69 protein-coding genes and 2 pseudogenes (1 of these 71 cut by a window edge) are annotated in these 55,063 nt (G+C 40.4%); 23 read left to right on the top strand and 48 right to left on the bottom strand.

What is annotated here, in order from left to right; genetic code table 11:
• Positions 1–340: 340 nt before the first annotated feature.
• Positions 341–1,138, bottom strand: coding sequence for an aminoglycoside phosphotransferase family protein (locus tag ABES03_RS03160; RefSeq protein WP_430115054.1), 798 nt, complete (start codon positions 1,136–1,138; stop codon positions 341–343).
• Between the two features lie 50 nt (positions 1,139–1,188).
• Positions 1,189–1,758, bottom strand: coding sequence for a cysteine hydrolase family protein (locus ABES03_RS03165; RefSeq protein ID WP_430115056.1), 570 nt, complete (start codon positions 1,756–1,758; stop codon positions 1,189–1,191).
• 93 nt (positions 1,759–1,851) lie between these two features.
• Between ABES03_RS03165 and ABES03_RS03170 the strand changes: the two genes are divergently transcribed.
• A complete protein-coding gene (locus ABES03_RS03170) occupies positions 1,852–2,379 on the top strand; it encodes an ECF transporter S component (protein ID WP_430115058.1) in 528 nt (175 codons plus the stop codon).
• A gap of 94 nt (positions 2,380–2,473) precedes the next feature.
• On the opposite strand, the gene ABES03_RS03175 is transcribed toward ABES03_RS03170, so the two are convergent.
• Together ABES03_RS03175 and ABES03_RS03180 are read right to left on the bottom strand one after the other, a co-directional pair.
• Entirely contained in the window at positions 2,474–3,427 is a 954-nt protein-coding gene (locus ABES03_RS03175) for an MBL fold metallo-hydrolase (protein WP_430115060.1), read from the bottom strand.
• Positions 3,428–3,568: 141 nt separating this feature from the next.
• Complete coding sequence (locus tag ABES03_RS03180) at positions 3,569–3,943, bottom strand: hypothetical protein (RefSeq protein WP_430115062.1); 375 nt, start codon at positions 3,941–3,943, stop codon at positions 3,569–3,571.
• Between the two features lie 81 nt (positions 3,944–4,024).
• Between ABES03_RS03180 and ABES03_RS03185 the strand changes: the two genes are divergently transcribed.
• Positions 4,025–4,366, top strand: a complete 342-nt coding sequence (locus ABES03_RS03185; protein WP_430115064.1) for a DUF3889 domain-containing protein — start codon at positions 4,025–4,027, stop codon at positions 4,364–4,366.
• Positions 4,367–4,411: 45 nt separating this feature from the next.
• Here the strand turns inward: ABES03_RS03185 and ABES03_RS03190 are convergent, their stop codons facing one another.
• The gene (locus ABES03_RS03190; RefSeq protein WP_430115066.1) at positions 4,412–4,768 is read right to left on the bottom strand and encodes a hypothetical protein; all 357 of its coding nucleotides are present in this window, start codon (positions 4,766–4,768) and stop codon (positions 4,412–4,414) included.
• 389 nt (positions 4,769–5,157) lie between these two features.
• On the opposite strand from ABES03_RS03190, the gene ABES03_RS03195 reads away from it, so the two are divergent.
• A complete protein-coding gene (locus tag ABES03_RS03195; RefSeq protein ID WP_430115069.1) occupies positions 5,158–5,577 on the top strand; it encodes an SRPBCC family protein in 420 nt (139 codons plus the stop codon).
• 76 nt (positions 5,578–5,653) lie between these two features.
• Here ABES03_RS03195 and ABES03_RS03200 read toward each other — a convergent pair whose 3' ends face one another.
• Positions 5,654–5,857, bottom strand: coding sequence for a hypothetical protein (locus ABES03_RS03200; RefSeq protein ID WP_430115071.1), 204 nt, complete (start codon positions 5,855–5,857; stop codon positions 5,654–5,656).
• Positions 5,858–6,048: 191 nt separating this feature from the next.
• On the bottom strand, positions 6,049–6,561 hold the full coding sequence (locus ABES03_RS03205) for a histidine phosphatase family protein (RefSeq protein WP_430115072.1): 513 nt from the start codon (positions 6,559–6,561) through the stop codon (positions 6,049–6,051).
• A gap of 235 nt (positions 6,562–6,796) precedes the next feature.
• On the opposite strand from ABES03_RS03205, the gene ABES03_RS03210 reads away from it, so the two are divergent.
• The 4 genes and pseudogenes from ABES03_RS03210 (at position 6,797) to ABES03_RS03225 (ending at position 8,828) form a co-directional block, all read left to right on the top strand.
• On the top strand, positions 6,797–7,237 hold the full coding sequence (locus ABES03_RS03210; protein WP_430115074.1) for a DUF6376 family protein: 441 nt from the start codon (positions 6,797–6,799) through the stop codon (positions 7,235–7,237).
• 193 nt (positions 7,238–7,430) lie between these two features.
• Positions 7,431–7,715 (top strand): annotated as a pseudogene (locus tag ABES03_RS03215) (helix-turn-helix domain-containing protein); the annotation flags it as partial.
• Between the two features lie 106 nt (positions 7,716–7,821).
• On the top strand, positions 7,822–8,208 hold the full coding sequence (locus ABES03_RS03220; protein ID WP_430115076.1) for a hypothetical protein: 387 nt from the start codon (positions 7,822–7,824) through the stop codon (positions 8,206–8,208).
• Positions 8,209–8,360: 152 nt separating this feature from the next.
• Positions 8,361–8,828 carry a DUF3291 domain-containing protein gene (locus tag ABES03_RS03225; protein WP_430115077.1) on the top strand — a complete coding sequence of 156 codons (468 nt, stop codon included), beginning with the start codon at positions 8,361–8,363 and terminating at the stop codon, positions 8,826–8,828.
• A gap of 16 nt (positions 8,829–8,844) precedes the next feature.
• Here ABES03_RS03225 and ABES03_RS03230 read toward each other — a convergent pair whose 3' ends face one another.
• A complete protein-coding gene (locus tag ABES03_RS03230; protein WP_430115078.1) occupies positions 8,845–9,663 on the bottom strand; it encodes a sugar nucleotide-binding protein in 819 nt (272 codons plus the stop codon).
• Between the two features lie 183 nt (positions 9,664–9,846).
• Here ABES03_RS03230 and ABES03_RS03235 point away from each other — a divergent pair, with 183 nt between their 5' ends.
• Positions 9,847–10,263, top strand: coding sequence for a DUF1284 domain-containing protein (locus tag ABES03_RS03235; RefSeq protein WP_430115080.1), 417 nt, complete (start codon positions 9,847–9,849; stop codon positions 10,261–10,263).
• Between the two features lie 29 nt (positions 10,264–10,292).
• Here the strand turns inward: ABES03_RS03235 and ABES03_RS03240 are convergent, their stop codons facing one another.
• The 3 genes from ABES03_RS03240 to ABES03_RS03250 form a co-directional block, all read right to left on the bottom strand.
• Positions 10,293–11,165 (bottom strand): YitT family protein, encoded by an 873-nt coding sequence (locus ABES03_RS03240; protein WP_430115082.1) that lies wholly within the window; start codon positions 11,163–11,165, stop codon positions 10,293–10,295.
• A 771-nt stretch (positions 11,166–11,936) separates the two neighbouring features.
• Positions 11,937–12,071 (bottom strand): hypothetical protein, encoded by a 135-nt coding sequence (locus tag ABES03_RS03245; RefSeq protein ID WP_430115085.1) that lies wholly within the window; start codon positions 12,069–12,071, stop codon positions 11,937–11,939.
• Positions 12,072–12,085: 14 nt separating this feature from the next.
• Positions 12,086–12,295 (bottom strand): EamA family transporter, encoded by a 210-nt coding sequence (locus ABES03_RS03250; RefSeq protein WP_430115086.1) that lies wholly within the window; start codon positions 12,293–12,295, stop codon positions 12,086–12,088.
• A gap of 164 nt (positions 12,296–12,459) precedes the next feature.
• On the opposite strand from ABES03_RS03250, the gene ABES03_RS03255 reads away from it, so the two are divergent.
• Positions 12,460–14,232, top strand: a complete 1,773-nt coding sequence (locus tag ABES03_RS03255; RefSeq protein ID WP_430115087.1) for a dihydroorotate dehydrogenase — start codon at positions 12,460–12,462, stop codon at positions 14,230–14,232.
• A 132-nt stretch (positions 14,233–14,364) separates the two neighbouring features.
• Here the strand turns inward: ABES03_RS03255 and ABES03_RS03260 are convergent, their stop codons facing one another.
• The 4 genes from ABES03_RS03260 to ABES03_RS03275 all read right to left on the bottom strand — a co-directional run bounded on the left by ABES03_RS03260 (position 14,365) and on the right by ABES03_RS03275 (position 18,060).
• Positions 14,365–15,369, bottom strand: a complete 1,005-nt coding sequence (locus ABES03_RS03260) for a DUF3231 family protein (RefSeq protein ID WP_430115088.1) — start codon at positions 15,367–15,369, stop codon at positions 14,365–14,367.
• Positions 15,370–15,596: 227 nt separating this feature from the next.
• Entirely contained in the window at positions 15,597–15,986 is a 390-nt protein-coding gene (locus ABES03_RS03265) for a VOC family protein (protein ID WP_430115090.1), read from the bottom strand.
• 17 nt (positions 15,987–16,003) lie between these two features.
• Entirely contained in the window at positions 16,004–17,092 is a 1,089-nt protein-coding gene (locus ABES03_RS03270) for a PrsW family intramembrane metalloprotease (RefSeq protein ID WP_430115092.1), read from the bottom strand.
• A 131-nt stretch (positions 17,093–17,223) separates the two neighbouring features.
• Positions 17,224–18,060, bottom strand: coding sequence for a DUF4405 domain-containing protein (locus ABES03_RS03275; protein ID WP_430115093.1), 837 nt, complete (start codon positions 18,058–18,060; stop codon positions 17,224–17,226).
• Between the two features lie 549 nt (positions 18,061–18,609).
• Here ABES03_RS03275 and ABES03_RS03280 point away from each other — a divergent pair.
• The 3 genes from ABES03_RS03280 to ABES03_RS03290 all read left to right on the top strand — a co-directional run bounded on the left by ABES03_RS03280 (position 18,610) and on the right by ABES03_RS03290 (position 20,006).
• Positions 18,610–19,179 (top strand): CBO0543 family protein, encoded by a 570-nt coding sequence (locus tag ABES03_RS03280; RefSeq protein WP_430115095.1) that lies wholly within the window; start codon positions 18,610–18,612, stop codon positions 19,177–19,179.
• A 121-nt stretch (positions 19,180–19,300) separates the two neighbouring features.
• Positions 19,301–19,426 carry a hypothetical protein gene (locus ABES03_RS03285; protein WP_430115097.1) on the top strand — a complete coding sequence of 42 codons (126 nt, stop codon included), beginning with the start codon at positions 19,301–19,303 and terminating at the stop codon, positions 19,424–19,426.
• Between the two features lie 64 nt (positions 19,427–19,490).
• Entirely contained in the window at positions 19,491–20,006 is a 516-nt protein-coding gene (locus ABES03_RS03290; protein WP_430115098.1) for a type 1 glutamine amidotransferase domain-containing protein, read from the top strand.
• Between the two features lie 439 nt (positions 20,007–20,445).
• Here the strand turns inward: ABES03_RS03290 and wrbA are convergent, their stop codons facing one another.
• The 5 genes from wrbA to ABES03_RS03315 form a co-directional block, all read right to left on the bottom strand.
• On the bottom strand, positions 20,446–21,057 hold the full coding sequence (wrbA, locus tag ABES03_RS03295; RefSeq protein ID WP_430115099.1) for an NAD(P)H:quinone oxidoreductase: 612 nt from the start codon (positions 21,055–21,057) through the stop codon (positions 20,446–20,448).
• Between the two features lie 99 nt (positions 21,058–21,156).
• Entirely contained in the window at positions 21,157–21,768 is a 612-nt protein-coding gene (locus ABES03_RS03300; protein ID WP_430115101.1) for an alpha/beta hydrolase, read from the bottom strand.
• Positions 21,769–21,798: 30 nt separating this feature from the next.
• Complete coding sequence (locus tag ABES03_RS03305) at positions 21,799–22,737, bottom strand: ring-cleaving dioxygenase (RefSeq protein ID WP_430115103.1); 939 nt, start codon at positions 22,735–22,737, stop codon at positions 21,799–21,801.
• Between the two features lie 38 nt (positions 22,738–22,775).
• Positions 22,776–23,174 carry a DoxX family protein gene (locus tag ABES03_RS03310; RefSeq protein ID WP_430115105.1) on the bottom strand — a complete coding sequence of 133 codons (399 nt, stop codon included), beginning with the start codon at positions 23,172–23,174 and terminating at the stop codon, positions 22,776–22,778.
• Between the two features lie 59 nt (positions 23,175–23,233).
• Positions 23,234–23,656, bottom strand: coding sequence for a MarR family winged helix-turn-helix transcriptional regulator (locus ABES03_RS03315; RefSeq protein ID WP_430115107.1), 423 nt, complete (start codon positions 23,654–23,656; stop codon positions 23,234–23,236).
• Between the two features lie 311 nt (positions 23,657–23,967).
• Here ABES03_RS03315 and ABES03_RS03320 point away from each other — a divergent pair, with 311 nt between their 5' ends.
• Complete coding sequence (locus tag ABES03_RS03320) at positions 23,968–24,834, top strand: alpha/beta fold hydrolase (protein WP_430115109.1); 867 nt, start codon at positions 23,968–23,970, stop codon at positions 24,832–24,834.
• Positions 24,835–24,853: 19 nt separating this feature from the next.
• Here the strand turns inward: ABES03_RS03320 and ABES03_RS03325 are convergent, their stop codons facing one another.
• The 8 genes from ABES03_RS03325 to ABES03_RS03360 form a co-directional block, all read right to left on the bottom strand.
• The gene (locus ABES03_RS03325) at positions 24,854–25,573 is read right to left on the bottom strand and encodes a DUF4386 domain-containing protein (RefSeq protein WP_430115111.1); all 720 of its coding nucleotides are present in this window, start codon (positions 25,571–25,573) and stop codon (positions 24,854–24,856) included.
• 59 nt (positions 25,574–25,632) lie between these two features.
• The gene (locus ABES03_RS03330) at positions 25,633–25,857 is read right to left on the bottom strand and encodes a helix-turn-helix transcriptional regulator (protein ID WP_430115112.1); all 225 of its coding nucleotides are present in this window, start codon (positions 25,855–25,857) and stop codon (positions 25,633–25,635) included.
• A gap of 1 nt (position 25,858) precedes the next feature.
• A complete protein-coding gene (locus ABES03_RS03335) occupies positions 25,859–26,305 on the bottom strand; it encodes a hypothetical protein (protein ID WP_430115113.1) in 447 nt (148 codons plus the stop codon).
• 396 nt (positions 26,306–26,701) lie between these two features.
• Positions 26,702–26,968: a hypothetical protein gene (locus ABES03_RS03340; protein ID WP_430115115.1), complete on the bottom strand. Its 267-nt coding sequence runs from the start codon at positions 26,966–26,968 to the stop codon at positions 26,702–26,704.
• Positions 26,969–27,091: 123 nt separating this feature from the next.
• The gene (locus ABES03_RS03345; protein WP_430115118.1) at positions 27,092–27,565 is read right to left on the bottom strand and encodes a methylated-DNA--[protein]-cysteine S-methyltransferase; all 474 of its coding nucleotides are present in this window, start codon (positions 27,563–27,565) and stop codon (positions 27,092–27,094) included.
• A complete protein-coding gene (locus tag ABES03_RS03350; RefSeq protein WP_430115120.1) occupies positions 27,558–28,442 on the bottom strand; it encodes a DNA-3-methyladenine glycosylase family protein in 885 nt (294 codons plus the stop codon). The genes ABES03_RS03345 and ABES03_RS03350 overlap by 8 nt, the downstream gene beginning before the upstream one ends.
• A complete protein-coding gene (locus ABES03_RS03355; protein WP_430115122.1) occupies positions 28,435–29,013 on the bottom strand; it encodes a bifunctional transcriptional activator/DNA repair enzyme AdaA in 579 nt (192 codons plus the stop codon). Before ABES03_RS03355 ends, ABES03_RS03350 begins: the two co-directional genes overlap by 8 nt.
• Before the next feature lie 164 nt (positions 29,014–29,177).
• Complete coding sequence (locus ABES03_RS03360) at positions 29,178–29,681, bottom strand: hypothetical protein (protein WP_430115187.1); 504 nt, start codon at positions 29,679–29,681, stop codon at positions 29,178–29,180.
• 323 nt (positions 29,682–30,004) lie between these two features.
• Here ABES03_RS03360 and ABES03_RS03365 point away from each other — a divergent pair, with 323 nt between their 5' ends.
• The gene (locus tag ABES03_RS03365) at positions 30,005–30,496 is read left to right on the top strand and encodes a hypothetical protein (protein ID WP_430115124.1); all 492 of its coding nucleotides are present in this window, start codon (positions 30,005–30,007) and stop codon (positions 30,494–30,496) included.
• A 120-nt stretch (positions 30,497–30,616) separates the two neighbouring features.
• Here the strand turns inward: ABES03_RS03365 and ABES03_RS03370 are convergent, their stop codons facing one another.
• Both ABES03_RS03370 and ABES03_RS03375 read right to left on the bottom strand, forming a co-directional pair.
• A complete protein-coding gene (locus ABES03_RS03370; RefSeq protein ID WP_430115126.1) occupies positions 30,617–31,045 on the bottom strand; it encodes an SRPBCC family protein in 429 nt (142 codons plus the stop codon).
• A gap of 58 nt (positions 31,046–31,103) precedes the next feature.
• Positions 31,104–31,400 (bottom strand): hypothetical protein, encoded by a 297-nt coding sequence (locus ABES03_RS03375; protein ID WP_430115128.1) that lies wholly within the window; start codon positions 31,398–31,400, stop codon positions 31,104–31,106.
• 119 nt (positions 31,401–31,519) lie between these two features.
• Here ABES03_RS03375 and ABES03_RS03380 point away from each other — a divergent pair, with 119 nt between their 5' ends.
• Entirely contained in the window at positions 31,520–32,632 is a 1,113-nt protein-coding gene (locus tag ABES03_RS03380; protein ID WP_430115129.1) for a site-2 protease family protein, read from the top strand.
• 59 nt (positions 32,633–32,691) lie between these two features.
• On the opposite strand, the gene ABES03_RS03385 is transcribed toward ABES03_RS03380, so the two are convergent.
• Both ABES03_RS03385 and ABES03_RS03390 read right to left on the bottom strand, forming a co-directional pair.
• On the bottom strand, positions 32,692–34,170 hold the full coding sequence (locus ABES03_RS03385) for a SulP family inorganic anion transporter (protein ID WP_430115131.1): 1,479 nt from the start codon (positions 34,168–34,170) through the stop codon (positions 32,692–32,694).
• Positions 34,171–34,411: 241 nt separating this feature from the next.
• Positions 34,412–34,831, bottom strand: coding sequence for a universal stress protein (locus tag ABES03_RS03390; protein ID WP_430115132.1), 420 nt, complete (start codon positions 34,829–34,831; stop codon positions 34,412–34,414).
• A gap of 313 nt (positions 34,832–35,144) precedes the next feature.
• Here ABES03_RS03390 and ABES03_RS03395 point away from each other — a divergent pair, with 313 nt between their 5' ends.
• A complete protein-coding gene (locus ABES03_RS03395; RefSeq protein WP_430115134.1) occupies positions 35,145–35,309 on the top strand; it encodes a hypothetical protein in 165 nt (54 codons plus the stop codon).
• 71 nt (positions 35,310–35,380) lie between these two features.
• Here the strand turns inward: ABES03_RS03395 and ABES03_RS03400 are convergent, their stop codons facing one another.
• The 6 genes and pseudogenes from ABES03_RS03400 to ABES03_RS03425 all read right to left on the bottom strand — a co-directional run bounded on the left by ABES03_RS03400 (position 35,381) and on the right by ABES03_RS03425 (position 40,259).
• Positions 35,381–36,256, bottom strand: a complete 876-nt coding sequence (locus tag ABES03_RS03400) for a zf-HC2 domain-containing protein (protein WP_430115135.1) — start codon at positions 36,254–36,256, stop codon at positions 35,381–35,383.
• Entirely contained in the window at positions 36,246–36,740 is a 495-nt protein-coding gene (locus tag ABES03_RS03405; protein WP_430115137.1) for an RNA polymerase sigma factor, read from the bottom strand. The genes ABES03_RS03400 and ABES03_RS03405 overlap by 11 nt, the downstream gene beginning before the upstream one ends.
• A 356-nt stretch (positions 36,741–37,096) precedes the next feature.
• A complete protein-coding gene (locus tag ABES03_RS03410) occupies positions 37,097–38,104 on the bottom strand; it encodes a DUF3231 family protein (protein ID WP_430115140.1) in 1,008 nt (335 codons plus the stop codon).
• A gap of 17 nt (positions 38,105–38,121) precedes the next feature.
• Positions 38,122–38,661, bottom strand: coding sequence for a CBO0543 family protein (locus ABES03_RS03415; protein ID WP_430115142.1), 540 nt, complete (start codon positions 38,659–38,661; stop codon positions 38,122–38,124).
• A 120-nt stretch (positions 38,662–38,781) separates the two neighbouring features.
• Complete coding sequence (locus ABES03_RS03420; protein ID WP_430115143.1) at positions 38,782–39,270, bottom strand: DinB family protein; 489 nt, start codon at positions 39,268–39,270, stop codon at positions 38,782–38,784.
• Between the two features lie 183 nt (positions 39,271–39,453).
• A pseudogene (locus ABES03_RS03425) lies at positions 39,454–40,259 on the bottom strand (TerC family protein).
• 330 nt (positions 40,260–40,589) lie between these two features.
• Between ABES03_RS03425 and ABES03_RS03430 the strand changes: the two are divergent.
• Positions 40,590–41,666, top strand: a complete 1,077-nt coding sequence (locus ABES03_RS03430) for a serine hydrolase domain-containing protein (protein WP_430115144.1) — start codon at positions 40,590–40,592, stop codon at positions 41,664–41,666.
• Positions 41,667–41,766: 100 nt separating this feature from the next.
• Here ABES03_RS03430 and ABES03_RS03435 read toward each other — a convergent pair whose 3' ends face one another.
• From ABES03_RS03435 to ABES03_RS03445, 3 genes are all read right to left on the bottom strand, one after another.
• On the bottom strand, positions 41,767–42,663 hold the full coding sequence (locus ABES03_RS03435) for a DUF2935 domain-containing protein (protein ID WP_430115145.1): 897 nt from the start codon (positions 42,661–42,663) through the stop codon (positions 41,767–41,769).
• Between the two features lie 142 nt (positions 42,664–42,805).
• On the bottom strand, positions 42,806–43,636 hold the full coding sequence (locus tag ABES03_RS03440; protein WP_430115148.1) for an aldo/keto reductase: 831 nt from the start codon (positions 43,634–43,636) through the stop codon (positions 42,806–42,808).
• Between the two features lie 150 nt (positions 43,637–43,786).
• Positions 43,787–44,998, bottom strand: a complete 1,212-nt coding sequence (locus ABES03_RS03445; RefSeq protein ID WP_430115150.1) for an MFS transporter — start codon at positions 44,996–44,998, stop codon at positions 43,787–43,789.
• A gap of 190 nt (positions 44,999–45,188) precedes the next feature.
• On the opposite strand from ABES03_RS03445, the gene ABES03_RS03450 reads away from it, so the two are divergent.
• On the top strand, positions 45,189–45,560 hold the full coding sequence (locus ABES03_RS03450; protein WP_430115151.1) for a winged helix-turn-helix transcriptional regulator: 372 nt from the start codon (positions 45,189–45,191) through the stop codon (positions 45,558–45,560).
• 72 nt (positions 45,561–45,632) lie between these two features.
• On the opposite strand, the gene ABES03_RS03455 is transcribed toward ABES03_RS03450, so the two are convergent.
• Both ABES03_RS03455 and ABES03_RS03460 read right to left on the bottom strand, forming a co-directional pair.
• The gene (locus ABES03_RS03455; protein WP_430115153.1) at positions 45,633–45,923 is read right to left on the bottom strand and encodes a YciI family protein; all 291 of its coding nucleotides are present in this window, start codon (positions 45,921–45,923) and stop codon (positions 45,633–45,635) included.
• 428 nt (positions 45,924–46,351) lie between these two features.
• Positions 46,352–48,040 (bottom strand): hypothetical protein, encoded by a 1,689-nt coding sequence (locus tag ABES03_RS03460; RefSeq protein ID WP_430115155.1) that lies wholly within the window; start codon positions 48,038–48,040, stop codon positions 46,352–46,354.
• A gap of 281 nt (positions 48,041–48,321) precedes the next feature.
• Between ABES03_RS03460 and ABES03_RS03465 the strand changes: the two genes are divergently transcribed.
• The 3 genes from ABES03_RS03465 to ABES03_RS03475 are packed head-to-tail and all read left to right on the top strand — an operon-like array spanning position 48,322 to position 50,706.
• Positions 48,322–48,975 carry an MOSC domain-containing protein gene (locus ABES03_RS03465; RefSeq protein ID WP_430115156.1) on the top strand — a complete coding sequence of 218 codons (654 nt, stop codon included), beginning with the start codon at positions 48,322–48,324 and terminating at the stop codon, positions 48,973–48,975.
• A gap of 16 nt (positions 48,976–48,991) precedes the next feature.
• Positions 48,992–50,269 (top strand): MDR family MFS transporter, encoded by a 1,278-nt coding sequence (locus tag ABES03_RS03470; protein ID WP_430115157.1) that lies wholly within the window; start codon positions 48,992–48,994, stop codon positions 50,267–50,269.
• A gap of 23 nt (positions 50,270–50,292) precedes the next feature.
• Entirely contained in the window at positions 50,293–50,706 is a 414-nt protein-coding gene (locus tag ABES03_RS03475) for an HIT family protein (RefSeq protein ID WP_430115158.1), read from the top strand.
• 44 nt (positions 50,707–50,750) lie between these two features.
• Here the strand turns inward: ABES03_RS03475 and ABES03_RS03480 are convergent, their stop codons facing one another.
• The 4 genes from ABES03_RS03480 to ssb form a co-directional block, all read right to left on the bottom strand.
• On the bottom strand, positions 50,751–51,866 hold the full coding sequence (locus tag ABES03_RS03480; RefSeq protein ID WP_430115159.1) for a 3D domain-containing protein: 1,116 nt from the start codon (positions 51,864–51,866) through the stop codon (positions 50,751–50,753).
• Positions 51,867–52,092: 226 nt separating this feature from the next.
• Entirely contained in the window at positions 52,093–52,503 is a 411-nt protein-coding gene (locus tag ABES03_RS03485) for a hypothetical protein (RefSeq protein WP_430115160.1), read from the bottom strand.
• 511 nt (positions 52,504–53,014) lie between these two features.
• Entirely contained in the window at positions 53,015–53,239 is a 225-nt protein-coding gene (locus ABES03_RS03490) for a hypothetical protein (RefSeq protein ID WP_430115161.1), read from the bottom strand.
• Complete coding sequence (ssb, locus tag ABES03_RS03495) at positions 53,229–53,600, bottom strand: single-stranded DNA-binding protein (protein ID WP_430115162.1); 372 nt, start codon at positions 53,598–53,600, stop codon at positions 53,229–53,231. Before ssb ends, ABES03_RS03490 begins: the two co-directional genes overlap by 11 nt.
• A 244-nt stretch (positions 53,601–53,844) precedes the next feature.
• Here ssb and ABES03_RS03500 point away from each other — a divergent pair, with 244 nt between their 5' ends.
• Positions 53,845–54,276 carry a YwpF-like family protein gene (locus ABES03_RS03500; protein WP_430115163.1) on the top strand — a complete coding sequence of 144 codons (432 nt, stop codon included), beginning with the start codon at positions 53,845–53,847 and terminating at the stop codon, positions 54,274–54,276.
• Between the two features lie 151 nt (positions 54,277–54,427).
• Positions 54,428–54,691, top strand: a complete 264-nt coding sequence (locus ABES03_RS03505; RefSeq protein WP_430115164.1) for a hypothetical protein — start codon at positions 54,428–54,430, stop codon at positions 54,689–54,691.
• Between the two features lie 130 nt (positions 54,692–54,821).
• Here ABES03_RS03505 and ABES03_RS03510 read toward each other — a convergent pair whose 3' ends face one another.
• On the bottom strand, positions 54,822–55,063 hold the 3' portion of the coding sequence (locus ABES03_RS03510; RefSeq protein WP_430115165.1) for a hypothetical protein. The gene runs 94 nt beyond the window's last position; only the last 242 of its 336 coding nucleotides appear in the window; its start codon lies off the right edge, out of view — the gene reads right to left on this strand; it ends in the stop codon at positions 54,822–54,824.

Here is a 55,063-nt window from a genome sequence, read left to right on the forward strand (position 1 = left end):
TTTCAATAAAGAAACGAAAATTTTTTGTTTGTTGACGTTTTTGTTTGTTTAGTTTTCAAAGAACAATTTCACCATCGCTCGAAAGCGACTTTATCATCTTACCAAGTTATCAACCGAAAGTCAACAACTTTTTTAAGTTCTTTTTTCAAGCGTTACTGACTCGCAGCAACAGAAATTAATATTATACTATAAAACCAACTTCGTCAATCCTGAATTTTTATTTTTCAAAAGAAACAACTAAAACTATGTTATTCCGCATCAGGAATTACTATATTACTATCACATTCGCCTCATGTCAACAACATTTAGATTATATCCAGTTCCAGTCTGAAAATTCACCTTAAAAGAACTCGTATAATCCGTTAACAAAATAATCATATTCCCATTTATTAATGATCTTTCCCCCATAGCCTTCAAAGAAAATCTGTTGATCTACTTCATTCTCGAATACATTGGGTTTGGGACGAATAGCTATTGAAACATCATATCTAGGGTCTCCATAAGCTCCACCCCCCCAATCGATTACACCTGTAATGATCCCGTTTTTTACTAGTACATTATCTATAGTATAATCTCCGTGAATAAGCGTCTGCTTATACTCATTAGGCCTATTCCTTTTAATCCTCTGTAATAATGATTCACTTCCGTCCACCTGGCTATTTTTCAAATTCCATTCCGCCTGAACCAACATTTGATCAAGCCAAGGTTGTTGTTCGTGTATAAACTCTTTCGGACAAGGAGTTAAATGGATTTGAGAAAGGGTAGTACCAAAGTTAAATATCATCTCTCTTCTTTTCTCCTCATTCTCCTCGTTAAATAGTGCCGTTCTTAAGGTTTCCCCCTCAAAGAAACCCAATAGAGCCCACGATTGACCTTTATTTTTTTCCAAAAGGTATCTCTTCACTTTCGGAATGGGCAAAGTGCTTCCACTATCCAAAAGGTTAGTCACGGTTACTTCTTTATGTAGCCAAGAACTTAAGATCTCCCCTTTTGTTCTTTTTAGAGCGTACATCCCACTACTTGTATCAATTATTCCTACATTAGAGGTATATCCTTGTCGTGGAAATCTAATGGAATGAATGGTTCCAACATATTGTTTTATTTCAATAGGGATTTCGCTCAAATGAATTGGTTCCAATTTGTTCACTCCGAATTAATGTAAATGAATTAATTTATAAAAGGGCAATATCATTTCAAAGTGCCAATCCAAGCGTCAACGGTCTGCACATCCGCTTGGCGTGGGAATACTTTTTCCATGAGCACGTTGTGAACCTCAGGATCTGCATCCAGACATGCATCCGAAAGCACTGTAATGGAGTAATCTTTATCCGCTGCTTCTCTTACTGTTGATAATACGACTCCACTTGTAGAAATTCCGCTGAGAACAAGTGTGCCAATTTGTTGTGCGCGAAGGATGACTTCGAGATTGCTGCCCGCAAAAGCACTAATACGATACTTGGTAATAATGGGCTCATCAGGTTTAGGCTGGACAGACTCGTGAATCTGGGTGGATGAATCCATCAGGGTCATTCCACCGGCTTTAGAGATAGCTGAGAATATCTTGTTTGTTGGACTGACCTCTGGATACCCTTCACTAAACCCTACTCGAACAAAAATGACGGGTATACGATTTTGACGCGCGGCTTCCAAAGCTCTTTGGAATGGTTGAAGAACCTCAGCATTTTCTGCAAAGCGGGATACAATACCATTTTGCAGATCCATTACTAGCAATGCAGTTTTACCACTTTGATTGTTCATGCGTTTTCTTCTCCTATTCATTTTAATCGTATTTCGTATTTATTAAGTAGGTGTATATATGATATTATTTTAAAAAACAGAAGAGGTTATCATATGAATACAACATTATCATCCCCAGGAACAACTAAAACAAGAGTTATCGTCATCAACGCACTTTTTATCGCCTTAACCCTCGTAGCCACAATGTTCATTAACATTAGGCTCCCATTGATGGGTAACGGAGGTCTCATCCATCTGGGTAACGTACCTCTTTTTATTGCTGCCTTAGTATACGGCAAAAGAACAGGATTCATAGCAGGCGCTTTCGGAATGGGCTTGTTCGATGTGATTTCCGGATGGGCCCTATGGTCACCATTTACCTTTGTCATTGTTGGGGCAATGGGCTTCGTAGTCGGACTTATTTCTGAGAAAGTACCTGGCAAAAGGGTCGTGGTGAACTCTCTTGCAATCGCAACTGCTCTAATCATCAAGGTGGTTGGCTACTATTTTGCAGAAGTGATTCTATACGGAAACTGGATTCAGCCTTTTGGTTCGGTCCCTGGAAACATCATGCAGGTCTTCATAGCGGGTATCATCGTAGTACCTCTTGTAGGACGATTGAAAAAAAGAGCTAAACAATAATTTCATTATAGATTACTTAGAGAGGATCTTTCCTCTCTTTTTTTTAGGCTTTTTTTGCAAAAATTGTTGTAGCAGCCGTACTAGTCTTATATAGTTACTCCTGAGTTTGAAGTTTATTTTGTAACAGAAGGTATATATCCTTTAAATTACTTGAATAAAGATGAGGTAACCGCCAAGATTCATATTCTTGAGGTACTGTTACATTCTGTAATTCCTCGATCGTTCTACCACTGGCCACACACTGGTTTGCGAGTTCGACCAAACCGCTAAAATAATTTCGAATGACCTTAATTTGTTCTTTTCCTACGACGCTGCCATGTCCAGGCAAAATCTGCTTAATAGGTAAGCTTTCAATTTTATCCAAAATAGTAAGCCACTCGTCCACATTTCCATATCTGAGTAAGGGATGGCTTCCGACTGTGATTAAGTCTCCAATTAAAAGTATTTCTTCTTCCTCTAGATGAAGAATAAGGTCACTCGGGGAATGTCCTCCACCGTAACAGAGGAGACGAGCTGTACGATTTTGTCCATGTAGAGTCATCGATTGGTCGAATGTCAGAGTTGGAAGTGTTAATTGGAGATTTTTGATCGTATCACTGATTTCCTTGTAATCCTCAAATTGAAGAATCCTTTCGTTCCTACGATTTATATCTGTTTCTTGTTCAATTAGCTTTGTATATTCAAGAGATTGGTCTGGTTGACTCTTCATGCTTTCAATAACCTTAGTATTTAATGACTCCATTGCTTCTCTAGTTTTACTGGTAGAAAGGATACTACAGTCTTTGAAAACTTGGTTGCCACCGCAATGATCTAGGTGGTTGTGGCTATTTATAACAAGAATTGGCTGCTCACCAAATTCGAGGTTAGCAAATTTACGAAGTTCTTCTGCAGCTCTAGGATTTTGAAAGGTATCCCATACTACGGTTTGACCACCCAGATTTATAACAGCCGCGTTTGCTATGCAGCCTGAACCCCGGTTTATTATAGCCGCAAACACTCCGTTTGCTAACTGTTGTAATTGAAAATATTTGGTTTGAAACGTTACCATTGATCATGCACCCTCCGTTTATGTAAATAACTCCTTCATCTCTTAATCTAACTATTTCTCCTCTCATTAGCAGTACTCCTTCTTTGGAGGGACAGTCCCCCAGCGCTTTAAAGCAGCGGGGGACTGTCCCCATAATTGTTTTTATTCTTTTAGGTTCAAGGCAGTATGAATATAGTATTTTTTGGTCACTACATTCCCTGAGTCACTAAAAACTCCCACTTCAAATTTCGAATTCTCACCTTCAAAAGTCATTCTTTCATCGGGCCCACGTTCAAACACTATTTTTGAAATGTCCTTTCTCGGAGACGAATTAATCTTTTGGATTATTTGACTAATAACCTTCTTATCTTCGATGACAAACGGTCCTTCGTTACCCCCATTCTTATAAACGGTGATTTTTGTTATGTCACTATCTTCAATAATTTGATTTTCTATATGATTGTATCCACATCCACATAAGATGATTATCGTGAGAATTGCCGAACCTATTAGTAATATGTAAGACCTCTGATTCATTTCCATCCACCCATCTAAGTTTCGTACATAAATTATGATTAATCATCTAAAGATAAAAATAAAAACCAAGAGGATTATCCTATGAAAAAATTATTGATTTGTTTGATCATTATTTTGGTTTCATGCTCAAGTGGAATCTATTCTTCAAGCTTTCTTCATACTTCATACGCGCAACGGAAGCCTATTCCTCCTTATGCTAAGTGGGGAGAGTTGGCAATGAAAGAAACACAGGGGAAGTACCCAAATGCCCAAATTAATGACTATCTCCATATCGGACGAATTATCGGTTCTCGGACGTCTACTGAGAAATTTAAATTATGGTTAAAAGATCAACAAAAGGAATTTGGCGTTTTGGTAGATATTGAATTTAACAATACTACTGAGAAAGTCATTAAGGTTACTTTTAAGGAAACAACCAGATGATACCGTGAACTCCCCTGCGGTACGTAGTCCCCATGAATTTTTTTATCAATTATCCTCCTTAATTAAAAGAGTGATCGCCAATACGGCAAAAGAGGATAAACCAAGGATAAGAGCGACTATAAATATGAAACCTTCTTTAAATATTTGAGATAATAAAAAGCATGTACACATAATGATATAGCAAACTTTAAAGACAGATTTTTTCATGGGTTCAACTTGTCTTTTCTTATTTAGCACCAGTAATAGTAGTAAAATGAAAAAGGCTAATATACTGGTACTAATTGTTCCAAAGAGGGAATCTGAATATCCGGTCCACCCTATTATTAAATCAATTAATAGTGCACTAAAAGTACATACATAGAGTGCTTTTTCCGTTTTTATTAGGTCAGAAATTTTCGGCATATCCCCAACTCCTTGAATCCTTTTTGAAGATTCATAAAAATGAGATAGTTCTTATTCCCCTTATTTTAACATAAAAAAACAAGGACAGTCCCCCACTACTTTAAAGCAGCGGGGGACTGTCCCCAATTGGTGAACAATTTTTCCTAATAACAAAAAAACCACAAATAGTGTGGGATTTATTTTGTTACCAGCTATATGCGCTGGGACATTCATTATGTTAAAGCGCTCTGTTAAGAAGCACAAAATATTAATTAACGAGTGATAACAATGACATCAAAAGGATACAATGAATAAGTAGTGTGAATCTTTGTAATCTTCTATAATAAAGTCAGACACCTAATGTAGACAAATCGCTTAAAAAGATCGTACTAAGAGAGGCGGTAGATGAAATGGAGACATCTAAAAAGGTAAAAGTAGAAACAACCGTTCAAGCCCCAGTTGAAAAGGTATGGGAATATTGGACAGAGCCCACCCATATAACAAAATGGAACAGCGCTTCAGACGACTGGCACACACCCATTGCTGAAAATGATCTAAGACCGGGCGGGAAATTCCATTCAAGAATGGAAGCCAAAGATGGCAGTTTTGGTTTCGATTTTGGTGGAACTTATGATGAAGTGGTATTACATGAGGTGATTGCTTATACTCTAGGCGATGGAAGAAAAGTTAAAATTACCTTTAAAGGTCAAGGAAACGAAACCCAAGTAATTGAAACGTTTGATGCTGAAACAACGAATCCTATTGAGATGCAGCAACAGGGATGGCAGGCGATTTTAGACAACTTTAAAAAATACGCAGAGCAATTGTAAGAAGTAATGATAATAGGCACCCTTCCTGGGCAACTGTCCCTTGAAGGTGCCTGACACCTAATTTACGTTGAATTTTTTAGTTCAATACAGGGTTAATATTGAATTTTTCCATTAACGCTAGTGTTGGACAACTTGGGTCATCACAAGGCTCATCTGGATCAAAACTATCGTGTTCAAATTCATAATGAAAGCACGTCCAGTGCATCTTTTCAAATACTTCATACCTGTCTTGATTTACTTTAACTGCACCTTTACAACGTACACAAATTGGATATTCCATTTTACATCCTTCTCCCATTGTTACTTAACTTCTACTCCTATGTGCCATATTAAACTACTCTACTCTGTTGTATCAATAAAAAAAAGAGCAGCACTGCCGCTCCCTGTTTCATTCATGCACCCGTCTTACTATTTAAGCCATCATCACGGTTCAAATAGCTTATATCATGGTCGTTAAGGAGAGTAGGTGTCTTAGTCTAAGTGAGATGTACTATTTGCAAACTTTATTATTTGTAGACCCTTGTAATAATCCAAAAAATGAATTCCTGTATTATTCGTATGGAACCATTTATTATTTTCATTTGGTAATTCAAGAAAGCTTTCAATCAATTTGGTGATCATTCCACCGTGGGTTACTACTGCAATTCTAGTATACTCATTACTATTTTCTTTGATAAATGAAAGAACCGTTTCCCCGCGCAACCTAAATTCTAGATTACTTTCTGATTCCTGCTGTTCTCTTAAATCATCTATGTATTCAACAGAGCAACCAATTGTATTGGATAATACGTCGGCAGTTTCCCTAGCTCTTTTTAATGGACTACTCCATATAAAATCGGGTGGAAACTCATTTAATACGCGTTGTACCATTTTCTCTACTTGCATACGTCCATTTGGTGTTAAAGGCAAATCTGTTGTTCCATTATAATTCTCTTCTAAAAAGTCATCTTCTGATTCTCCGTGACGAATCAGCAAAATCTGCATTTTTTCACACTCCCTCTTTATCGATTTCTAAAGCTAAATTCTAGGAAGAAAGTTGGTTCTCCTTTTAATATTTAAAAGTATTTATTTATTAAACGCTGATAAAATACTTCCTATAAAAATGACAATATGCCTGATTGATGAAATCAATGAACCCCCCTTGGTATTCTAGAACTGAAACCTTTTATGATGTGATACGTATCATAAATCTAAAGCGAATTTTAGAAGGGAGTCAGGTATGAAAAAAGTACATTTTTTTCTTATTATTGCGGTCTCACTGTTCCTAAGCGCATGCTCATTTCTAGGGGAAGTGAATGATTCCATTGACTATGTCAATCAAGCGACTGACCATATTAATAAATTAAATAATTTTGCAGAAGATGCTCCTCAATTGATCGAGCAAGCTGCCAATGATTTAGAAATCCAGAAAGAACTTGAAACTCAATTGGTGACACTTAAGCAAGATATAGAGAACTTTATTAACATCAATAACGTCCCTTCTGTGGCAAAAGAAGTACATCAAGAATTAGTTATTAAAAATGAACTCTTACTCGGTGAAATCAACGAAGTGTTACAAAACGGACATTTGGCGTTAGATAAGTTAGAAAGCTCCCAAATATTCACTACGGTTAATGAAGTAACAAATTTATTAAATAGAATTGAAAACCTGGGGCAATAAAAGGACGCATAGAAAATAAGCAAAAACAGCCAGTTAGGTATACTGGCTGTTTTTTGAAGTGATAACTACACGAGCTATCTCAGCAATAATGATAGGTGTGTAAGAACATTAAATATCAAGTATACGCGTACCAATCCATTTCACAATTTCAGGATCGTTATGTGAGAAGAACACGCTATTCTTCGTATCTAACATTGAAGAGCTTGCGGAAATAGCGAATATGAGTGTTTCTTCGCTTCATAGGCATTTTAAAGAGGTAACCGCTATGAGCCCTATTCAGTTTCAAAAGCAAATGAGACTGCAGGATGCCCGGAGCCTGTTACTCTCCGAGTCAGCCGATGCCGCGGATGTCGCATTCCGGGTAGGTTACGAGAGTCCTTCGCAATTCAGCCGTGAATATTCCCGCATGTTTAGTTTACCACCTAAAGAAGATATAAAGCGCTTGAGGGAAAAATATGACCATAGCATAAACTCATGACTCCCCTTCTCAACGAGAGGGGCTTTACTCCGTATATAATAAAATATAATTTGTCCACACCTTTCCTTCACTGTTGAATCTAATGGTAGCAAGGGGGTGAAATAATATGAGTATGGATGATATCGTTTCAATTGGGGCAAATTGTGTACTCCGCACAAGGAGAAATGGTTCCTTTCTTTTAGCCGAAATTGAAGTAGAAGCGGGTAATGTTGAGATCGAAGAATTCGTGTTTATTCGGATCTCCACATCAGAGGCAAATACTTTAATAAGAGCAGGAGTCATGGAATGTAGAGTTTTAAACAACTTTGATGGATTTAATATTGCAGATGTGGAATGTGTATTTATTGTAGATGGTGAGGCATTTGCAGTGTTTGATGTAGAAGTTGGCGGCACGGACGAAGCCGTACTTGTCAGAATTTCATTAGGACAAGCACGGTCTTTACTCAACAGAGGTGCACGTCGATGCACAGTCATCAATCGGCGCCGTTTTTAAAATACAATTAAAAGAATACACTAGAGGACTATTTTATTGAGTAGTCCTCTTTTACTTTTAATTTAGAATCACCTTTGCCATTTTGTTCAACAGGAATTAGTCTAGCCTTGCTTGAATATACGTAGGTAAAAAGTGAAAATGGAGCGATGATTATGGCATTTGTTGCGATCTATACTGTTGGTAGGCTAACACATCCGTATGAACATCCTGCCTCTCGTGAGTTTTATGAAGTTGGATACAAAGTAATGAGACAGGCTACTAATTCAGGGGATCTCATTAAGGAGTTTTCACCTGATGGAGTGCCCTTTCCTGAGGACGTGATCAAAGGCGACGGTGCTCCTATACTTACACTAACAGTATGGAAAAGCCTTCAATCTTTATATCGTTTTACCTATTCAGGTAAACATAAGCAAGCCCTCCGAGACAGGAGCAAGTGGATTAGACCTCATCAAGAAAAACAGCCTACATATGTGGTGTGGTGGACGGAGAAGGTGAAGGATGTATCTTGGGAGGAGGCTTCCAAGAGATACAACCATTTTATTCAGCATGGACCAACTCCTTTTGCGTTTGACTATAAGCACGCATTTGATGAATGTGGGGAGACGCTCGTGGTTAACTAGCCAGGGGCATTCTCTTTTATCCCAATAAATATGAAATAATCTCTTTATTATTGATCTGCAGTGAGCCCGGTATATCCTCCCGATTTGATTTCAGTGCAAAATACCGTATGTCTGCACGATCTTGAAAAAGGCTATATCGCAAGATACTCGTATCACATGTTACTCCACTTATTATCAGTTCATAGAATTGGCCTTGCGTCATCATATCAACTGAAGCTAAGTGAAAAATGCCCTTTAGATTATTTTTAATAATGTACGTCATTTGTTTTGCTAACTGAACATCCAAAAGATTGTTACATACTAAATTACTGTACACATCGATCACTTTATTCTTTTTGATGCTATCTTTCATTACGTTCCATCTCGGCGAATTCTTACCCCATATCGCTGGGATTCGGATCATCATCGCACGCTCATCTAACATTTCTTTTAACATATTTTCGCATTTGATTTTGAAATTTCCATAATCTGATTCGGCAATAGGTAGATCGGTTTCAGCGTGTGGCTTTGAATAGTCCCCATCAAAAACATTTGTAGTAGAAAAGTAATACAACCGGCTACTACTCTCACGTAATTCCATTGCCAATTCTTTATGAAACTTGAGCTGATGTTCAAACTCTCCTCTTAGGCAAGAAATCACAATGTCAGGTTTAATTGAGCGTATAATTTCTTTCAACTTATCGGTTTGTTGAAGTTCTAATTTAAACTGCTTACCTTCAGGGAGACTGGTTACCGTAGAAGAATATGTTCCATAGATGTCAAATCCATCTCTACATTCATCTATTAAAGCTCTTCCTACAAGACCGCTTGCCCCAAGAATAAGTACCTTTTCCATTGAAATCCCCCCATACGTAATCTCTTTTATTATAAAACGAATGATAACTTAAAAAAGATACTTAGTATCTAAACTTATGATGAAATATTTATTTGTGGATGATAAGATAAAAATATAAGTCAACCAAACAATCATTTTAGTTAACTTTTAATATATTAATACCTGTCGAACTGGGGGTTCATTATGTATAAGCTACGAGGACATCATCTTTTTTGCCTTTTGGGCTATCGGGGAATGGGTTATTCCCAAGAATACGTGGAAAATATGACGCGTTTGCATCAGGCTTTACGAGAAAACCCCAAGACTTTGATTGAGCTTGTTAAGGGACCTGATCAATTGTGTGAAAAGTACCCCAACACCGGTGATTACCACTGTCAGGATGCCAACCTCTATGAGAGGGATGCGGTTATTTTAGAAAAAATGGGCCTTCACATCGGACAGAAACTGAAATGGGAGGACATTGAGTCCCAGATTCAAAAGCACGTCATCCCCACCGATATTCAAACAGTCTGCTCAACCTGCCATTGGCGTTCTTACGGGGTTTGCGAAGAAGGCATTCAAGAGATTCTTGATGGGAAGGGCTTAAGAGAAGTGAAATAAGCCCTTCCTGTTTTTTACTAAACATTTATTTAATGAATATCATGCTTTCTGAAATTGCCGCCCTTCACTTCTGCAACGTCATAGACAGTAACGAAGGCCTTCGGGTCAATTTCATTGATGATTTCCTTTAGCTTGGTTTCTTCTAAACGGTTAATAACACAGGTGATTTCTTTAAACATTTCATTGGAAAAACCGCCGTACGCTTCCTTATATGTAGCCCCACGGCCTAAGCGATCACGAATGGTCTCGATCATTGATTCAGGCTGAGTGGTGATAATTTGAAAGGTTTTTGATCCGCTTAACCCTTCTTCCACAATATGTATGACTTTTGAAGCGATAAAGTAGGCAATGGCCGAAAGAATGGCCCCTTGGAGACCGAATACTATGGAGACGAAGATAAATACAAAGGTATTTAAGAAAAGAATGAGGTCACTTGTCCCAAACGGTAGTTTCCGCGACAGCAGGACGGCAAGCATATCAATTCCATCTAATGCTCCGCCATTACGCAAGGCTAACCCCATCCCAAAACCGAGGATAATCCCGCCTACAACAGTAATTAACAAGGTATCCCCTTCAATAATAGCAGGGGTATGGTGCATGAGACTTGTCCCAACAGCTAAAGAAATGATTCCGATAATCGAAAAAATCGCGAAGCTTTTACCAATCTGTTTGTATCCTAACCAAATAAACGGAAGGTTTAACACGGCAATGAGCACTCCTAATGGCAAATGAAACAGCTCGGAACCAACGATGCTAAGACCCGTCACTCCTCCATCCGATACGTTGTTTGGAATTAATACCGTCTCAAGTCCATAGGCCGCAATAAATCCACCGAGTATAACCAGTAATCCTCGTAAAATCATTCTAAGTTTATTTGTCTTATTCTTTTTAATCGTACCCATCAAATTCCTCACTTTGCTTGTTTTTATTTATTTAAGTTTACCATAACACTCTCCTTTACCTATTCTGCCCAGCCTGCGGATCCATAAAGACAAGCTTACAGGGAAAAATGGTCGCTCAAAGACATAAAGACGTCGCGTAGAGAGATTCTATGAGCCCGTTTCCTTTCCGTAACGACGATAAATGTCGCGTAGAGAGGTTCTATGAGCCCGTTTCCTTCTCGGAACAATGAGAAAGGTCGCATAGAGAGGTTCTATGAACCCGTTTCCTTCTCGGAACGACGGGAAAGGTCGCATAGAGAGGTTCTATGAACCCCTTTCCTTCTAGGAACAACGGGAAAGGTCGCATAGAGAGGTTCTATGAACCCCTTTCCTTCTCGGAACGACGGGAAAGGTCGCATAGAGAGGTTCTATGAACCCCTTTCCTTCTCGGAACAACGAGAAAGGTCGCATAGAGAGGTTCTATAAGCCCGTTTCCTTCTCGGAACAACGAGAAAGGTCGCATAGAAAGGTTCTATGAACCCCTTTCCTTCTAGGAACAACGGAAAAGGTCGCATAGAGAGGTTCTATGAACCCCTTTCCTTCTCGGAACGACGGGAAAGGTCGCATAGAGAGGTTCTATGAGCCCGTTTCCTTCTCGGAACAATGAGAAAGGTCGCATAGAGAGGTTCTATGAACCCGTTTCCTTCTCGGAACGACGGGAAAGGTCGCATAGAGAGGTTCTATGAACCCCTTTCCTTCTCGGAACAATGAGAAAGGTTGCATAGAGAGGTTCTATGAACCCGTTTCCTTCTCGGAACGACGGGAAAGGTCGCTGCGAACTCTATTAAAGTCAGTTGAATCTTGTCCAACTTCATTGACTTCTGACAATGTTACTTGCTTTTCCATCAACTCTGTCCAAAGTTCCAAAACCCCCTATAAAATCAAAACAAGCGTCCCAATCGTAATAAGGACTCCGCCCAAAATCTTATGTTTTGCACTCTCTCTTTTAAAATTATAAAGCTCAACACCATCGTCAGTACGACACTAAATTTGTCGATGGGTGCCATGACCGAAACATCCCCTAAGGCAATCGCGGCAAAATAGCACAGCCACGACAAACCCGTTGCAATGCCCGAAAGTCCAATAAACAATAAAGCTTTATTGGTAATCCTTCTTTTCCATAAAAAATGTGGACCGTACTAAATGCCTTTTAAGATATATATATTTCCCACGTTAATAACAAAGTATTGTAAAATAACAGGTAACAATCTAAAGCGCACAGGTGTACAAATTTTAGCAAAAGGGGTGACTACCCTTGCCAGATTGGTCGTATCATACGCTTTTCAAACCGATTCTTCATCAGCTGCCCCCGTCCTTTAGTCGCGAGTTTATTCACCGTGGGATGAGTGTGTTATCATCTACCTTCATCGGGGAAAAATTGATTGAATTCCTTGGTCACATGACACCATCGAAAAAATTGGAGAGACAGGTATTCGGCATTCCCTTTACTACTCCTGTTGGGTTAAGTGGCAAAATCGACCCGCAAGTATCTGGACTTCAAGCCTTTCAAAACCTTGGGTTCGGCTTCATCGAGATTGGCCCCGTAACCTTTCACGGTTCAATAGGGAAGGAAGAACTGGACGTTCAAGAACAGACCCTGAGTTTGACCGATTTTTCTATCAAACTATCTGTCGTTAAAGACAAACTTCAATCTTTAAAAAAGAAGAAAGTCCCCTTTTTCATAAGGGCTGAGGGATCATTGGAAGAAGTCGAGCAGATTTGCGAAGAGCTCCTCCCGTTCAGTAATGGATTTATTATCAGCGTCCAGACGTTTGATTCGGCTGACCACTATCATCTTTTTCAAAAAAAAGTAAATAAACCCGTTATATTAGCCTATTCAGAAGACAACATAACTAAGCTAGAAAACTATCAACCTAGCGGAATCCTCCTTGAAGGATGCCACCCCGATACGCTCGTTGCATTAAGAAAATCCCTTGGTGATGACGTTCCCATCGTTATGTCAGGTGGAATTAAAGAGCCACAAGATGCGATTATCTTATTGGAACAGGGCGCTTCCCTTGTGATGCTTGGCTTTGAGTATGTTTTTTCCGGACCTGGTCTGCCGAAGCGGATCAATGAGGCCTGCAACGACAGGTTGCCGAAGGAGTCCGTGAAAGTGGAGGGCTGGCTGTGGTATTGGCTGTTTGGACTGGCGATTACGGTCACCGGATTCATTGCCCTGTTTTTCAGCATGACATCTATTATTCTTCCATACGATGAATCGTTTTTGGGCATGCTTCGAAACGACCTCGTCCTCTTCAATCCGGCCATCTTATACTTTATGGCCCATGACCGGATGACCCTTTCTGGGACTATGATCTCCGGTGGAATCATCTATATGCAACTGGCGAGGCATGGAATTAGGCACGGCCTCCATTGGGCGAGAAAAGCAGTCAATATTGCCGGTACGATTGGGTTTCTAGGCATTTTCTTATTTATCGGCTACGGCTATTTCGACTGGCTTCATGGATTGTTTTGGCTGGTTTTATTACCTTTATTTATTCTCGGCTATGTAAAATCAAGAGCGGCAAACGAGACACCAACAAGTATCAACCGCTTCAATCATCAGCAATGGAAATGGAGTTTGATTGGCCAATTATCCTTTGTCATACTCGGATTCGCCTTAACGATTGGCGGCGGTGTCATCTCTGTCATTGGCGCATCCCATGTTTTTGTCCCAACCGATCTGACTTATTTATGTCTCACGCCAGACATGCTAAATGAGTTCAATGATCGATTAATCCCTGTGATTGCCCATGACCGGGCGGGGTTCGGCAGCGCCTTGTTAAGTGTGGGACTGCTGGTCTTGATGCTGGCCTTATGGGGCATCCGCGAAAGGGAAAGCTGGGTTTGGTGGACCTTCACAATCGGCGCCATTCCCGCATTTTTGTCCGGACTTATCACGCATTTTGTGATTTCCTACACGGATTTTGTCCACCTACTACCTGCCTATTTCGCCGTTGTCCTCTACCTGGTTGGCGTCATTTGCACGGCTCCATTTTTATTGAAAAAACAGGATAAGAAATAGGCCAACATCAGTGATTGGCTTATTTCTTATAGTTAAACAGGAAATAGAATTCTTCTAGAAAAATGATTACACTCTCTTAAAACGCATCCGTTTCATGAAAGCCAAACTTTTTAACGACCGGTTTCCTAATTTTTACACACTTCTATTTCTTAATGCTTCCCTGTCAACATTTTGTGGTGGTTGTTCCATCCACCTGTTTTCAATCATCAATTTAACGCCATCATTTGCATATTGAAGTATTTCAGCCACTAGTCTTGTGTAATGTCCTCCTAAATCCTTTCTAAGGCTTGCCCCAATCGCAGCCCCGTAACCCGCTACACTGATGGCAGTTAAACTATTGGTTTGAAACATCATTAACTTATCTGAAAATGGAGCATCTATGGATTGTGAAATCGTAGAATCCCATGTGCTTGGCATCGGCACCCCATCTTCAATTAAAATTTGTCTAAACACAGTTTCATGCTTCGAAGCTATCTCCATCCCTCTCTCCATAAATTTTCTTACTTCAGGTGATTTAGCCGTTTGGGAAAAGCCTGCTATAAAAGTTCTACCAATGGAGTTTGTTTCCGTATTTTTCGAAATATGGGCAAGTTCAATGGCAGTCAAAGGTCGGTGCTTACCGATTAAACCTGATAAAAATGATTCACTTTGAAGGTATTCCGCTTTTTCCATCGGAGCGATGGTAGGCGAACGAACAAAAGCACCCTTCTTGAGTAGCAAGTCACAAGCATCGTTGTAAAGTTTCATGAACCTTTCGGATGTTTTTGAAAAAAGTTCTCTTATATCGTTTCGTGCCAATACTTCTAGTAAAGCTGCTGCTGCAGCTGTTCCAGCAGCTGCCATGTATTTTATGTATCTCAAGGTAAACAAGTCGGAATATAATCGACCCGCTTTTAAATTTACATCTTCTTGTGTAAATCCAATTGGTATGGCATGGTTTTCTTTTTCAAAGATTTGTTTGACTTCATCTACAACAAATAAACAATTAGTTAAAGCGGTCTGAATAATGTCTGTTGCATCTGCATCTTCATTTACACTTCCAAAATGTTGAACTATACAATAAGCCATTGAATTCAGCATATAAGCACTCCACAATGCGGCAACTTCAGAAGAAACAAGTTTCGGGTTATGCTCCATTTTTACTTAATACCCCTTTATTTTTTTCTTAGTATGTACGGAAAGGATTAGAATATGAAATGAAATCCCTAATTTGATCAGCATATTTCAGTGTAAATCGCCTATGAATGGTCCTATACCAATAAAAAACGAGTGCCAAATTTATATAAAATTTAGCACTCGTTTTAAATAACATTTTTAATGTTTACGACAGGTAACGGAACCCATTAGTAGTAGCGCTCCCTAACTTATAAATCTTTTTGATCCACATTTAGCTCAATCAAATTCCCATCCGGGTCGGTACAGAAAATTTGTGCAAATCCACTTTTTCCATGTGGTTTTTCAAGAACTTCCACTTCATTCTGCTTCAACCATTCCAAAGTGTCATAGTAGTTCGCCACTCTGAGGGCAAAGTGACCTTCTCGGCTGGATAAACGTTTATCCTGACGAATCGTCTGCGAAGAAGGATCAACAATTAAGTGGAGCTGCTGTTCCTCAATTTCATACCAGGCACCTGGAAAATCAAAAGCAGGACGCTGTATTTCCTTTAAACACAAAATTCTACTATAGAAGTCTTTTGCTTTTTCCAAATCTGTCACCGTCAAACTTACATGATGGAGGCATTTGTATGTAATCAAACCCTTCCCTTCTTTCCTTAGGATGTAGGCTCAAGAGGAAGGCTGCTCAATTGCACTTTCTTATTCGCGATTTCCTTTAAGCCCCTGCGGATCATGAGAAAAACTACAGTCCATGATACGAGCATCAGGAAGATTTGTCCAATAGGAAACATTCCTGGTATAGGGGTGTCCCATAAAGCATGCATCAACACAACAAGAGCGAAGACCCGGATAAACCTTGGCTTGAACAGCATGTTCAGTTCAAAGGTCTTGTTTCCTTGGACTCGACAAAAAGCGGCCCCTGTTAAAGCAGCCCATGCCACATGTCCGCCGGGGGCTAAGAAGCTGCGCACGAGAATGGTAGAATAGAGGCCAGGGAAACTACCGGATAGGAGCGCTCTTAATGAATATCCAGCCGTTTCAAACGCGGCGAAACCCGCTCCGACCGCAGCCCCTAACAGAAGTCCATTGAGAATATAGCGGTATTTTCTCGTCCGCACGAAAAATATGACGATTAGGGCCTTGGCCAGTTCTTCCACAATCCCAATCGTAATCGGATTGATGTTATTTTTTAATATGTTAAAAAAGAGCAACGCCACTAACATTGAGAGAATTCCGCCGATAAAGACGACATAAATGATTCTATAAATAGCAATATTCTGCGGCGCATTCATTTCCCAAAAGAAGATTAGTGTCGAGATAGGAACAGTAAACGCCCCAACAATGATAAGCCCCGGTATAAAGTTGATATTTTTGAATAAGCTTACTCCCACGTACAATCCTATGAATGATATAAGCGCAATCAGAAATACCCTCGCGAACAGCCAAGGCTTTGGCCACGTTTCCTTCACCTCTTCAATTCTGGGTGTGGTTAGTGCCGTTCCCACTACGAAAAGCCGTTCAGCCTCTAGTTCACTATGCTTTCGGAATACCCTAGAAAAGATATTTTGAAATTTCGGCTCAACCGAACGGAGCTGCTTCGGAACAGCATCAACATACGTGGCAAATTCATAAAAAAGGCTGCTTGAATCTTGCGGCGTGTCGCCGTCTCCCAAAAAGGTAAAGCCGCAATTGATACAGTACTTTCCCTCATGCTTATTGTCATAATCACATTCCGGGCATTTCATGTAGGATCCCCCTCTTAATGTACGACTCTTGAAAATTCATCTTTTTACTTTCCCCTTTAAACCATTGTTATATTAACTTTTTGGTAATAAAAAAGAGCTAATCGACCATTTCGATCGATTAGCTCTTCCTATTAGGTTGGTTGGATATTTGTCGATCTTCGTTTTTTCCTTAAGACCCGGGTTTCCAGAAAATAAGTAGGAATGATGATGGCTGCCCAAATGGCAAAATAATTAAGAACGACTAGGAATGGGTTGCTGCTGCCACCATGTCCTTCTTTTCCGTCTCTATCACCAAATTTCCCTCTGTGAAAATCCTCTCCGTTAGGTGGTTCCTGATTGGAACTTGCTGTAGTTGTATTCCCCATATTTCCATTAGTAAAAGCCTGACCGCTTTGTTGTATTTGTACCGGCTTGAAATTGCCCATACTAGGAGTAACGGTTGAAGCAAACCATTGGATTCCACCTGCCAAAATGGCGATTGATAGAACTACTGATGCGATGACACCTTTTCGAAGCTTTCCTTCTTTGGATTTAAACGCTCTTTTGCAGATACTCATAACCCATTGCCAATGTACCCCAATATGGAGTCCAACAAACGCAAGGGTAGCATCTGCAGATAATCCATGGAGTTCACGAAGAGCATGTCCCCCTTGAACAGCGAGACTTGGAAAAATGACTTTCGAAATGAAGATTCCGGTGATAATAACGGTTGCCATCGAAATTAAAAGTAATATATTTAGCAGATAACTAAATCGTGTTTTCTTAGTTAGTTTGGGATCAAAAATCTTTTTGGTTGTATTGATCACCCATTGGTAGTTCAATCCGATGTGCGCAAGAATAGCGACGCCTATTATCAGGCCAGCAATTTCATGGAACGGTAACCCGTCTAGGACTCTTGGATTCATTAGCAACACAAACGTGATGGCCATCAGCAAATCCAGTACAATTTTTATATAATTCTTTTTCATATTCATTCCTCCAAATTTACTCATAACCTTAACTGTTTCCCATTTTATTGGAGGAACCTTAAGATAACCTTAAGAAAGTTAACATTCCCTTTTTGGGCCTTCTTATTGACTGAGGGGCGGGTTGGATTCGGACACAATTGTCATTAGAATTCTTCCACTCTGTCCAAATCCACCCTCTATTCGGACACGACTGGCCTGGAATCCTTCCACTCTGTCCGAATCCACCCTCTTTTCGGACACGACTGGCCTGGAATCCTTCCACTCTGTCCGAATCCACCCTCTATTCGGACACGACTGGCCTGGAATCCTTCCACTCTGTCCGAATCCACCCTCTTTTCGGACACGCCCCGCCTGGAATCCTTCCAATCTGTCTGAATCCACCCTCTATTCGGACACGACCCGCCTGGAAATCCTCGACTCTGTCCAAATCCACCACCTCCGATTAGGACTTGATAGCCCTAGGAACATGTTTTTAAAGTAACACTGTATAAAAGAGTATATAGCTGAAAAAAATACCATTATTAATGTTTCTTAGGAGAGATCATACGCATGGCATATGAGGAAGGACTCGCTCAATCAGAAAAAGCCTATCACCAGTTAACTGAGGTCAGTTCGTTATTTGCAAAAGCTGTGAAAGAAGATTTTTTTTGGACATGGCAATGGTGGTTTGGTTTGGCATTGTTTATCGTCCCATGGATTGTTTGGTTCCTATTCCGGGAGAAGAATAGTACGGGACGTCTGCTTTTAGGAGGCTTATTGTCCGTCATTTTGTCACTTACCATCGATCTTGCTGCCCTATCTCTTGGGCTCTGGTCTTACCCAATGACAATCATCCCTCTAGCCCCTTTTCTATTTTTACCGTATCACTATTCTCTAGCACCCGTTGGGGTTATGTTCGCTCTACAAATCAAGCCAAAAATGAATCCCTTATTAAAAGGAGCTATATTCTCTGCCCTTGCTGCTTTTGGAGCGATGAAGTTCTTCGACGCAATCGGCTTTTATGACCCAAAACATTGGTCCTCTTTTTATGATTTTATTATTTTTCTAATCCTTTACTTTACAGCTTATTGGGTTACAAATATGGAGAGCTTTTCTAAATTAGATAAGGGCCCAAGCTAAGAAGCATATGTTTGCTTCTTTTTATTTTTCTAACTATTAGAGGAATTGCTAGGCATGCATCCAATCATATCTAGGTGAATATTCATAGTCTACTGTGACATGACATGAAAGGATGATATAAATGTATTATTACATACTATATCACCACTACCATCCGTGGTATAAACCTATGGTCGTTCCCATTATTCCTCCACCGCCGGTTCCACCAGCTGCAGTTACCTACCGGAACTTTTTCGTTCCTTATTAGCCCGTTTCAACCGAGGTAGAGAAGGGTACCTTATTCAAGAGACTTGGATAAGGAGTGAATGAATATGGGTAAAAAAATCGCTGTTGTCGTAACTGATCATTTTGAGGACTCCGAATATACAGATCCGGTGCAGTCCTTCAAAGAAAAGGGCCATACGATTACCGCAATCGAAATGGAGAAGGATAAAACAGTGAAGGGAAAGCAGGGACAGAGTGAAATCGTCATTGATGCAAGCATTGATGATGTCTCTCCTGAGGATTTTGATGCCCTCTTCATTCCAGGTGGATTTTCACCGGATATTCTTCGTGCTGACAAGCGTTTTGTCCTCTTCGCCAAAGCATTTATGGATACTAAAAAACCTGTCTTAGCCATTTGCCACGGACCCCAACTGCTTATCACAGCTGAAACGCTTCAAGGGCGTGATGTAACAGGGTATAAATCTATTCATGTAGATTTAAAGAATGCGGGCGGTCATTTGCATGACAAAGAAGTAGTCGTGTGCCAGAATCAGCTAGTCACCAGTAGACAGCCCGATGATATACCAGCCTTTGTCGAAGAGAGTTTGCGAATATTAGGCTAGCAAAAAGGCAGTGGGATGTTCCCTCTGCCTTTTTTAAGTGATATTCATACTTTTATCGTTTGATTCAATGAGAATTCTACAAAAATAAGAAGGAATTCTACAAAATTTTAATTAATTCTACAAAATCGGAGAAGTATTCTACAAAGTTTGGAAATAAATTTCCAATTTAACCTTAAAAGAACAAATTCACAGAGGAATTCTACAAAATTGAGAGTGAATTCTACAAAATTTCAACTTATTCTACAAAACCAAAGATGAATTCTACAAAATTTGGAAATTATTTTCCAATGCAGACTACCAAGTTAAAAGGAGCCCCATTCATGATTTCTGAAATAATTTAGTTGGTAACAAATGTATTTTCCCTTTTAGATAGAAGTCATAATTGGTTCACCAGATAACAAAAAGCTAATCGACCATCGTCAATTAGCTTTTCTACCCTTTATTGATTTGCTTTTTTTACCCATTCTGCAACTGTAACTGTACGTTTCGCTTGGTGTTTAACTGCAGCCTGAACATCTTCGATCATCTTTCCATCTTGCCCCACGGTAACGCTTGTTCCATAAGGGTTTCCACCTGCCCCGAAGGTTACAGGATCTGTATAACCAGGAGCGGCAACGATTGCACCCCAGTGATACATCGTCGTATAAAGCGATAATATAGTCGCCTCTTGTCCGCCATGTGAATTTTGTGCTGAGGTCATCGCACTTACAACCTTATTCACGAGTTTTCCATTAAACCAAAGACCGCCAGTTGTATCAAGGAATTGCTTCATTTGTGAAGGCATATTACCAAATCTAGTAGGCACACTGAAAATGATTGCATCTGCCCATTCTAAGTCTTCCAATTTAACCTCTGGTACATCATTTGTTGCTTCAACATGCGCTTTCCAAACAGGATTCCCTTCAATCGCTGATTGTGGCGCAAGTTCTGGAACTTTTACCACTTTTACCTCTGCGCCAACTTCTTTTGCTCCTTCTTCGGCCCATTTTGCTAGTTGATAGTTTGTTCCACCCATGCTGTAATAAACCACTGCTAATTTTACATTTGTCATTTTTCCTGTCTCCTTATCAGATGAATTCCCAAACAATTTGGATAAGAAACCCAATTAAACACACCACCTATTATGTCTTGTTTTTAACATTACATTCTTTTAATTAATAATTACCTTGCGATACCAGTCAGCTGCAGCATCAACCTCTTGGAGGGTTAACTGATGGCCTCTGTTCTCCCAATGAAGTTCCACATTCGCATGAGCCTTTTCTAATAAGGATTGTAGTTCAGTCGATTCCATTGGCGAGCAAATCGGATCATTTGTCCCAGCCGCAATAAACACCGACTTACCTGATAAATCAGGAAGATCGATCCCTTTTCTTGGTACCATTGGGTGATGAAGAATAGCACCCTTTAAGGCGTTTTGATAATGGAACAGTAAGCTTGCAGCTATATTCGCACCGTTTGAGTATCCAATAGCGATTATATTATCTCGGTCGAAACCGTACTTTTCCGCTGCTTCATCTAGAAACGCATTTAATTCTTTTGTTCGAAAAATAAGGTCTTCTATATCGAATACTCCCTCCGCTAATCTTCGGAAAAATCGAGGCATTCCATTTTCTAATACATTTCCTCGAACGCTCAATACAGAAGCTTCATCATCTATTCTTCCTGCCAGAGGCAACAGATCTAACTCATTGCCACCCGTACCATGAAGCAATAATAACGTTGGTTTTGTTAGATTTTTCCCTTTATTGAATATATGTTTCATTATTTATCTCCCTCCAGAACCTTCACATAATCAGTCTAGGTTTCTTACTTTAAATGGTAGCAAAGCTTGTTCAATTTGTGCTCTTTGCGGCTCATACTGTGTTGGCAGCATCAATTTTTCTCCCATTGTTGCTAGGGATTCATCATGAGCAAATCCTGGAGGATCCGTCGCGATTTCAAACAGGATTTCTCCATGCTCTCTAAAGTAAATCGCATTAAAGTAATTTCTATCCCGAACAGCAGTGACACCATAACCATTTTCCGCCACATATTGCTGCCAATCAAGTTGATCCTGATCATCAATAGCCCGCCATGCGATATGGTGAACGGTTCCTACTCCCATTCGCCCACGGCCTATTGGGGTTAATTTAAGGTCAATCACATTCCCAATATCTGCGGTTGAACGATATCGAACAAAGTCTTCTTCTTTACCGATTAATTCAAGTCCCATTACTTTTTCTAATAATTCAGCTGTTTTGTTCGGCTGGGTTGATAGTAGAGTGGCTCCGCCAAAGCCTTTAATAGCCACTTCCGGTGTGACGTCACCAAAGGTCCAATGATTGATTTCTCCTTCTTCTCTTTCAACAATTTCCAAGTGAAGACCGTGTGGATCATCAAATTCCAGATACTGCTCTCCAAAGCGTTCCATGATGGTAAAAGGAACATGGAACTTCTCTAACCTTTTTTTCCAAAATTCAATAGCACCTTTTGGTACAACGTATGATGTGACACCTACTTGGCCGTCTCCAATGGTTCCTTGACGAGCTCCTGCCCATGGAAAAAATGTAATGATGGTTCCAGGCTTCCCACCTTCATTCCCAAAATAAAGGTGATACGTACCTGGATCATCAAAATTCACCGTTTGCTTTACTAAACGCAGTCCCAACACTCCAGCATAAAAATCCACGTTTTCTTGGGGATGCCCCACGATGGCTGTAATATGGTGAATACCCATTGTTTTCTTGCTCATTTTTTACCCCTCCTTATAAAAATTCAATAGTAGTATTTTTAAAAGAAAAATATATCTAGAGCATATTTGCCAGGTCCAATTAATGCGATGCCAATAGCAACTGCCAGTAAAGTTAAGTTAAATTCATATCCATTTGATGTTGCCCATAATCCGTTTGCAGCATGCACTTTTACAATAGCCATGATCATGGTCCCTGCAATCAACAGTGCCGCAAGCGGAGTTAAGAATCCTACAGCAAACAAAATACCACCAATAAGTTCTGCCAGTCCTGCTAGAAGTGCCATCGTTACTCCTGGTTTCATTCCAATAGATTCAAACCAGCCTCCTGTACCTTTTAATCCATAGCCTCCGAACCAGCCAAACAATTTTTGAGCCCCATGACCAATGAATAATACACCAACAACTAAACGAATGATTAGTAAACCAAGATTTATCATTATTATATCCTCCTAAAGTGTTATTTATCTCGAATTCGAGATAAATCTATAAAAAAATACTATTTTTCATTACTTACCTTTTTCAAAAGTTTAACCAATAGCTCAGACTCATTTGAATTTAATGAACCAAACATATGATCAACTAATTCTTGATGTTTCGGCATGATTTCCTCCATCAAGCTATTGCCATTATCAGTTAGAGCTACATGTATGGCTCTCCGATCATTTGGACAAGCACTGCGATTCAACAAGCCTTTCTGTTCCAATCTATCAATAACATAGGTCATAGAACCACTAGAAATTAATATTCTGTGACCAATTTGTTGTATGGTTTGTTTTCCTTTGTTATAAAGCACTTCTAGAACAGAAAATTCCGTAATACTCAGGTTGTATTTTGTCATTTCCAGCTTCATTCTCTCCTGAATTTCTTTTGATGTTTGCATCAATACAAGAAAGGGTAAATTTGTGCATTTTCTGTTCATTCTCTCACCTCCTATTTTATTTTGAATTAAGATATCTTGAACCTGAGATAATAATAAAACTTTTTTACGTTTATGTCAATAGACCGGTTTAAATAAATTAAAGATTTAAGAATGGATTCATTTTTAAGTATATAACAATTCAAATATGTATATGGTGAAAAACCCGCATAGGAAATAGCAAATATAAAAACAAGTATATAAGCAGTGCGTTTCGCAAATCACACTGCTTTTAGCATTTTTAACCACATTTTTATGGTAAAATTAGTAATGAATTTTGTTGAAGATTGTGTTCAAGGAAGTAGGGATGATTTTTGGAACGAAGAATCGAGATATTCTCATCAGAAGGCATTTCAATTGAATATTCCATTATTGGTAGTGGAGAACCCATATTTGTCATGCACGGGGGACATTCAGATTGTAATGAAGAATTTGGGTATAAGGCTTTGGTAGAGAACGGTTTCTCAGTAATCACCCCTTCAAGAGCTGGGTATGGAGAGACTTCTAAAGAAGTTGGAAAAAGCCTTGCAATAGCGTGTGAGTACTATTCGAAGTTAATAAACCATTTAAATATTGAAAAAGTTCACCTACTTGCTATTTCTGCTGGTGGTCCTAGTGGAATTTATTTTGCTTCAAAATATCCACAACTTGTTCGTACACTTACATTGCAATCAGCAGTTACGAAAAGATGGCTTACACCGAAGGATAAAGAATACAAAGCTGCAAGGATTTTATTTCGCCCTAAAGTTGAAAAATATACATGGAGTCTAATTTCTTCTATGAATAATGTTTTCCCGCAGTTTATTTTTAAACAAATGTTTCCTTCATTCAGTAACCTAAAGTATCGTGAAGCGAAAGATAAAATACATAAAGGTGACGTTGAAGCTATTAGAAAAATGAATAATCGTCAACGGTCAGGTTTTGGGTTCTTTATAGACTTAGAACAAGCACATGACATAACGATTGAAGATTTACGAGCAGTTACTTCTCCAACTCTTATTATGCATAGTAAACATGATGGTGCTGTACCTTTAGAACATCCATATTATGCCCATGAAAACATTCCCTCTTCAGAACTTTGTCTACTTGACTCATGGGGTCATTTAATTTGGATTGGTCATTCATCTAATGATGTAGATGAAAACATTATTAAATTTTTAGGAACTTATAAACCATCATAATGGGTGGAGAAAAAATATATTAAACTAGAAGCGCCTGTGCCTTTTTGGCAGATAGGGAAGCAAGTGCAGATTGATTGAATCCTTTCGCGATGAGCCAGACGGCTAAAATCATTTCATTAGCTGCCACTGGTAGCGCCAAAATACCACCCAAAAATGAAACCTGTTCAACCACACCAAACATGACTAACAAGGCACAAATAAAAACAAGAGCTGCCCCTGTCATACCCAGGACTGGTATAAACCTTGGCACGAGCTTGGTTTTATAAAATATATAACTATACATCATTGTATTTATACCGAGCATGAAAAGTGGTCCAAGCATAAATGTCCAATCATGTATGGCTTTTAATACAGTTCCCGAAGCTTGAAAAGAGGCAGTATCCACGGCACCTGCGGCTACAAATTCCCGGCTTAAGGTCAATAGAGAAAGTACGCTGATGACACTAATCGTAATAATAATGGCTTCAAGAAACCTGAAGCATACATGCCAAAGAGCGATCGTTTCATTATACTTTCTTAAAATGGGAAACATGGTCGTTGCCGTACCCACCGCTGATGCGACAAGAATTAACTCCATAAGTGCACCCACTATCACCTGGTTTGCGTGCTCGGAGCCTTTAATCAGATAATCAGGGCCGTTTAGGATCGGATCGTATAAAAGAAGACCGATTACCGCCGTAACGGCCGCCAGTATAAACAGTACTCCCACCAATTTTGCTGCCCTTTTGTTTGTATTCATCTTTATCTCCCCTTTTCTAAATTCATTCAAAAACGGTAAAGCAAAAACAAGCCTAGTTCCTACAGCTTTGTATGGTCACCGTAAAAGAATACCTCTTCCAACGGTAAGTTAAAGGCGTGAGCAATGCGAAAAGCGAGTTCTAGAGATGGGGAGTAGTTTCCCTTTTCGAGAGCCACGATGGTTTGTCTTGTTACGCCCACCTTGTCAGCCAATTGCTGCTGGGTCATTTCATCATGATTGAATCGTAATTTGCGAATGTGATTGCCGACAAGAATTTTACCCATTTTATACTCCTCTCCTATAGTGATAAAGTTTCGTAACGGAGCCGGTCACATCGGAAAGGAACCCTGAAATAATCAGGATTATGAACATCACCTGTGACGGCTGATAAATAACAAGCGAGCCCATTGCAAGTAGAAAGCCGATGATAAACACAAAGAATGAATTTCGGTTTGCTTTCAAATCAATTAACTTATCTAGTTCATCGGCAAATTTCGGTTCCTTTTCTTTAGTTGTTATTCTGAAGACGATGTTAAAAATAATGCTGATTATGATGTGCGCGACTATTGATACCAAAGTTAAGATGAGGACAAAAGAACCCCAATATCGAAAGGTTTCGGTCGACTCCAGACCCCCTCCAGGATGCTGAGGATACATGTATAAGCTATAGGATACGAAAATGAGTATAGCGCTGATTAACGATACAATGCTTTTCTTTTCTTGATAAGTCATAGTTTACACCCCTTGCACTCTAAATTCCAAATTAGGTAAAATTTGTTATACACAATGTAACATGAACTATACATTATGTCAAGTAAACTTTACATAAATGGGCAGTGCTGTCTAATAGGTCAAAGTGAAATTAGTTTAATACTGTATTTTGGGTAGGGGTTGCACCAGGTAAATAGCCTGGTTGTTTGTGTGTTTGGGTGGTGGTGGTTGATATGTTGTTGAAACTGGACGATATCCTTTTGAAATAGGTCGATATCGGGTTCTTGCATCCGAACAAGGACTTTTCGGATAGCCAATCGAGGCAATTTGACAAACCGTAATAAAAAGTGCGTAAATCCTAAGAATTTACGCACCTTTTATCTAACATTCAATTCGTTCAGTCGACCGATAACATAGCTACTTTATATTGAACTTGAACACATATTCAATTCTCCCTGAAGGGGTTCCTATAGATATTTGGCCAACATAATATCCTGGTTCATCAGGCAGTTTTATCGTTTCGATATTCCTTTCTTTTGTATGCTTGGATGTAGATTTAATATCAACAGGTCCCAAGTTTTGCCCATCCTTTGATAAACTAAGCCCCCAATTCCCTATTATTTTATCCCTAGGGGTATTTTCGTCTTGAACTTCCCAAGTTTCTCCATAGCTATCCTGTCCCAATCAGGGGCTCATTCAGACAGCTTTCTTCTTCCCCATAGCTATCTTGTCCGAATCAAGGACTCATTTAGACAGCTTTCCTCTTCCCCATAGTCATCTTGTCCGAATCAATTGGTGAACAAAATCCTATTGATTAAAAGTCCTCTTCTCATGCTGCAAAAGCCATTCTTTTCTCCAGAGCCCTCCCGCATAGCCTGTCAACTTTCCATTTGAGCCAATGATTCGATGGCAAGGGATCACGATGCTCAACTTATTTTTTCCATTGGCACTTCCCACTGCTCGGATGGCCTTATCGTTTCCCATTGAAACAGCGATGTCTTTGTAAGATGCCGTACCACCAAACGGAACACCTTTCAAAGTTTCCCATACCTTTTGCTGAAATGGCGTTCCATCAACGATACAAGGAAAAGTAAACGTCTGCCGCTCCCCCCTAAAATATTCATCCAGTTCACTATTAGCATCCTCTAACACTTTAGGCGTATCAGACTTCCTCACATTTAAGGGACTGTCCCTTTCAGTAAACAAAATAGAAAGAACTCCTTCATTCGTCGCTACTATTTCAACCACTCCAATTGGAGATGGGTAATCCAATTTATACATATAAAGACCTCCATAGATAGAACACCGAGTAAGCTTCCCAGCCTTTCCAGCCCGCCGCCATTACTTTCAATTCAACCAAGGTAGGCTTTCGCTCAAGCCCTAACTGGATTTTTACTGCATTGTGAAGACCCACATCTGTAATGGGAAACGCTGCCCTTTGGTGAAGGCATTTCATCATCACATAATCTGCTGTCCAAGAACCAATGCCTCTTAATTTAGTCAAATAAACATGGATTTGTTGATAGTCCTCCATCCTAAGGAGATCTTCCTTCGATAGTTCCTCATTCACCATAGCTCGAGAAACACCGATCACATATTCAGCCTTTCTGGCCGTGAATTGAAGCTCTCGTAAAGCATCTGCGTCTATTTCTGCGATCCGACTAAAAGTAGGATATAACCAGTAGGTTTCTCCTTCAAAGGTCAAACTTTCGCCAAACCGTTCCACAAACCGTTTCCTTAAGGTGTAAGCAAAGGTCAGATTGATTTGCTGCCCCATGATCGCCCATGTAAGAGCCTCGAACAAATCCGGTATACCAATCATGCGCAATCCTCTATATTTACTTACGACTCGGTGCAACATCTGATCTTTCTGTGCTATTTCATAAAATCCTGCTAAATCCTGGTCCAAATCAAACCAATCCACTACATACTTCGCGGCCATTTTTTGAGCACCCAAAGCGGGTTCACCCATTGGAAATTCAACCTGAATCGCATCATTCTTGTACCCAATTTTCAATAAAACGAGTTCTTTATCAACCTTAAGCAATTTAAATACATATCCATCGATTATCTTGTGCAGCAATTCTTGGTCAGACCTGCCTAGAAAAACTAAACATTCCTTAAAGTTAAAGTCTTCTGGGGGATTTATCTCAATCATTGCCGTCAACCCCCTCACTAACCAAATTTCTATATTCACTCGGTGTACACTTTTTCCTCTGTCTAAACACCCTATAAAAATTAGAAGGGCTTTGGAAACCCACTTCATAGCAAATATCCAGGTTCGTCAGTCCTGTGCTTTTAAGCAAAAATGCGGCTTTATCTATTCTTATTTTTTCCAAGTAGGTTCGCGGTGTTTCTAGTGTTTCCTTCTTAAACAGCCTTTCCAAATAGTAGGGACTCACGCCGATATGAGAGGAAATTCCCTCTAAAGTGAGATTCACTTTATAATGCTCAGCAAGGTACACCATCACACTTCGTACAAGTGTTTCGTGTGGGGAATGTTCGGCCTCTGGCTGGCATCTCTTACATGCTCTGTAACCCGCCTGTTCCGCTTCACTCATCACTAAATAGAATTCCACATTCCTTTTCTTCGGCTTTCTGGATCGACAGGAGGGCCTGCAGTAAATCTTGGTTGTTTTCACTGCAGTATAAAAAAGCCCGTCATAGGACCGGTCACAGGCAATGATTTTCTCCCACATTTCGTCAAACGAAAAAGTAAGCTTTGCCATCAGGGAAATTCCCCTTTCTTTGGATCACTCCTTAATTGACTCTTATTTTACAAGAAGTACGGTTTGCATTCATCCTCGATCTTGCTCTTACTGTCTGATTACATTTTATCGTACCAATAGAAAAAGCTGCTAGGATAGCAGCCTTTTCATGTACACACTTTTTATTAGACGCAAGTAAACGATTGGATTTGGCGCAGGCTAATTCCGAAATACATCCATCTAAATCCAGTCCAACGATACCCTGCGACTGAATCTCGGCCAACAAAGATTGGGAAAAACCAGAACTGCTCATTTCCTCTTAGCCATATATACGTAAACCTAAAAAGACACCGTCTAATCCCACCTGGATCAACGGCAAATGCGGTTGCTTGTTGTTGGGGAACATACGAAGGCGGTGGTGTTGTTGGCGGTCCGGATGTTGGGCCTCCTTGGCCCGGTTGCCCGGATGGCCCTTGACCTGGTGGCCCGAATGGCGGCTGAAATCCTCCTCCTTGGCCAGGCGGTCCGAATGGGGGTTGGAAACCTCCTCCTTGACCAGGCGGTCCAAATGGGGGTTGGAAACCTCCTCCTTGACCAGGCGGTCCGAATGGGGGTTGGAAACCCCCTCCTTGACCAGGTTGGCCGAATGGTGGTTGAAACCCGCCAAATTGTCTTTCATCATGAGTAATATAGTGATAATCTACCTGTTGGACTGGAGTTGAATATACATAATCTTGCTGATTATAGGGATTAGGATACATAGAATGCACTCCTTACTTTTTCATCTCCCCTTATCCTATTCCGTAGTCACACGCCTAACAACTTGTTCCCATAGAAATGGGCGTTTGCCTAAAAAGGGGACAGTCCCCCACTTCACTAAAGCGCTAAAGCGACGGGGGACTGTCCCTAAATTTTGTAGGCATCCGCACAGGCATATAGGTTGTCACCCACATATTCCTATATTGGGGGACTATAGGTCCACCGCCTGCCTTAAAGCAATGGAGGGTTGAACATGATAAATTTTTATTCTTTTCATGGGACTGTCACCATGATTAGTGATTTTTATACCGGGCAAACTGGCGAAGGAGAAGGCTGTTATCAATTAATGACTGTAGAAAATGAAGCAGGAACCATCGCAAATTTCGTAGTTTCGCCTACCACTTACTTTGTAGATCATGTAATGGTGGCAGTCGGAGACCGAGTAACGGGATATTATGATGGGAATGCACCTGTACCGCTCATTTACCCACCGCAATATCGAGCACTTGTCATGGTAAAAGATAGTCCATATCAGAATGTAAAAGTAGCCTATTTTGATAGTCAGCTACTGAGTAGTGATGGTCAATTACGATTAAATCTCTCGCCCTATACCCAAATGGTTTTAACCAATGGGCAATCCTTTTCAAAAAGTCCTACGAACCGAGATCTCATTGTTATTTATGGGCCTGCCACGAAAAGCATCCCGGCCCAAACCACGCCATATAGAATAATTGTGTTGTGTTAGAGGTCATTTTAATAAGTCCAAATCAAAGAATGTTGATTCATTCAACTATACAAACAACAATTATTGCTATAAAAAATAAATAAACCAACTCTTAGTTTGAGTTGGTTATTTTTGTTGCAATCAATCTTTCACTATTCCAGCTCTCAGCTTAGTCACATCAAATTCCATATAGGCCTTTAAACAACTTAACATATAGACCCAGCCTTCTTTATTATCAATTAATTTATTGATGAGCTCGTCATCATCCTCTTTGAAGCCTTCTTCGTTCACTTCAATAATGGTACTCCCATTCTCAATCTCGTTTAGTGTGATTGTGACCAGATGATTTTCACCCCACGAGAACACAATTTTCGCATTTTCAATGATTTCCAATACTTTAATAACAACTTCAGCATTGTATTCATCATATCTCAATGTAATAGTCTTCCCTTGTTCCCATCGCTCAGAGCTTGAAGAAAACCAAAAATTCCCGATTTTTGAAGGATCTACAAAGGCTTCAAATACTTCATTTGCTGGCTTAAAGATTTTAAATTTTGTCAGGTTATTCAATTACATCATCCCTCTTTCTCTTTTTTAAAAATCATATAGCTTACTCATCTACAACATCTTAATATCCTTTGGAATGCAACTGTTGAATTGCATAGTTCACATCTTTGTCTTTAACATAAATCTCGTAATGTCTTTGACGATTTCCCCCGAACATAGGTGTGGTGGTTTGATTAAATGAATTTTTGGTCTTATACCGAATCCCGGCCTGCCTTAGTTTACTAATCGCTCGAAAATAACTTTCATCATTAAGGGCAATATATATTGATGTCCAATTTTTATAATATAAATAATTAATCAATCCAAAGAACAATAAAATAGGAACAACAATCATTAAAAATGTAATAAAAACATTCATTATTTTGCCTCCTATTTTAGCAATCTATAATCATTATATCTCATTTTTCTTCCAATTATTTCATGTATAATAGATTTATGGCTTTTACAAACGGGATTGTTTTTAAAGGGGATGTTTGTTTGGAGAAAAAGGTGTTAAATGGCGGCAAGAAAACCACTTGGGGCGTACTTGGGACGATCGTCGCACTACTATTAGGTAAATTAAAATATCTTTTGGTTATCTTTAAGATCCTTAAGGTTCAAACACTCATTAGCATGCTTATCTATCTCGGGACCTATGCGCTGATCTTTGGGTGGAAGTTTGCTGTGGCTCTCGTCTATTTATTGTTCGTGCACGAAATGGGACATCTGTATGCGGCAAAACGGATCAAGCTTTCTGTTAGCCCAGCCATTTTTATCCCTTTTATGGGTGCAGTAATCGGCCTAAAGGAAATGCCCAAAAACGCAAAAGAGGAAGGGTTCGTTGCCTACATGGGTCCATTGTTCGGACTGTTATCCTTTTTGCCTGCCATTCCGTTGTATCTTTTTACACACGAACCCTTCTGGGCACTGCTGATTATTTTAGGCGGGATGATAAATCTCTTTAACCTCATTCCGATTACCCCATTAGATGGCGGGAGAATTGCGGCAGGGATTAGCACGAAGCTATGGGGATTAGGAATCATCTCATTATTGGCTTTTTCCATTATAAATATTAGTTTCATCGGCTTCCTCATTGTCGTTCTAGGATCAACAGAATGGTATAAATTATACAAAAAACAAAAAAGCCTTAACAATGATCTAGCAGAAATACAGGAACTGGAGTACGTCATGGAAAAATTAAAGCAGGGGGGTCTTCCTCTCGATGGAATCCAGGGAATCGTTACTAAGGCCAAATGGAGCATAAAGAACCTTCAAATCACAGAAGCACTTCAAGCCATCAATATGGAAATTGAAAAAAGGAAAAAGGAGCTGTATCTCCAGCAATTAACAGGTTCATATTCTTTAACCGAAGAGTTGCAAACTGACAATCAAGATGGAATGGAAGGTTTGATCAACCGTTTAGAAGAAAAGCTAACCGAGTTTAAAAAAGAGGTTCGCACGACGCAAACCTACTATAAAACCGATAAAAAAACAAAGGTACAATTATTTCTCATTTATATCGGTCTCGTCATCGTACTGGCCCTTAGCTATTATTATGGCAATGAAATTCTCATGAATCATCCGGAAGTACAAAGAGTGATGAATAGATAAAAATTGGGGACAGTCCCCCGGCACTTTAGCGCAACGGGGGACTGTCCCCAAATCTTTTATTAATGCCCCGCGACCTTCTCTAGTCCGCCTGGCTTATTATGAACGGCAATTTTTTCAAGGAGCTTGTTGCTTTCCGTATTAACTCCTTTAAGATTTACTTTAACTCCATTTTGGTGGTACTTAATGACCACCTTATCGATGGCGCCCACAGCTGAGTCATCCCATAGGTGAGCATTGGATAAATCTAATTCAATTTCAGCGACGTTCTCTTTATAATCAAAGCTATTGACGAAGTCTGTGACCGAAGCAAAGAAAAGTTGCCCTGAAACGTGGTACACCTTCTTATGTGAACCTTCTGCTGATAGACTTGTGACCTTCACTTTTGAAATCTTTGCTGCGAAGAAAATCGCACTTAAGATGATACCAATTAAAACACCCTTCGATAAATCATGTGTTTTTATTACCGTCGAGACAGTGACAACCATAACAAGTGTGTCCGTAACTGGCACCTTCTTAAAGGATTTTAAGCAAGACCAATCAAAGGTACCAATCGATACCATGAACATAACCCCGACAAGGGCTGCCATTGGAATCTGCACGAGGAAGCCTTTTAACGAAACGATTAAGGTCATTAGAAATACACCGGCTACCAGCGTAGACAGTCGTCCACGTCCACCGGATTTCACATTAATTACCGATTGGCCGATCATCGCACATCCAGCCATACCGCCAAAGAAAGCAGAAACAATGTTCGCGATCCCTTGTCCACGTGCTTCTTTATTCTTATCACTTTGCGTATCTGTCATGTCATCCACGATTGAAGCCGTTAATAATGATTCCACTAGACCCACGATAGCGATAGATAAAGAATATGGAAAAATAATTTGGAGTGTCTCAAAGTTTAATGGAATATCCGGAATCATGAATATAGGCAGCTTTGATGTTAATTCACCCATATCCCCTACCGTACGTACATCACTTCCTGTAAAAATAGAAATTGCCGTGATCACGAGAATAGCCACTAATGGTGATGGGACCGCTTTTGTAAAACGAGGCAGAATATAAATGATTGCAAGAGCACCCGCAACCATCGCATACATTTGCCATGATTCGCCCACAAAATGAGGCAACTGTGCCGTGAAAATTAAAATGGCAAGCGCATTAACAAACCCAGTCATAACCGAACGCGGAACAAATTTCATCAAACGACCGAGCTTTAACACACCCATAATAATTTGGATCACACCTGTTAACACTGTGGCTGCAAGTAAATACTGCAAACCATGGTCTTTCACCAATGTCACCATCAATAAAGCAGTTGCACCTGTAGCAGCTGAAATCATCCCAGGTCTTCCACCGACAAAAGCAGTCGTAACGGCGATACAGAAGGAAGCGTATAGCCCGATCATTGGATCTACCCCGGCAATAATAGAGAAAGCAATCGCTTCTGGAATTAAAGCCATAGCCACCACAATCCCTGCCAACACATCTCCCTTGATGTTTCCAAACCATTCATATTTAATTGTATTTAAATTCAAATCTAGCACCTCTCCCTTTGTTTTGTTTTTATTTAATTGACTTTCAACTCTCATGAAAGTCGGGGCCGTTGATAACAGAACATAGTATAAAGGAATGTGACAAATTTGTGAAACCTAATGTAAGCGGACACACTTTACCTTAACTTTGATTTCCTTCTATTTTCTTTGTTTTTCAATAAAACATCTAAAATTTTACTGGGAGTTACATCCATAATAAAAAGACCCATTACGGGTCTCCATTTTATTTCACGATCAAAACAGGACAGTTTGCCCGCTTTGCCACTTTATGGCTCACACTGCCTAACACAAATTCCTGAAGTACATTCAGCCCTCGACTGCCAACGACAACGATTTCAAAATTTTGTTTATTCACGTAATCCACAATGGTTGGGCCAGGATCACCGTGGAGAATTTTAATCTCATAGGATACTCCTGATTCCTTCGCCATTCTTTCCACTTCTCTCATTCGACTTTTCCGGGTATCACCAATATCTGCGGCATTCCAATGACTAAGGACATCAGACTTTACTTTGTCATAATCCACAACGTAAATGACTTCAATCTTGGAATGAGCGCTGCATTTTGCCATATGTATCGCATTTTCAGCAGCCCTCTTGGAGTGTTCAGACCCATCTGTTGCTAACGCAATTTTCTTATACATCCCCATACCCTCCTTACTATTGTATACCCAATTATAAGCTAGTATTAATTCATTCTCTGCGGTCCCTAATTATTCCTGTACACTTTACTGTTTTTTAGGATCTGACCGATATGAGCTGCTTAATGCCAGCGTTTCAATCCGCTCTATTTTCGTTGGAAGGATTCTTTAACATCCTGGATGGTATGCTCTTGGTACAGGTCAGCCGAATAGGTTGTATCGAATACCGGAAAAGAGAAATTTTCTAATTTCTTACATACCCTGAATAATTAAAAGGATTATAAGCAATCTAACTATGTCTAGGAGGTGAGCATAAATGTCTAATCAAAATGAAAAGCAAAATGGGAATTCAGCCCAAAATAGTGTAGGTTCCGGTTCGGAATATCACAAAGAGCATGCGGGGAATGTGGAAGGGTACGGTCAGCCGCATCCAGTGAATGGTGAGGGAAGTATGTCAAAAGAAAATGAACAAACACAATAAACATTCAAGAGTGAATTAGCTGCTAATTCACTCTTGAATGTTTTTTTCATACACAACAAGCAATCCAGTATTTATCCTATTACATCCTTTAGCTGTTTAATATGCTTTTTCAAAAACCACCAAACAATGATTAGCACACTTCCTATAGCAAATAAAAGAATGGGTAACAAGAAAATAGTCCAGATACTCGGACCATAGTATTTTAATTGATGGTGCCGCTCGATCTTCGGTTCATATGAACTTTTGTATTCATATTGAATGACCCATTTGGTATTCGCCATTACCACTGTGCCAAAATCATAATCACTTGGAATAATTCGATCCTTCCGCTCTATCATTCCTTCGGTTCCAATGACCTTGGCAGCCTTTTTATAATCAATTGGAAAAATGGTGGTAGGTTCATGAGTAACGGATGGATTTTCCTTTATCCAATCCTCAACATCTTCCGCTGGAAAAATAGCCAACAGTTTCAGCTTATTTTTATATTTATTAAATACCTCAAACAGCTGTTTTTCTTCATGTGCAGTTACATCATTTGACACCCCTAGAGCATCAAATACATCCGACATAATGTCTGCTCTCTCTTGTTCTACCACTTCTAGCTTATTAATCTCGTTCTCATTTTCTTTCCATTCAACCATGGAGTTGACCAGAAAACCGGCCCCTGCGACCAATGAGAGGAGTGCTGCAATAAGTACGTACTTCGTCAATTTTTTCTGTGCCTTAAAAAAGTCCGCTACTTTTTGGAAGGGCTTCTTCGCCACCTGTATCTTCACTTGGTCGAGTTCGTCTGCCCCCTCCACTTCCTCTTTCATGGTATCAAGGACATTTTTACATTCGCTACAGGAACTAATATGTTCTTCGATAAACTGATTGCTTTCATGGCTGCACAGCTTGTCTATATAAGACGGCAGTAAGTCGCGCACAATGTAGCAGTTATTGTTCATTTCCGCTCGTTCCCCTTTCTCGTAATTTCATTTTTGCGCGGTAAAACGTCACTCTTGCCCAATTTTCATTTTTCCGCTGGATGTCTCCTATTTCTTTAAAACTAAGACCGCCTAAGAGCCTTAGGAGTAAAACCTCTTTATAGGGCTCTTCAAGCAGGTGGATCATTCGGTAAAGAGCCATTTTGTCTTCCGCATGAATGAGTTCTGCTTCAGGTGATGTATGTACAATCTGCTCTTGAAAAATCTCTGTAGGTTGACGTTGCTTCTTACTTTTTTCAAGGTGCTTATAATAGGAATGCTTTGCGATTTGACAGAGCCAAACGGACATTTTGCATTCCCCGTTGTATCGATCAATGGATTTCACTGCTTGATAAAAAGTCTCTTGTGTAAGTTCTTCTGATAATTCGGCATTATGGCAAAGACACATCAAATATTTAAAAACGCCTTCCGAATATTGGTGATATATTTCATCTAGTTCCCCCAAGGCTTAACCTCCTTTCGCACTATATATCCGATTGACGTCTCTTTCGTTACAGAGAATGAAAAAAATTTTTTGCATAAAAAAACCACCAACAAATGGCGGTGAAATAGTAGCTGACCAAAGTTAATTTGATTATATCCAATATTTTCTAAGCGTGATACAATAAATATATCGTCCAAAAGAAGGAGAATGTCTATGGTAAACAATGTTTTCGTTCCAATTTTCGTCGCTTTTATTGGTGCTGCCGTTGTGTGGATTTCTGTTTCTATTGTAAAAAGAAAGAATCGCCATTAATTCTACCAATAGAAAAAACGATGCTTCGTTACATAAGCATCGCTCTTGTTAGCCTTCAAAAGAGGTTATTTATTTTGATTTCTTATCGATTCCCGGTCAATCGATTGTGGTGGTTTTTCAAACCATCCATGATCAATTAAGTGGTTTGCCCCTTCTTTCGCGTAGGCCCCTACCCGAAGAATGTACCCTTCGTAACTTAGGATTAAATCCTTTCGAAAGGATGAAGCAATCGCAAGTCCAAAATCGCCAAGACCAATCGCACTTTGTGCATTCGTATGAAATAGCATCAATTTATCAGAAAATGGTGCCTCAGTACTGTTTGTAATGGTCGAATCCCAGGTGGATGGATAGGAGTTGTCATCTTCTTTTAGCTTAATCATAAAATCCTCCACCATCTTCTTCCCTAACTCATATCCATCTTTAAAGTAGTCACTTATTTTTTTGGATTGAGCTACTTGGCTAAAGCCTAAAAGGATAGTTTTTGCTACATTAGCCACTTCGATATTCACTCCTAAATGAGCAATTTCTATTCCAAGAAGCGGCCGGGGAGCACCGATTAGCCCCCCAAGGAATTTTCTCTCCGTCACATACTCTATTTTATCCGGATAAGAAATATAAGGGGCTCGAATAAAGACACCTTTCTCCTGCATCAGTTCCGCATTTCGGTCAAATAACGTTTCTGTTTGACTGTAAAACTGTTTGAACAAGGCACGGATGTCTTTCCGCGCGGAAACTGACTTCGCTAAGCTGTATGAGTTCAATCCGGTTCTCCCCATATGCTGCAAATAACGCATGTAGGTAACATCAGAAAAAAGCTTCTTTGCCTGCATGTTCACATCTTGTTCTCCAAATCCATTAGGTAGAGGAATCCCTTCCTTTGTAAATAGATCGGAAACTTGGGTCACATGGTCATAGGAATAGCTAAGCGCCAGTTTAATAATTGGTTTAATGTCTTGATCTTCACAGGTTTGTAGAAAATGTTTCAGCACACAAATAGACATCGTGTCACCAATATAGGTGCTCCACAGCATCGATAATTCAGCTGATGATAACTTGGTTAAATGTTGGACCATTCTTTTTCATCCTCATATCATTTTTTAATAGTAAGCTTTTTTATTAAGTAATAAGGGATCAGAGACAGGATAAAAAAACCTATAAACGAGTATGTATGTGCCCAGTTATGTAAAGCAAACATCTCTAATTTAATAAAAATAGGTTCTACTATATAGGAGAAGAACCCAGAAAGTAATAAGGAGAAGACCAAGTATCTTTTAAGCGTGTTTGTGTACTGGTATATAAACATATAAGAAACAGGAATAACGGAAATATCAGCAGGAAATAATGGGGGCACCATCGGCAACAATTTGTCCGGATATCCCCATAATAAGCTCTCTCCTCCAATGACGTCCGTTGCCGAAGCTAAAATTGCCCATAGTAAGCCATAACATAGGATTTCTAATGTTCTTTCTTTATCACGATACTTAATCCAAATAACCCATGGCAGGAAAGTGGCAGCGAGCAATAACCACCATTTCCATGTAAATAAGTCATCTTGAACCCAGTGACTAGTCGAAACATCCTTCAAGGTTTCTCTTGCTTTTTTCACATCTTCAAAAGTTGGATATTTCAATCGAATACACTCCATCTTAGGATTTCCCTTAATTTATCCAATTTTTTTATATGTATTCTTATTTCATCTTAGACTAGAAAAAGGGATCGCACTGCGGTCCCCTTTTCATTCTTAACTAGATTAATCTTCTGTCCCTAACACATCTGTATTGGGTGGTTCATACCCCATCTGGCGCAACATTGCTGTGATTTGCCCCTTGTGATGATACTCGTGCGTAATAGTATGCATGAGCAATTTACCAGGTGTGATTGAGATGATTTCTGGTGCCTTTCTCCAAGGAATCTTTCTTTCCATTAACTCATTTAAGTGAATATCGTATTTTTCGAATACCTCATTCACTATGATATCTACCTGCGTAAAGCGTTCTTTTATTTTATCTAAATCGAAATATTGCCTATCTTCCTTGGGAGTGATAGGTTTCTTTGTTTTTAATAAAACAAATGAACCCAACCACGCATAGTAGCAATCTGCAATATGTACCAATGAATCTCTTACACTTTCCCATCCGAAGCCATTTTGGCGTGTAAAATCATTGGGATCGATTTCTGCACAATAGTCTAACAGTGTATTTCGAGTTTGCCGGACCCATTCGTATTCTTTTTGATTCATACAAGCACCTACTTTCTTATAATTCTACAAAAAAGGGGAGGAATTCTACATAATTTTAATTAATTCTACAAAATCGGGGTAGGATTCCACAAAAATTGGAAACAAACTTCCAATTTCACCTCATAAGAACGGATTCCCAGAGTTATTCTACAAAGTTAAGAGTGAATTCTACAAAATTTCAACTTATTCTACAAAATCAAGAAGGAATTCTACAAAATTTGGAAACCAACTTCCAAATTCGCCTACTTCTATAATCTTTGCTCTACCTTTGTGCTTTTTTTCCTTGGATTCAGACCAACCACCTAAAGCGATTAGTAGCATCACTGTCCAAAAAAGGGTCTTCCAGATGGGTCCCTCTACAAAATCCTGAGAAAGGATTTGGAAAGATGGATGTGCAAGCGTATGTACGAAAAGCTTGACACCCACCCAGCCTACAAGTAACATGGCCGCGGTTTCAAGACTAGGATGCTCAGCTAACACCTTCACGAAGTAACTTGCAGCGAAGCGAATAACGGTTAAACCAGCGATCGCTGCTAATAAAATGACAATAAATTGAGCAGCATCCATACCACCAATTTCCCTCAATGGTGAATCGGGCAATGCGATAACAAGCGCTACTGCTGCTAAAATCGAGTCTACAGCGAAGGCGATATCCGTCAAGGCGATTTGTATAACCGTCAGCTTGTAGCTTTTTCTTTTTTTCCGTGCTCCTTTTTCAATACATGTTTGATAGAAATGAAAATTAAGTAAGCCGCCCCAATCGCCTGAATCTGCCACACATGAAACAGAAACGAAATGATAAAGATAGCTCCAATTCGAAAAACAAAAGCCAATAGCAATCCAATATTGAGCGATTTCTTTTGCTGTTCTGCTGGCAAATGCTTCGCCATAATAGCCAAAACCAACGCATTATCAGCCGATAACAAACCCTCAAGTACAATCAAAATAAGCAAAACCCAGCCATACTCTAAAAATAACGAAAGCTCCATAACATCCCCCTGATTTTTATGGGGACAGTCCCCCGCTGCGTTAACGCGTTACCCGCTCGGGGGACTGTCCCCATTTTCCACTACCAGCATATGATGAATTTAAATAACCTATGTAAGGTGATTCTTACTTTTCACTTGAAAAAGGTGATGATATTGGGAAAAAAGGTACAAAAAAAGAGACAGAATTAGAGTCGTACAATGGCTACCAGAATCGTCTGGTTGCTTTATTTACAATGGTATGATGGTTATGATAGTAATTTTTACCATTAATGTGGGGGATTAGGAATATAATAGATATATATAAACAAGATTAAGAGCGGAGGACTATGAATGATTCAAGCGATTGAAAAAAAGCTAGACAAGGCCGTTGATTCTGATACTAAGGTGGATAATGCCTATTTGCTCGTGCACTCGGATTCTCTGAATCTCCATTTGAATCGGGCTCATGGAAAAACGGGGGATGTACCTGCCAGCCCTGATCAGCCCTTTCATACGGCCAGCATCGGAAAAACCTTTACAGCCGTTCTGATTGCGATGTTAGTGGAAAAGGGCGAAATTAGCTATGAGGATCGGGTCGCGAAATTTTTGCCGGTGGAATTGGCTCAAGGCTTACACATTTATAAAGGAACGGATTACTCGCAGGAGATCCGCATCGACCATTTGGTGAACAATACTTCTGGTTTACCGGATTATTATGAGTTAAAACCGAAAACGGGTCCCTCGTTTCAGGAATTGTTGTTCCAGCAACCGTCCCGCTTTTGGACACCGGAGGAAACAATCGAATGGACGAAGCAACATTTGACTCCGAAGTTCGCACCGGGCAAGGGCTGCCACTATTCGAATACCGGCTTTAATCTGTTAGGGATGATTATTGAAGAAGTAACTGGAAAGCCTTATCACAAAGTGCTGCATGAATACATATTTGATCCGCTTGGAATGAAGCATTCGTACTTATGCCATTACTCAGAGCCCGCGGTAGTGAGCGATTATCCTGTTGCCACTATTTTTATGAAGGATAAGAAAGTGGATGTATCAGAGCATAAAAGCTTTAGCAGTATTTATGCCGGTGGGCAAACGGTGAGCACATCTGAGGATTTGTTACTTTTTATGAAGGCCCTGGAGGGTGGTCAACTGATTAGCAGAGAGTCATTGGAGGCGATGCAAAAGTGGACGAAAATGTGGATCGGCGTTGATTATGGATTCGGGCTGATGAGGGTGCGAATGCAGCCTTTTACCCAAAAGTATCATGTATGGGGCCATTTAGGTTCGACGGGTTCCTTTATGCTGTATAGCCCTGGATTTGATGTGTATGTCATTGGCAGCTTTAATCGTACCGGGTATGTGGGAAAGAGCATTCGATTTGTTTATTCGGTTCTGCGTAACATTGCGAAGGCTGGTAAAAAATAGGGTACAAACCTTGAGTCAATACATCTGTTAAAAGACCAAATCCCATACTGATTTGGTCTTTCTTGGATAGCTTATAAAAGAGCCCATAACCCTGAAATTTTTATAAACTCTGTTCTTCCTGCTGTTTTACTTTTAATCTTTGTTCTAAAACAGAAATCATATGGAGGAAATGATCCGCTTCCCTTACTACATGATCTGCTAATAATGGATCGATCACACTTCGTATTTGACATGTTTTTATTAAATCTAACCCCGCCTGTTTAAAATTACGCAGTTCATGTGTTGCATTTTCACTATCCTTATTAAGCTTTCCGATTATCGGATAAGTTGGACTCTTCTTATATAGCATGGATTCAACATCTCTAGCTTGATTAAGAAGAACTTCAAAATCGTCCCCGAATTTACTCGCGGTTTTTACTAAATTACGTTCTGATTGGTCCAATAGTGAAGCGATAAAACGTGAATGTTCCATCATTATTTTAAGCCAAAATACATTCTCTTTGATAATGGCATCCTGAATGGGGTCCAAAATTCCCTCATTGAACTTTTTTAACGTCCTCATAAAATACTCAGCTTCTCGGGCTATGTGATCGACCAGCAGAGGGAAATTAAACCCCTTAACTTTACAATTAATAATAAGTATAAGGAGATTACGTTTGAAATTTCTTAATCCTAATACCAATTGAATAGAATCCTCATTTAATTTTCTCACTGCGGTTACATTATTCGGAGTTTGGTACGCTCTCTTTTCCTGTTCCTGAAAATAATAATAAAAACGATCGGTTTGTTGAATAAGATGTTTGTCATGATGGTCGAATCCTTCACTTAAAAAATACGAATGCTCTTTCATAATCCTTAACCAAAATTTATTTTCAGTTAATGATCTTTCAATAAAGAGCTGCTCTGTCAATGATTCAGGTGGTGCGGCAAATGATTCAGGAGAAACTAGCATTTGATTATTACTGTCATATATACCGGCAAATCCCTGATTGACCATTCTTTCGCCTCCTATAATAACCTTCCATTCATATTTATTTGAAAGCTATTTCATATATGTCACGGGACTAGTCTATAGAAGTACAAAAAAGCTTGGGAATCCCCAAGCCCTTTTGTTGCATGTGATTTTTCAGGTACCATTTTTAAAAATCAAAGTTGTCTGGGTCTGGACCGACACGACGGTCTTGGTTAAGGCTGTCAATCGCTTCCATGTCCTCAGCTGTAAGTTCGAAATCGAACACCTGTGAGTTTTCGATGATTCGGTGCTCTTTTGTTGATTTTGGAATCGTCACGACGCCGTTTTGCAGATCCCAGCGCAGGATGACTTGTGCCACGGATTTGTTGTGTTTTTGAGCAATGGTTTGAAGGACTTCATTGTCGAGCAATTGGCCCTGCATTAATGGTGACCATGCTTCTAGCTGAATGCCTTGCTCTTGGCAAAATGCACGGACTTCTTTTTGCGCTAAACGCGGATGGTATTCTACTTGGTTCACCATTGGCTTGATTTCTGCGTCCTTCATGACATCTTCTAGATGATGCACATGGAAATTACTTACGCCGATTGCTTTTACGCGGCCTTCTTTGTAAAGTGTTTCTAATGCTCTCCATGCTTCCTTATATTTACCTTCTACAGGCCAGTGGATAAGGTAAAGGTCTAGGTATTCTAGTCCTAGTTTCTGTAAGCTTGTCTCGTAGGCAGCAATCGTTGACTCGTAGCCGAGGTCTGCGTTCCATACCTTTGAAGTCACGAATAGCTCTTCCCGAGCGATTCCTGATTCGCGGATCGCTTGTCCTACGCCTTCTTCATTTTGGTAGATTGCCGCTGTATCGATACTGCGGTACCCGTTTCTAAGTGCTGATTTCACAGACTCCACTACCTCAGAGCCCTCTTCCACCTTAAACACCCCAAGGCCAAACCAAGGCATCTTCACACCATTACTTAACGTTGTAGTATCTTGTAAATTCTTAACCATAGTAAAAAACCTCCTCTAGTTGTAAATTCATTCCGTGTCCACTCTAGAAGGACACATGTCTTTGAGTGGTGTCAGGCACTATGATGTCCATTGTAGAAAAACAAGTGTCCACAAATGGTGCCTGACACCCTAACCTCTTGCATTTTACCTTTAGCAAGCTTCTTTTGCAAAGTGATTAGCTTTTTGGTCTTTGCGTTCTAGGGCACGGCTCCAGCCGGTTAGGATGACGGCTCCGAAGACCATTAGGGCACCGATCCAGGTGGTGTGGATAAGGCCGATGGAGTCGGTAATCGCTCCGCCCAGGTAGGAACCAATAGCGATACCGGCGTTGAAGGCAGCGATGTTGATGGCTGACGCCACGTCGACCGCGCTTGGCACAAACCGTTCAGCTAGCATGACGACATACACCTGTAGTCCTGGTACGTTCATAAAGGCGAGGAGTCCCATGAAAATAATGGTGATGAGACCGGCCACTTTAAACGGTGCTGTGAACATTAATACAAAGAGGACTACCGCTTGGACGATGAACATATAGAATAACGACCCAATCGGGTTGCGGTTCGAAAGCTTTCCACCGACCATGTTTCCGATTGCAATGGCTACACCGTACGCAAGTAGGATGATGGCGACTGTACCTTCCTTAAAACCTGTTATATCCTGTAGTAATGGTGCTAAATAGGTGAAGACAACAAATGTTCCACCATACCCTAGGGCAGTGATGATAAATACTAATAAAAGACGTCCATTGGTCAGGAGCTTGAACTGGTCTCCGAAGCTTGTTTGAGTTCCTTTTTTCAAAAAAGAAGGAACGAGAACACTGTTGGCGATGAGGCCTATGATGCCGATGGCTACAATTAGGATAAAGGCCATTCTCCAGCCAAATTGCTGGCCGATGAAGGTTCCGAACGGTACGCCGGTTACGGTTGCGACGGTGAGGCCTGAGAACATGATGCTGATGGCGCTCGCACGACGGTTGGCCGGCACGAGGTCAGCCGCAATGGTAGAGCCGATCGACATGAAAACTCCGTGCGATAATGCTGCGATGACGCGGGCGGTGAGTAACACGCTAATGGTGGTCGTGCTCGCGGCGATGCTGTTGCCGATGATGAAAATTATCATGATCCAGAGCAGTAAAGTCTTGCGTGACATACTGGATGTTAGGGATGTCAGGACCGGTGCCCCGAATGTGACGCCAAGTGCATATAATGAGACGGTGAGTCCAGCCGTTGTTACAGGTATGTGTAGATCTTTCGCGATCAGCGGCAGCAAGCCGACGCTGATAAATTCGGTGGTTCCTATGGCGAACGCACTGACTGCTAAGGCTATCAGTGCAAGTGTGCTTTGTTTTTTATTTAAAGACATGATGTGGTTCCTCCTCATTTTTGTAGGTTTGTATGTGAACTGTAAAAAAGTGTATGATTGTTTTCGACCGGCAAGTGTTATTATGGATGATAGAGAAACTATTGAGAAGTACGTACTTTGAAGTGCTATAGATACTTTTAAGTTACGTAGGCACTTTTTGGTGCCTATAGAAGAGGAGGAATGACTGACGATGGAAAAGAAGAAGTATAATATATCAGTGGAAGCGACGTTGGAAGTGATCGGCGGGAAATGGAAGAGTGTGATTCTTTGTCATTTGACGCACGGAAAAAAACGGACAAGCGATTTGAAGCGGCTGATGCCGAATATTACGCAGAAAATGTTGACCCAGCAGTTGCGCGAGTTAGAGGCCGATGGGATTATTAATCGGATTGTCTACAATCAGGTGCCGCCGAAGGTCGAGTATGAGTTGAGCGAATACGGCTGGTCGCTGCAAGGGATCCTGGATTCGCTTTGTGCTTGGGGCGAGAAGCATATTACCAAGGTTTATGGCGATAAGTTCTCGGTGTTGGAAGAGAACGTTTTGAATGAGCCGTTGAAGTAGGTTTTGGGGACAGTCCCCCACTGATTTAAAGCGGTGAGGGACTGTCCCCCTTTGTCTGAAACCCCTACCCCATTACATACTGATAAACTGTTGAAATCCTTCCGCATGCATGGTTGGTGTAAACTCGATAATTTCGTAGGTTGCTATTTTTTTACTATAGAATGGGTCTTCTAGGATGATGGCTTCGACTTCTTCGCGGTTTTCCGCATTACTAAGAATGACTCCACCGACTCTTGGGTTTTGCCTGCCGGAACAGATGAATTTTTGTAAGGAGTAGTATTTTTCTAAGTAGGCTCTGTGTGGTTCTAATTCTTTTTCTACTTCTTCTATTGGCTTAATGTACTTTAATAGTAAAACAAACATGTTAGCAAGCCCTCCTTCATCTTTTATACCAATATTTCAACCTAATCTTATGGTTTTCCTCTTTTTTATGTAAAAAATGCTTAATTTACAGGGGGGCATTTAAAGTATGAAGGACTTTTTTTCTATTTTTCTTGGCGTTTTGTCCTTTATCCCCTTCATGAAAGACATTTTGTTATGCTTCCTTCTCGATTTTGTCCTTCATCCCCTCTATGAAAGACATTTTGCCTTACTTCCTCTTCGATTTTGTCCTTCATCCCCTCTATGAAAGACATTTTGCCTTGCTTCCTCTTCGGTTCTGTCCTTCATCACCCAAAACAAAAAAAACGATTCACCATCCATTATACTGGTTGGCAAACCGTTTCATATTGCAGCTGGGGACAGTCCCCCACTGATTTAAAGCGTTGGGGGACTGTCCCCAGTTTTTACTGCTATGATTGTATAAATGGTCGTTCTTTCAAATGGTTGGTGTGCTCCTTCATGTGCGCATAAAACAGGTCGTAGTGCACCCAGCGGAGAGGGAAGGAAAACGCCACTTCGTTCTTCTTGTTATAAACAACAACGTTCTTTTTGTTGTACTCTATCTTTTTGATATCAGCGATCTCAACCACGTGCTGCTTCGATCCGTCCACTTTCACAAGCTGCTGACCGACGATTTGAACCTTGCGCTTCTTATTTTTCGTTAGTTCATATAAACAAAAACCGCCGCCAATGACCGTGAGCACCACCAAAATAGGAATCGAGTCCTCGGCAAAACCAGTAAACACCGCCTTCACCCAGTGCACGATCGCCAGGCCTAGGAAAAACCAGGCGCCACGACTGAGGCGCGGCGAGCTCTCATAATAAATGCTCGATTCATGCTCCTGCTGTTCTTCCGCTCTTTTTTTAAAAAAGGCTGACTTATGCTCTTCGATGCTAGCTTTGGACCACTCGACAAAATCCGTGTAGCTGCCGTCCCATAGTTCAGCAGTATCGTCGCCGTCCTCAAGCGCATAGCCGCCTGCCCATCCCGCATACCGTATCCCGTTCTCCACAAAGCTCAGCAAATAGTAGCGGACCAGCTGGCCGTACATATTTTCCGTTTCAATCTTGTCCATGACCTGGATATCTTCAGGAAAACGGATTACGCCTTCTTCTTCTTCAGGCAAATTGATAATCGTTGAAAAAAGCCTCGTTTTCGCCAAATGCGGCTGCTTGCCTTCCTTAATCGGGTACAAATGCTCGAGATTCTTCTCCTTCAATTCCCAATAGACCATTTCGGCTGTTTCAATCTGATTGGCCGCTTCTGTTAATTTGCTTGCATCGAAAGGAAGATTTTTACCGATGCACACCAAAAGCGCTTCGGTTTGAATAAAAGGATCGCGGTAACACATTGCCTGCTCCAGCTCCGCTCTCACTTCCTCTGAAAAATAGTATTCCATTAAACTAATAAACAATCGAATCCGTGTCCGAATCGCAAAATAGCTATTTTTCCAAGCGGTGTACACATACTTACTGGAAAAGTCAGCATCGAATTTCAAGTATTCTTCTTTTTCCACCTGATAATCCTTGAGCAAGGACGGGAGAACGCTCTCCTTTTGATAGCCCTTTTCATAGCCGGAGGAGTTTAGCGATAATAATAGATCATAGAGCATAAATTTATAGTATTTGCTGTCGAGCTTGTCCAGCGTCTTATCAAGGATTCCCTTAATTAACATCGGATAGTTCGCGAGCTCTCTTATTGGGATGAGAAAATTCTCCGACGATTGAATTAACTCGACGATTTTTTCCTCCAATATATAAAAAATTTCTTCGTCTTCTGTTCCAAGCAGAAATTCTATGGCACGCTCTTTTGCCTGCAGGTCCAACCCGTTGAAGTGCTTGAGGAGGCCCTCCACTACTTCCGGCATCGGGAAGTCGCACACAAAATCAATCAGATAAAATGATGGGTTGTCCCAGTGATCGACGCGCTTCGGGAAGCCAGATGCCGCCGTTTTGATGATATCTTTTAACACATCTATTTGAATTTCCAGTCCTTCATCCTGCTTATATTGAAAAAGCTGGTCAAGTGCCTCGTATCTTTTTTGCGGATTTTCACTTTTTACCTGTTTTAAAATCGAACGCAGCTTTAATTCGATCACGTAATCCCACCCTATCTACAAATTAATCATGTTATCCATTCATTTTATTTCATACCTATTTTCATCGTCAATTCTAAAATTAGAAAGGATGAAACCGCCTCCAACGTACGGGTGGAATTTCCTATTTTCAATTCTACATCTTTCCTAAAACAACCAAACCTGCTATTTTTTACTATAGGTGTATGGTAAACTCCGAAAAAGTTTTCCAACAGGTGAAATTTCCTGATAGAATTCACGTCTATTTTTAACAAGCAAATATACTTAAAAAAGGGGGAGAAATCATGACTTACATACCTGTTCTGTCTATAAACGTGCGGACACCGCAGGATTTCACATATGGAGAGAGAACATTGCTTTCAGCAATCGATAAAAAGTCGGTTCATGGAAAGGTGTTTCTTTCGACGCTAAATTTCGAAGGCGACCAGCAGGCTGATTTGAATTTTCACGGAGGGCCTGATAAAGCCGTTTGTGTCTATTCCCATGACCATTATTCTTTTTGGGAAAGTGTGCTCGATACAAAGCTGGAGGCCGGTGCCTTTGGCGAAAACCTAACGGTAAAAGGAATCACCGAGGAGGATATATGGATTGGCGATGTCTTCGAACTAGGGGAAGCAATCGTGCAGGTGACGCAGCCACGGCAGCCTTGCTTTAAATTGGCAACCAAGCTGAACCAGCCAAAATTACCTCTGATGGTACAGCATACCGGCTATACCGGGTTCTATTTCCGCGTCCTACAAGAAGGCTATGTTTCCAGCGAGGATTCTTTGAAACTAGTGGAACGGAATCCGGAAAGTGTGAGTATTTCGTACGCAAACAAACTGAAATATAAAGACAAGACGAATCTCGACGGGATGAAGAAGATGCTGAGTCTCGCGGAGCTTTCAAAGGATTGGACAGAGACCTTTGCCAACCGTTTGAGGGAGCTAGAAACCTAGGTTAGGAGCAATCGAAATGAATATATTAAAGTTTCACCGGACGATCAAAATCCGACTGGTCGAATCGTTTTTAAGCTCGACCATTGGCGGAATGATTTTTCCATTTATGGCGATCTATTTGTCCCATCATTTTGGGGCAAAAACGGCCGGCTTATTGCTGCTTGTGAATGTGTTCATCGGCATCCTGATTAACTTTTTCGGTGGCTATTTTTCCGATCAGTTTGGCCGGAAAAAGGTGATTGTCTTTGCCGAAACACTGCGGTTCTTCGCCTTTTTTACCATGATGCTAAGTAACTCCCCCTGGTTCTTCTCGCCATTGTTGACGTTTTTCACGATGACGGCGAATAGTATTTGCTGGGGTCTGGCGGGACCGGCCACCCAGGCGATGCTGATTGATGTGAGTAAGCCCGAGGAACGCAAAACGATGTACTCAATCATGTATTGGGCTAACAACCTGTCGATTGCCCTTGGCGGCGTCATCGGAGGTTTTCTTTTTAAAAATTACTTATTTGAATTGCTACTTTCATTATCTGCCGCAGCGTTACTGACTTGGGTACTCATCACCTTTTTTATCGAAGAAAGCTATGCTACTGAAAAAACGGCAGGTAAGACCGTCAGGGAACATGTACACGGAATGTTGAACGGCTACAAGGAAGTGTTTCTCGATCGGGTATTTATCCTATTTGTCTTAGCCGGTTTGCTCGTTTTGTCGATGGAATTCCAGCTAACCAACTATATCGGAATTCGCTTGGCTAATGAAATGGCCGAACAGCATCTTTTCGGCTGGACCTTTGGTGGAATTGAAATGCTCGGTTTCCTGCGGACGGAAAATACGATTCTTGTGGTGCTGATGGCTTTGGTGGCCACTAAAATTGTGGAGCGTTTTAAAGACAGGCATACCTTGATTGTAAGCTGTATTGTTTTTGTCGTGGGGTATGCGGTAATTTCGTATTCCAATCATATTTGGCTTTTGTTTTTTGCGATGCTGGCAGCGACGGTGGCTGAGGTGCTTCGAGTACCTGTGCAGCAAAACTACATGGCAGAGCTGCCGCCGGAACACGCACGTAGCTCTTATATGGCGGTGTCCGGATTAACGTTTAATCTAGCGATGCTGATTTGTTCGGTCACCGTTACGCTGAGTTCGTTTATTTCCAGCATGGCGACCACGATTTTTATCACAAGTATGGGGGTGATTGGAATCTTTCTTTTTTACCGGATCGTTCCTGCTTTGGACCAAAGGGTTCACAGTGCAGAGGCTGAGACACCCTTGAAAGCAGCTAATCCTCATTCTTAAATGTTTTATAATAGGAGGTTTCTATGTCGTACGATAAGAGTTGCCCATTTTGTCATCCGCATGATGACACAGATCAGAAGATTATGTTTGAAAATGCGACGTGTTATTTTTTGCAACATAAGAAGGAACAGGATGTGTTGGAAGGTTCGGGGGTGATTGTTCCGAAAAAGCATCATGCAAATGCGTTCGCGCTGACACCAGAAGAATGGAACGATACGTATGAGCTTTTACAAAAAGCGAAAGACTACCTCGATGAAACTTACACACCAGATGGATATACTCTTGGTTGGAATGTGGGTGAGGCTTCCAATCAGACGATTTTGCACAGTCATTTACATGTCATCCCAAGATACAATGATGAACCATTAGCAGGTAAAGGATTTCGTTATTGGTTGAAGCAGCCGGAGAATATGCGGGAAAAATTAAAGAAGCGTTAACATAAAAATAGAGCTTGGAGGCGGACTCCAAGCTCTTTCCTGTTCTATTGTAAAATAACAACTTTAACGGTTCTTCTTCCCCATTGATATGCCTGTGTTTTCGTTGGCACGAGGACATCGATTTTGTGGCCCTTGATGGCACCGCCCGTGTCACCAGCGATTGCTACCCCGTATCCTTCTACCCACACTTTACTTCCAAGTGGGATGACGGATGGGTCGACAGCGATTAATTTCATGTTCGGGTTAGCTCCGATATTGTAGCCTAAAGCCGTAATTGATCCAGAATCGTACGGTGTATAAGCCGTTGCCGTTACATACATCTCTTTGCCGCTGATGGCTACACCGGTATCATTGCTTGGTGTAGAAGGTGATGCTGCAACCGGACGAGCTTTTGCAGCCGCCTGTTCTTGGCTGATTTTTGCCTGAATGGTTTTCATTTGTGACTCAATGCCAGCTTTCTGTTGCTCGGCAAGCGCCATTTGTTGCACGATGGCATTATATTTTTCTTGCATGGCTGTTAAGGTTTGTTGTCTTTTTTGCAAGTTTTGATCAAGCTCTGCCTGCTGCCCGGCAAGAGTTTGTCTTTCATTTTCGAGTGACTGCTCCTGCTTGTCGATTTCTTCTTTGTCCTTCTCTATCTGTTGTAGATCCTCTTTTTGGGCCGTCAAGATGTCTTTATCTGCATCGATCAGGGTGGACGCAGCGCTCGCACGCTGGATGAAATCAGAGATACTGTTAGATTCGAAGAATAGGTTAATCATCAGGTTGATATTATTATTTTGCTGCATTGCAACAGCTCGCTGCTTCATAATATCTTTACGGGCAAGGATTTTATCCTCCAACTGGACGATTTCCTCTTTCTTCTCTTCGATTAATTGATTGATCTCATCCATTTTCTTCTGTGTTTTGGCCATCGCATCTTTGTTGGCCGTAATGGTGTTGTATAAAGACTCTAGCTCATGTTGAATATTTTCTATTTCCTTATTTACTGCTTGTTTTTCTTGCTCTTTTTGCTCTACTAATCTAGTTTTTTCATCTAGCGCTTGTTTAGCATTATGTAGGGCATTACTATTGGTTTGTGCATATGTAATCATATTCCCCGATACACATAACATCATTGTAAGTAACATGAGAATTATACGCTTAGTTGTCTTTTGCATACGCTTCCCCCTCCTTATTAACCTATTTATAACAGATTAATGTACCAGTTATGTTACAAAAACATTAAATGTGTATCACAATTTGTCTTATTTGCAAGGAAAGTGTCAATTCTGTGTCATAACAGCACCATCATTTTACAGTAATGGTGAATGGTGTCAGTGAACGGTGTCAGGCACCACCCGTGGACATTGTCCACCCGGAAAGGACACTTCGCTCGCATTTCCGTTATTCGGCTTCTATTTTCTTTCCTACCGCGAGGACGCGATCCTTGTTCTTTTTTCTTTTTTTGCTTTTACGGTATGGGATGGTACGTAGGAAGGTAACTTTGTTTCCTTTTTTGAAGGCAAAGTTATTGATGATGTCAAATACCTCTTCTTCCGTAAGCTGTTTGCTTTTACTTCCTTGTGTAATCTTTAATGAGTCTCTGTCACAGGTGAGTTGGATATCGGAATCAGAGATTTGAAAAGAATTGTTTTTGTAATCTAGTAGAATATGTTGATAGGAAACGCATGTTGTTTGATGGGATGTCTGATTTGATAGGACGACTGCATCAGAAAAACTAGGCTTGCTTTTAATCCAGCATTCTTGCTTACTTACTTGTTCTCCGATAAATATTAAGGCAACCTTTTCATTCAATCAAATACCTCCAAATATACAATATATGACATCGATGTTTACTATTCGACAATAATTTTATTTTTTCCTGCAAAGGAATACCTAGTTTTTTGGAAATTCGTAAAATTTATTAGCGACATAAACACAAGTTTTAAAATTGGACAGGCAATTGTAGAGGGGGTTTTTTTTCGATATGAGGGGCTAAAACATCAAAGAAGCCGCTGACACGTGTTCAGCGGCTTCTATCAAAAAAACAGGGGGGTTTTTTAATTAGTTTATCCCGCTCGCTGAAATTTAAACCTACATAATAAATTCTCTATAAGAATTCCTCGGTGCTTGACACCGCAAATATCTTTCTTCAAAAAAAATTCCGGCAATGGTTAGCCGGAAAAAACGGGGATGCATACGGAGAGGTCTTTGATTCTTTTTAACAACTGGTACCTGTTGCGGGGAAATCTTCAAAAACTCGCCGAAAAGCTACTCGTTGGGGTAAAGTCTTGGGTGAAAATGATTGAAAAATTCCAATGTAGGATCAAAGGTGAAAGGAAATTTTTTCAGAAGAAGGGTGTGGGGTTCTGGAGTACATGTGAATAGGAGTTCTGTCCCTTTGTTCTAACTGCTGTTCCCTGATGAGCCATTCCAATTGGCTGACCCGTTTTTCCAGGCTGTCAATTTTTTGATTGGATTTACCAACCATTTTTATTAATGTTTCTAGTAACTGTTCTAGATTCCTCGCTGCTTCGCTGCTAAATTCCAACGGTCGTTTCCTCCCTTTTTTGCTCCGTCACTACATCGTGAGGCTTAGCACTTAGGAAACGGATCGTTTCCACCACCACCTCTGTAATGTACACTCTTTTTCCCTCTTTATTTTCGTAATTCCGGGTTTGCAATCGACCAGTGATTCCTACAACAGAGCCCTTTCGGCAATATTGGCACGTGTTTTCAGCGGCTTTCCGCCAAAGTGCGCATTGCACGAAATCAGCCTCAATTTCCCCGTTGTGATTCCGAAAATGTCGGCTGACTGCCAGTGTGACATGTGCGACAGAATTCCCTTCCGGCGTCTTTTTTAATTCTGGATCCTTCGTCAGTCGGCCGACAAGCGTGACCTGATTAATCATGGTTTCAACTCCTTTCATTTGATAGTTCCATCATAGACCCCTGGAGCGTTCCTTGTAAAACGGCTTTAAATGACGTATCCAGGGTTTTTCGCCCGGATACGTGCGCTATCCCCGAGCCTTTGGTCAAAAAGTAGCTTCTACGTTTCTCCGAAATATGATTTTTACAAAACTCGACAAATATTTTTCGACATTTGCTTCTGCTCGACATATGTTATAATTTAGAAAAAAGTAACTGGAGGTTGCGATGAAATCTTTTAAGTTATACTCATTGGACGTTATGGATGGTGAAACTTCGGTTGAAGTTCCTTTAGAAGACGGCTTGATTCTTAATAAGGAAGATGAGCGCTCCACCTGGCTGCTTGAGGCGTATACAGATTTGTCCCTCTATGATTTTTTTAAAACGATTCACGATCAAAGCCGCGATTTAATTGTTGAAGCTGTGATTACGAAGAAGGAGAACGCGCCTGCTTATTTTCAAACGAAGATTGTTTCTTTGAATCAATTTGAAAAGCACATCAGTGTGTTATTCGAAGGTCATCTCCGCCGTAATAAAAGTGATTACTCTGAGCTGCTGCTCGATAGTCTGATGCAAAAAGGGCTAAAGGGTCCTGCCCTTCTTAATGAATTTAAGGAGAAAATGAAGAGTAAACCGAAGATTAAAGTAAAAAATCCTTAATTGTTAAATTTTGATTCTGACCTAGACCAGTCTTCGGACTGGTTTTTTTATGTTGCTTACAGTGATAAATTCACATTTTTGTTGATTTTTTCCGTTTCCCTAGAGATACTAAAAGTGTAAGTTGGAAAATTTATTTTTAGGGGGGGAAATTATGACAGGGATCGTTAGTATTATTGTTGAAATTATTATTGCTATTTTCTTATATGTGGATGCGCCGAAACATAATAAGAGCCCATGGCTGTGGGCTATTCTAGGCTTTTTCTTTGGTCCGTTTGCCTTAGGGATTTACTTTATCAAAACTGGACGCAAAGTAGCTGGTTGGATCATCGTTATCGTCGTCGGACTCCTCTACCTGGCCTTCATCGTCTTATTCGTTCTTGCTGCTGTACTATTTGCGAATGGCTTTGGGGCTTGAACAATACTTTGGTGATGTCACTGGCACACTGATGGTGTCAGGCACCACTCGTGGACACTGTCCACTTGGTACGGTCATGAAATAAAACCGTTAGGAAAAAGGACAGGCTTTGTTGCCTGTCCTTTTTGTTTTACTCGTCTTTGTTGTCTCTGTCCTTAACGTCAATGTCATCCTCGATAATGTCTTCTTGCGGAGTATTGTTGTCTTTGCCTGGGTCTTTATCGTGTGGCGTATTCTTATCTTCAGATTCCGGATAATGGTTGCGGTCAATGATGTTGTTGTCATCGATTACATCGTTATTATCATTAGGCGTTAAATCATTATCCATACGGTTATCTGTCGGTGTATTGATATTGTTATTTGTCGGCGGCG

Origin of the sequence: Neobacillus rhizosphaerae, from assembly GCF_050477885.1 — a bacterium.
Taxonomy (GTDB): Bacteria; Bacillota; Bacilli; order Bacillales; family Cytobacillaceae; genus Neobacillus; species Neobacillus rhizosphaerae_A.

Bases quoted from the DNA above. Each gene is read 5' to 3' on its own strand.
- ABES03_RS03165 (WP_430115056.1), bottom strand. From the start codon at position 1,758: ATGAACAATCAAAGTGGTAAAACTGCATTGCTAGTAATGGATCTGCAA.
- ABES03_RS03170 (WP_430115058.1), top strand. From the start codon at position 1,852: ATGAATACAACATTATCATCCCCAGGAACAACTAAAACAAGAGTTATC.
- ABES03_RS03175 (WP_430115060.1), bottom strand. From the start codon at position 3,427: ATGGTAACGTTTCAAACCAAATATTTTCAATTACAACAGTTAGCAAAC.
- ABES03_RS03180 (WP_430115062.1), bottom strand. From the start codon at position 3,943: ATGAATCAGAGGTCTTACATATTACTAATAGGTTCGGCAATTCTCACG.
- ABES03_RS03185 (WP_430115064.1), top strand. From the start codon at position 4,025: ATGAAAAAATTATTGATTTGTTTGATCATTATTTTGGTTTCATGCTCA.
- ABES03_RS03190 (WP_430115066.1), bottom strand. From the start codon at position 4,768: ATGCCGAAAATTTCTGACCTAATAAAAACGGAAAAAGCACTCTATGTA.
- ABES03_RS03195 (WP_430115069.1), top strand. From the start codon at position 5,158: ATGGAGACATCTAAAAAGGTAAAAGTAGAAACAACCGTTCAAGCCCCA.
- ABES03_RS03200 (WP_430115071.1), bottom strand. From the start codon at position 5,857: ATGGAATATCCAATTTGTGTACGTTGTAAAGGTGCAGTTAAAGTAAAT.
- ABES03_RS03205 (WP_430115072.1), bottom strand. From the start codon at position 6,561: ATGCAGATTTTGCTGATTCGTCACGGAGAATCAGAAGATGACTTTTTA.
- ABES03_RS03210 (WP_430115074.1), top strand. From the start codon at position 6,797: ATGAAAAAAGTACATTTTTTTCTTATTATTGCGGTCTCACTGTTCCTA.
- ABES03_RS03220 (WP_430115076.1), top strand. From the start codon at position 7,822: ATGAGTATGGATGATATCGTTTCAATTGGGGCAAATTGTGTACTCCGC.
- ABES03_RS03225 (WP_430115077.1), top strand. From the start codon at position 8,361: ATGGCATTTGTTGCGATCTATACTGTTGGTAGGCTAACACATCCGTAT.
- ABES03_RS03230 (WP_430115078.1), bottom strand. From the start codon at position 9,663: ATGGAAAAGGTACTTATTCTTGGGGCAAGCGGTCTTGTAGGAAGAGCT.
- ABES03_RS03235 (WP_430115080.1), top strand. From the start codon at position 9,847: ATGTATAAGCTACGAGGACATCATCTTTTTTGCCTTTTGGGCTATCGG.
- ABES03_RS03240 (WP_430115082.1), bottom strand. From the start codon at position 11,165: ATGGGTACGATTAAAAAGAATAAGACAAATAAACTTAGAATGATTTTA.
- ABES03_RS03260 (WP_430115088.1), bottom strand. From the start codon at position 15,369: ATGGAGCATAACCCGAAACTTGTTTCTTCTGAAGTTGCCGCATTGTGG.
- ABES03_RS03270 (WP_430115092.1), bottom strand. From the start codon at position 17,092: ATGAAATGCCCGGAATGTGATTATGACAATAAGCATGAGGGAAAGTAC.
- ABES03_RS03275 (WP_430115093.1), bottom strand. From the start codon at position 18,060: ATGAAAAAGAATTATATAAAAATTGTACTGGATTTGCTGATGGCCATC.
- ABES03_RS03280 (WP_430115095.1), top strand. From the start codon at position 18,610: ATGGCATATGAGGAAGGACTCGCTCAATCAGAAAAAGCCTATCACCAG.
- ABES03_RS03285 (WP_430115097.1), top strand. From the start codon at position 19,301: ATGTATTATTACATACTATATCACCACTACCATCCGTGGTATAAACCT.
- ABES03_RS03290 (WP_430115098.1), top strand. From the start codon at position 19,491: ATGGGTAAAAAAATCGCTGTTGTCGTAACTGATCATTTTGAGGACTCC.
- wrbA (WP_430115099.1), bottom strand. From the start codon at position 21,057: ATGACAAATGTAAAATTAGCAGTGGTTTATTACAGCATGGGTGGAACA.
- ABES03_RS03300 (WP_430115101.1), bottom strand. From the start codon at position 21,768: ATGAAACATATATTCAATAAAGGGAAAAATCTAACAAAACCAACGTTA.
- ABES03_RS03305 (WP_430115103.1), bottom strand. From the start codon at position 22,737: ATGAGCAAGAAAACAATGGGTATTCACCATATTACAGCCATCGTGGGG.
- ABES03_RS03310 (WP_430115105.1), bottom strand. From the start codon at position 23,174: ATGATAAATCTTGGTTTACTAATCATTCGTTTAGTTGTTGGTGTATTA.
- ABES03_RS03315 (WP_430115107.1), bottom strand. From the start codon at position 23,656: ATGAACAGAAAATGCACAAATTTACCCTTTCTTGTATTGATGCAAACA.
- ABES03_RS03325 (WP_430115111.1), bottom strand. From the start codon at position 25,573: ATGAATACAAACAAAAGGGCAGCAAAATTGGTGGGAGTACTGTTTATA.
- ABES03_RS03330 (WP_430115112.1), bottom strand. From the start codon at position 25,857: ATGGGTAAAATTCTTGTCGGCAATCACATTCGCAAATTACGATTCAAT.
- ABES03_RS03335 (WP_430115113.1), bottom strand. From the start codon at position 26,305: ATGACTTATCAAGAAAAGAAAAGCATTGTATCGTTAATCAGCGCTATA.
- ABES03_RS03345 (WP_430115118.1), bottom strand. From the start codon at position 27,565: ATGTATAAATTGGATTACCCATCTCCAATTGGAGTGGTTGAAATAGTA.
- ABES03_RS03350 (WP_430115120.1), bottom strand. From the start codon at position 28,442: ATGATTGAGATAAATCCCCCAGAAGACTTTAACTTTAAGGAATGTTTA.
- ABES03_RS03355 (WP_430115122.1), bottom strand. From the start codon at position 29,013: ATGGCAAAGCTTACTTTTTCGTTTGACGAAATGTGGGAGAAAATCATT.
- ABES03_RS03365 (WP_430115124.1), top strand. From the start codon at position 30,005: ATGATAAATTTTTATTCTTTTCATGGGACTGTCACCATGATTAGTGAT.
- ABES03_RS03375 (WP_430115128.1), bottom strand. From the start codon at position 31,400: ATGAATGTTTTTATTACATTTTTAATGATTGTTGTTCCTATTTTATTG.
- ABES03_RS03390 (WP_430115132.1), bottom strand. From the start codon at position 34,831: ATGTATAAGAAAATTGCGTTAGCAACAGATGGGTCTGAACACTCCAAG.
- ABES03_RS03395 (WP_430115134.1), top strand. From the start codon at position 35,145: ATGTCTAATCAAAATGAAAAGCAAAATGGGAATTCAGCCCAAAATAGT.
- ABES03_RS03400 (WP_430115135.1), bottom strand. From the start codon at position 36,256: ATGAACAATAACTGCTACATTGTGCGCGACTTACTGCCGTCTTATATA.
- ABES03_RS03410 (WP_430115140.1), bottom strand. From the start codon at position 38,104: ATGGTCCAACATTTAACCAAGTTATCATCAGCTGAATTATCGATGCTG.
- ABES03_RS03420 (WP_430115143.1), bottom strand. From the start codon at position 39,270: ATGAATCAAAAAGAATACGAATGGGTCCGGCAAACTCGAAATACACTG.
- ABES03_RS03430 (WP_430115144.1), top strand. From the start codon at position 40,590: ATGATTCAAGCGATTGAAAAAAAGCTAGACAAGGCCGTTGATTCTGAT.
- ABES03_RS03435 (WP_430115145.1), bottom strand. From the start codon at position 42,663: ATGGTCAATCAGGGATTTGCCGGTATATATGACAGTAATAATCAAATG.
- ABES03_RS03440 (WP_430115148.1), bottom strand. From the start codon at position 43,636: ATGGTTAAGAATTTACAAGATACTACAACGTTAAGTAATGGTGTGAAG.
- ABES03_RS03445 (WP_430115150.1), bottom strand. From the start codon at position 44,998: ATGTCTTTAAATAAAAAACAAAGCACACTTGCACTGATAGCCTTAGCA.
- ABES03_RS03450 (WP_430115151.1), top strand. From the start codon at position 45,189: ATGGAAAAGAAGAAGTATAATATATCAGTGGAAGCGACGTTGGAAGTG.
- ABES03_RS03455 (WP_430115153.1), bottom strand. From the start codon at position 45,923: ATGTTTGTTTTACTATTAAAGTACATTAAGCCAATAGAAGAAGTAGAA.
- ABES03_RS03465 (WP_430115156.1), top strand. From the start codon at position 48,322: ATGACTTACATACCTGTTCTGTCTATAAACGTGCGGACACCGCAGGAT.
- ABES03_RS03470 (WP_430115157.1), top strand. From the start codon at position 48,992: ATGAATATATTAAAGTTTCACCGGACGATCAAAATCCGACTGGTCGAA.
- ABES03_RS03475 (WP_430115158.1), top strand. From the start codon at position 50,293: ATGTCGTACGATAAGAGTTGCCCATTTTGTCATCCGCATGATGACACA.
- ABES03_RS03480 (WP_430115159.1), bottom strand. From the start codon at position 51,866: ATGCAAAAGACAACTAAGCGTATAATTCTCATGTTACTTACAATGATG.
- ssb (WP_430115162.1), bottom strand. From the start codon at position 53,600: ATGATTAATCAGGTCACGCTTGTCGGCCGACTGACGAAGGATCCAGAA.
- ABES03_RS03500 (WP_430115163.1), top strand. From the start codon at position 53,845: ATGAAATCTTTTAAGTTATACTCATTGGACGTTATGGATGGTGAAACT.
- ABES03_RS03505 (WP_430115164.1), top strand. From the start codon at position 54,428: ATGACAGGGATCGTTAGTATTATTGTTGAAATTATTATTGCTATTTTC.